Annotated in this window: 59 protein-coding genes; 45 read left to right on the forward strand and 14 right to left on the reverse strand. The window is 45.4% G+C overall.

Annotated features, from left to right (window positions below; translation table 11 throughout):
• Nucleotides 1-2 precede the first annotated feature (2 nt).
• Nucleotides 3-467 (forward strand): CBS domain-containing protein, encoded by a 465-nt coding sequence (locus A8709_RS15785; protein ID WP_065853306.1) that lies wholly within the window; start codon nucleotides 3-5, stop codon nucleotides 465-467.
• An 88-nt stretch (nucleotides 468-555) separates the two neighbouring features.
• On the opposite strand, the gene fabF is transcribed toward A8709_RS15785, so the two are convergent.
• Nucleotides 556-1,791: a beta-ketoacyl-ACP synthase II gene (gene fabF / locus A8709_RS15790; protein ID WP_065853307.1), complete on the reverse strand. Its 1,236-nt coding sequence runs from the start codon at nucleotides 1,789-1,791 to the stop codon at nucleotides 556-558.
• A gap of 136 nt (nucleotides 1,792-1,927) precedes the next feature.
• On the opposite strand from fabF, the gene A8709_RS15795 reads away from it, so the two are divergent.
• From A8709_RS15795 to A8709_RS15815, 6 genes are all read left to right on the forward strand, one after another.
• Nucleotides 1,928-2,770: a helix-turn-helix transcriptional regulator gene (locus A8709_RS15795; RefSeq protein ID WP_065853308.1), complete on the forward strand. Its 843-nt coding sequence runs from the start codon at nucleotides 1,928-1,930 to the stop codon at nucleotides 2,768-2,770.
• 99 nt (nucleotides 2,771-2,869) lie between these two features.
• A complete protein-coding gene (locus A8709_RS15800; protein ID WP_065853309.1) occupies nucleotides 2,870-3,970 on the forward strand; it encodes a GntR family transcriptional regulator in 1,101 nt (366 codons plus the stop codon).
• A gap of 147 nt (nucleotides 3,971-4,117) precedes the next feature.
• Complete coding sequence (locus tag A8709_RS15805) at nucleotides 4,118-5,119, forward strand: aldose 1-epimerase (protein ID WP_065853310.1); 1,002 nt, start codon at nucleotides 4,118-4,120, stop codon at nucleotides 5,117-5,119.
• A 104-nt stretch (nucleotides 5,120-5,223) separates the two neighbouring features.
• Nucleotides 5,224-5,397, forward strand: coding sequence for a hypothetical protein (locus A8709_RS34580; protein WP_167357088.1), 174 nt, complete (start codon nucleotides 5,224-5,226; stop codon nucleotides 5,395-5,397).
• Between the two features lie 90 nt (nucleotides 5,398-5,487).
• Nucleotides 5,488-5,835: an ASCH domain-containing protein gene (locus A8709_RS15810; protein WP_065853311.1), complete on the forward strand. Its 348-nt coding sequence runs from the start codon at nucleotides 5,488-5,490 to the stop codon at nucleotides 5,833-5,835.
• An 85-nt stretch (nucleotides 5,836-5,920) separates the two neighbouring features.
• On the forward strand, nucleotides 5,921-6,340 hold the full coding sequence (locus tag A8709_RS15815) for a DUF2269 family protein (protein WP_244163209.1): 420 nt from the start codon (nucleotides 5,921-5,923) through the stop codon (nucleotides 6,338-6,340).
• Between the two features lie 31 nt (nucleotides 6,341-6,371).
• On the opposite strand, the gene A8709_RS15820 is transcribed toward A8709_RS15815, so the two are convergent.
• From A8709_RS15820 to A8709_RS15830, 3 genes are all read right to left on the reverse strand, one after another.
• Complete coding sequence (locus A8709_RS15820; RefSeq protein ID WP_065853313.1) at nucleotides 6,372-7,067, reverse strand: class I SAM-dependent methyltransferase; 696 nt, start codon at nucleotides 7,065-7,067, stop codon at nucleotides 6,372-6,374.
• 150 nt (nucleotides 7,068-7,217) lie between these two features.
• Nucleotides 7,218-7,643: a threonine/serine exporter family protein gene (locus tag A8709_RS15825; protein ID WP_065853385.1), complete on the reverse strand. Its 426-nt coding sequence runs from the start codon at nucleotides 7,641-7,643 to the stop codon at nucleotides 7,218-7,220.
• Complete coding sequence (locus A8709_RS15830) at nucleotides 7,640-8,425, reverse strand: threonine/serine exporter family protein (RefSeq protein ID WP_065853386.1); 786 nt, start codon at nucleotides 8,423-8,425, stop codon at nucleotides 7,640-7,642. Before A8709_RS15830 ends, A8709_RS15825 begins: the two co-directional genes overlap by 4 nt.
• A 268-nt stretch (nucleotides 8,426-8,693) precedes the next feature.
• Between A8709_RS15830 and A8709_RS15835 the strand changes: the two genes are divergently transcribed.
• The 5 genes from A8709_RS15835 (at nucleotide 8,694) to A8709_RS15855 (ending at nucleotide 13,506) form a co-directional block, all read left to right on the forward strand.
• Complete coding sequence (locus A8709_RS15835; RefSeq protein WP_065853314.1) at nucleotides 8,694-9,245, forward strand: DUF1697 domain-containing protein; 552 nt, start codon at nucleotides 8,694-8,696, stop codon at nucleotides 9,243-9,245.
• Between the two features lie 478 nt (nucleotides 9,246-9,723).
• Nucleotides 9,724-10,356 carry a polysaccharide deacetylase family protein gene (locus A8709_RS15840; protein WP_244163210.1) on the forward strand — a complete coding sequence of 211 codons (633 nt, stop codon included), beginning with the start codon at nucleotides 9,724-9,726 and terminating at the stop codon, nucleotides 10,354-10,356.
• Nucleotides 10,357-10,507: 151 nt separating this feature from the next.
• Nucleotides 10,508-11,440 carry a manganese-dependent inorganic pyrophosphatase gene (locus A8709_RS15845; protein ID WP_065853316.1) on the forward strand — a complete coding sequence of 311 codons (933 nt, stop codon included), beginning with the start codon at nucleotides 10,508-10,510 and terminating at the stop codon, nucleotides 11,438-11,440.
• 123 nt (nucleotides 11,441-11,563) lie between these two features.
• Nucleotides 11,564-12,547, forward strand: coding sequence for a peptide-methionine (R)-S-oxide reductase MsrB (gene msrB, locus A8709_RS15850; RefSeq protein ID WP_065853317.1), 984 nt, complete (start codon nucleotides 11,564-11,566; stop codon nucleotides 12,545-12,547).
• A gap of 71 nt (nucleotides 12,548-12,618) precedes the next feature.
• Nucleotides 12,619-13,506 carry a multicopper oxidase family protein gene (locus A8709_RS15855; RefSeq protein WP_065853318.1) on the forward strand — a complete coding sequence of 296 codons (888 nt, stop codon included), beginning with the start codon at nucleotides 12,619-12,621 and terminating at the stop codon, nucleotides 13,504-13,506.
• A gap of 103 nt (nucleotides 13,507-13,609) precedes the next feature.
• Here the strand turns inward: A8709_RS15855 and A8709_RS15860 are convergent, their stop codons facing one another.
• Nucleotides 13,610-14,344 carry a (S)-benzoin forming benzil reductase gene (locus A8709_RS15860; RefSeq protein ID WP_065853319.1) on the reverse strand — a complete coding sequence of 245 codons (735 nt, stop codon included), beginning with the start codon at nucleotides 14,342-14,344 and terminating at the stop codon, nucleotides 13,610-13,612.
• 530 nt (nucleotides 14,345-14,874) lie between these two features.
• Here A8709_RS15860 and thrS point away from each other — a divergent pair.
• On the forward strand, nucleotides 14,875-16,788 hold the full coding sequence (gene thrS, locus A8709_RS15865) for a threonine--tRNA ligase (protein WP_065853320.1): 1,914 nt from the start codon (nucleotides 14,875-14,877) through the stop codon (nucleotides 16,786-16,788).
• 6 nt (nucleotides 16,789-16,794) lie between these two features.
• Here the strand turns inward: thrS and A8709_RS15870 are convergent, their stop codons facing one another.
• Nucleotides 16,795-17,694 carry a cation diffusion facilitator family transporter gene (locus A8709_RS15870; RefSeq protein ID WP_065853321.1) on the reverse strand — a complete coding sequence of 300 codons (900 nt, stop codon included), beginning with the start codon at nucleotides 17,692-17,694 and terminating at the stop codon, nucleotides 16,795-16,797.
• Nucleotides 17,695-17,905: 211 nt separating this feature from the next.
• Between A8709_RS15870 and A8709_RS15875 the strand changes: the two genes are divergently transcribed.
• Both A8709_RS15875 and A8709_RS15880 read left to right on the forward strand, forming a co-directional pair.
• Nucleotides 17,906-18,169: an HPr family phosphocarrier protein gene (locus tag A8709_RS15875; RefSeq protein WP_065853322.1), complete on the forward strand. Its 264-nt coding sequence runs from the start codon at nucleotides 17,906-17,908 to the stop codon at nucleotides 18,167-18,169.
• A gap of 147 nt (nucleotides 18,170-18,316) precedes the next feature.
• A complete protein-coding gene (locus tag A8709_RS15880; protein WP_065853323.1) occupies nucleotides 18,317-19,351 on the forward strand; it encodes a Gfo/Idh/MocA family protein in 1,035 nt (344 codons plus the stop codon).
• A gap of 523 nt (nucleotides 19,352-19,874) precedes the next feature.
• Here A8709_RS15880 and A8709_RS15885 read toward each other — a convergent pair.
• The gene (locus tag A8709_RS15885) at nucleotides 19,875-20,777 is read right to left on the reverse strand and encodes a YitT family protein (protein WP_084224975.1); all 903 of its coding nucleotides are present in this window, start codon (nucleotides 20,775-20,777) and stop codon (nucleotides 19,875-19,877) included.
• Nucleotides 20,778-20,812: 35 nt separating this feature from the next.
• Nucleotides 20,813-21,142 (reverse strand): hypothetical protein, encoded by a 330-nt coding sequence (locus A8709_RS15890; RefSeq protein ID WP_141692552.1) that lies wholly within the window; start codon nucleotides 21,140-21,142, stop codon nucleotides 20,813-20,815.
• Nucleotides 21,143-21,353: 211 nt separating this feature from the next.
• Between A8709_RS15890 and A8709_RS15895 the strand changes: the two genes are divergently transcribed.
• From A8709_RS15895 to A8709_RS15920, 6 genes are all read left to right on the forward strand, one after another.
• Nucleotides 21,354-22,403, forward strand: a complete 1,050-nt coding sequence (locus A8709_RS15895; RefSeq protein WP_065853325.1) for a YheC/YheD family endospore coat-associated protein — start codon at nucleotides 21,354-21,356, stop codon at nucleotides 22,401-22,403.
• A gap of 1 nt (nucleotide 22,404) precedes the next feature.
• The gene (locus A8709_RS15900; RefSeq protein WP_141692553.1) at nucleotides 22,405-22,662 is read left to right on the forward strand and encodes a hypothetical protein; all 258 of its coding nucleotides are present in this window, start codon (nucleotides 22,405-22,407) and stop codon (nucleotides 22,660-22,662) included.
• A gap of 227 nt (nucleotides 22,663-22,889) precedes the next feature.
• A complete protein-coding gene (locus tag A8709_RS15905; RefSeq protein WP_028555908.1) occupies nucleotides 22,890-23,198 on the forward strand; it encodes a hypothetical protein in 309 nt (102 codons plus the stop codon).
• Between the two features lie 15 nt (nucleotides 23,199-23,213).
• Entirely contained in the window at nucleotides 23,214-23,696 is a 483-nt protein-coding gene (locus tag A8709_RS15910; protein WP_065853327.1) for a hypothetical protein, read from the forward strand.
• Nucleotides 23,697-23,791: 95 nt separating this feature from the next.
• Entirely contained in the window at nucleotides 23,792-24,553 is a 762-nt protein-coding gene (gene hisA / locus A8709_RS15915; RefSeq protein WP_065853328.1) for a phosphoribosylformimino-5-aminoimidazole carboxamide ribotide isomerase, read from the forward strand.
• Between the two features lie 35 nt (nucleotides 24,554-24,588).
• On the forward strand, nucleotides 24,589-25,959 hold the full coding sequence (locus A8709_RS15920; RefSeq protein WP_065853329.1) for a PDZ domain-containing protein: 1,371 nt from the start codon (nucleotides 24,589-24,591) through the stop codon (nucleotides 25,957-25,959).
• Nucleotides 25,960-25,977: 18 nt separating this feature from the next.
• On the opposite strand, the gene A8709_RS15925 is transcribed toward A8709_RS15920, so the two are convergent.
• Nucleotides 25,978-26,877, reverse strand: coding sequence for an alpha/beta fold hydrolase (locus A8709_RS15925; RefSeq protein ID WP_084224978.1), 900 nt, complete (start codon nucleotides 26,875-26,877; stop codon nucleotides 25,978-25,980).
• Between the two features lie 94 nt (nucleotides 26,878-26,971).
• On the opposite strand from A8709_RS15925, the gene A8709_RS15930 reads away from it, so the two are divergent.
• The 15 genes from A8709_RS15930 (at nucleotide 26,972) to A8709_RS15995 (ending at nucleotide 39,845) form a co-directional block, all read left to right on the forward strand.
• Nucleotides 26,972-28,525, forward strand: coding sequence for a tetratricopeptide repeat protein (locus A8709_RS15930; RefSeq protein WP_065853330.1), 1,554 nt, complete (start codon nucleotides 26,972-26,974; stop codon nucleotides 28,523-28,525).
• A 104-nt stretch (nucleotides 28,526-28,629) separates the two neighbouring features.
• Nucleotides 28,630-29,526: an S-layer homology domain-containing protein gene (locus tag A8709_RS15935; RefSeq protein WP_084224979.1), complete on the forward strand. Its 897-nt coding sequence runs from the start codon at nucleotides 28,630-28,632 to the stop codon at nucleotides 29,524-29,526.
• A 133-nt stretch (nucleotides 29,527-29,659) separates the two neighbouring features.
• Nucleotides 29,660-29,833, forward strand: a complete 174-nt coding sequence (locus A8709_RS34585) for a hypothetical protein (RefSeq protein ID WP_167357090.1) — start codon at nucleotides 29,660-29,662, stop codon at nucleotides 29,831-29,833.
• A gap of 233 nt (nucleotides 29,834-30,066) precedes the next feature.
• Nucleotides 30,067-30,981, forward strand: a complete 915-nt coding sequence (locus A8709_RS15940) for a Gfo/Idh/MocA family protein (protein ID WP_065853332.1) — start codon at nucleotides 30,067-30,069, stop codon at nucleotides 30,979-30,981.
• A gap of 305 nt (nucleotides 30,982-31,286) precedes the next feature.
• The gene (locus tag A8709_RS15945; protein WP_065853333.1) at nucleotides 31,287-32,270 is read left to right on the forward strand and encodes a Gfo/Idh/MocA family protein; all 984 of its coding nucleotides are present in this window, start codon (nucleotides 31,287-31,289) and stop codon (nucleotides 32,268-32,270) included.
• A gap of 131 nt (nucleotides 32,271-32,401) precedes the next feature.
• On the forward strand, nucleotides 32,402-33,244 hold the full coding sequence (locus A8709_RS15950; RefSeq protein ID WP_065853389.1) for an RMD1 family protein: 843 nt from the start codon (nucleotides 32,402-32,404) through the stop codon (nucleotides 33,242-33,244).
• Between the two features lie 266 nt (nucleotides 33,245-33,510).
• Nucleotides 33,511-33,912, forward strand: coding sequence for a zinc ribbon domain-containing protein (locus A8709_RS35695; protein WP_084224980.1), 402 nt, complete (start codon nucleotides 33,511-33,513; stop codon nucleotides 33,910-33,912).
• A gap of 6 nt (nucleotides 33,913-33,918) precedes the next feature.
• Nucleotides 33,919-34,506, forward strand: a complete 588-nt coding sequence (locus A8709_RS15960; RefSeq protein WP_065853334.1) for a histidine phosphatase family protein — start codon at nucleotides 33,919-33,921, stop codon at nucleotides 34,504-34,506.
• A 15-nt stretch (nucleotides 34,507-34,521) separates the two neighbouring features.
• Nucleotides 34,522-34,983 (forward strand): VanZ family protein, encoded by a 462-nt coding sequence (locus A8709_RS15965; protein WP_244163211.1) that lies wholly within the window; start codon nucleotides 34,522-34,524, stop codon nucleotides 34,981-34,983.
• Between the two features lie 5 nt (nucleotides 34,984-34,988).
• Nucleotides 34,989-35,570 (forward strand): GNAT family N-acetyltransferase, encoded by a 582-nt coding sequence (locus A8709_RS15970; protein ID WP_065853336.1) that lies wholly within the window; start codon nucleotides 34,989-34,991, stop codon nucleotides 35,568-35,570.
• A gap of 90 nt (nucleotides 35,571-35,660) precedes the next feature.
• On the forward strand, nucleotides 35,661-36,569 hold the full coding sequence (locus A8709_RS15975) for an RNA polymerase sigma-70 factor (protein ID WP_084224981.1): 909 nt from the start codon (nucleotides 35,661-35,663) through the stop codon (nucleotides 36,567-36,569).
• A gap of 39 nt (nucleotides 36,570-36,608) precedes the next feature.
• Entirely contained in the window at nucleotides 36,609-37,052 is a 444-nt protein-coding gene (locus tag A8709_RS15980; RefSeq protein WP_065853337.1) for a carboxymuconolactone decarboxylase family protein, read from the forward strand.
• A gap of 259 nt (nucleotides 37,053-37,311) precedes the next feature.
• Complete coding sequence (locus tag A8709_RS15985) at nucleotides 37,312-38,409, forward strand: fatty acid desaturase family protein (protein ID WP_065853338.1); 1,098 nt, start codon at nucleotides 37,312-37,314, stop codon at nucleotides 38,407-38,409.
• On the forward strand, nucleotides 38,406-38,720 hold the full coding sequence (locus A8709_RS15990; protein WP_065853339.1) for a MocE family 2Fe-2S type ferredoxin: 315 nt from the start codon (nucleotides 38,406-38,408) through the stop codon (nucleotides 38,718-38,720). Before A8709_RS15985 ends, A8709_RS15990 begins: the two co-directional genes overlap by 4 nt.
• Before the next feature lie 102 nt (nucleotides 38,721-38,822).
• A complete protein-coding gene (locus tag A8709_RS15995; protein ID WP_065853340.1) occupies nucleotides 38,823-39,845 on the forward strand; it encodes a LacI family DNA-binding transcriptional regulator in 1,023 nt (340 codons plus the stop codon).
• Between the two features lie 356 nt (nucleotides 39,846-40,201).
• Here the strand turns inward: A8709_RS15995 and tatA are convergent, their stop codons facing one another.
• From tatA to A8709_RS16015, 4 genes are read right to left on the reverse strand one after another with little or no spacing between them, the layout of a single operon-like run.
• A complete protein-coding gene (tatA, locus tag A8709_RS16000) occupies nucleotides 40,202-40,402 on the reverse strand; it encodes a twin-arginine translocase TatA/TatE family subunit (RefSeq protein ID WP_065853341.1) in 201 nt (66 codons plus the stop codon).
• A 54-nt stretch (nucleotides 40,403-40,456) separates the two neighbouring features.
• Nucleotides 40,457-41,185 (reverse strand): twin-arginine translocase subunit TatC, encoded by a 729-nt coding sequence (gene tatC, locus A8709_RS16005; RefSeq protein ID WP_065853342.1) that lies wholly within the window; start codon nucleotides 41,183-41,185, stop codon nucleotides 40,457-40,459.
• Nucleotides 41,186-41,221: 36 nt separating this feature from the next.
• Nucleotides 41,222-42,943 carry a GMC family oxidoreductase gene (locus A8709_RS16010; RefSeq protein WP_065853343.1) on the reverse strand — a complete coding sequence of 574 codons (1,722 nt, stop codon included), beginning with the start codon at nucleotides 42,941-42,943 and terminating at the stop codon, nucleotides 41,222-41,224.
• A 35-nt stretch (nucleotides 42,944-42,978) separates the two neighbouring features.
• Nucleotides 42,979-43,755, reverse strand: a complete 777-nt coding sequence (locus A8709_RS16015) for a gluconate 2-dehydrogenase subunit 3 family protein (RefSeq protein ID WP_065853344.1) — start codon at nucleotides 43,753-43,755, stop codon at nucleotides 42,979-42,981.
• Nucleotides 43,756-43,932: 177 nt separating this feature from the next.
• Between A8709_RS16015 and A8709_RS16020 the strand changes: the two genes are divergently transcribed.
• The 6 genes from A8709_RS16020 (at nucleotide 43,933) to A8709_RS16045 (ending at nucleotide 48,235) form a co-directional block, all read left to right on the forward strand.
• Nucleotides 43,933-44,301: a c-type cytochrome gene (locus A8709_RS16020; protein WP_065853345.1), complete on the forward strand. Its 369-nt coding sequence runs from the start codon at nucleotides 43,933-43,935 to the stop codon at nucleotides 44,299-44,301.
• Between the two features lie 165 nt (nucleotides 44,302-44,466).
• Entirely contained in the window at nucleotides 44,467-45,069 is a 603-nt protein-coding gene (locus A8709_RS16025; protein ID WP_065853346.1) for a DUF2238 domain-containing protein, read from the forward strand.
• A gap of 671 nt (nucleotides 45,070-45,740) precedes the next feature.
• Complete coding sequence (locus A8709_RS16030) at nucleotides 45,741-46,364, forward strand: FMN-dependent NADH-azoreductase (RefSeq protein ID WP_065853347.1); 624 nt, start codon at nucleotides 45,741-45,743, stop codon at nucleotides 46,362-46,364.
• Nucleotides 46,365-46,541: 177 nt separating this feature from the next.
• Nucleotides 46,542-47,231 (forward strand): class I SAM-dependent methyltransferase, encoded by a 690-nt coding sequence (locus A8709_RS16035; RefSeq protein ID WP_065853348.1) that lies wholly within the window; start codon nucleotides 46,542-46,544, stop codon nucleotides 47,229-47,231.
• 201 nt (nucleotides 47,232-47,432) lie between these two features.
• Entirely contained in the window at nucleotides 47,433-47,846 is a 414-nt protein-coding gene (locus tag A8709_RS16040) for a hypothetical protein (RefSeq protein ID WP_065853349.1), read from the forward strand.
• Entirely contained in the window at nucleotides 47,843-48,235 is a 393-nt protein-coding gene (locus tag A8709_RS16045; protein WP_065853350.1) for a hypothetical protein, read from the forward strand. The genes A8709_RS16040 and A8709_RS16045 overlap by 4 nt, the downstream gene beginning before the upstream one ends.
• 94 nt (nucleotides 48,236-48,329) lie before the next feature.
• On the opposite strand, the gene A8709_RS16050 is transcribed toward A8709_RS16045, so the two are convergent.
• The gene (locus A8709_RS16050; RefSeq protein WP_244163218.1) at nucleotides 48,330-48,857 is read right to left on the reverse strand and encodes an inosine/xanthosine triphosphatase; all 528 of its coding nucleotides are present in this window, start codon (nucleotides 48,855-48,857) and stop codon (nucleotides 48,330-48,332) included.
• 188 nt (nucleotides 48,858-49,045) lie between these two features.
• Between A8709_RS16050 and A8709_RS16055 the strand changes: the two genes are divergently transcribed.
• The 3 genes from A8709_RS16055 (at nucleotide 49,046) to A8709_RS16065 (ending at nucleotide 51,535) form a co-directional block, all read left to right on the forward strand.
• A complete protein-coding gene (locus A8709_RS16055) occupies nucleotides 49,046-49,453 on the forward strand; it encodes a helix-turn-helix domain-containing protein (RefSeq protein ID WP_065853392.1) in 408 nt (135 codons plus the stop codon).
• Between the two features lie 15 nt (nucleotides 49,454-49,468).
• Nucleotides 49,469-50,926, forward strand: coding sequence for an MFS transporter (locus A8709_RS16060; RefSeq protein ID WP_065853352.1), 1,458 nt, complete (start codon nucleotides 49,469-49,471; stop codon nucleotides 50,924-50,926).
• Nucleotides 50,927-51,109: 183 nt separating this feature from the next.
• Nucleotides 51,110-51,535 carry a hypothetical protein gene (locus tag A8709_RS16065; protein ID WP_065853353.1) on the forward strand — a complete coding sequence of 142 codons (426 nt, stop codon included), beginning with the start codon at nucleotides 51,110-51,112 and terminating at the stop codon, nucleotides 51,533-51,535.
• The last annotated feature ends 24 nt before the right edge of the window (nucleotides 51,536-51,559 follow it).

Consider the following 51,559-nt stretch of genomic DNA (forward strand, 5'->3'; position numbering starts at 1 on the left):
AAATGGAAACTTTGGCAATTTCAATCATGACCCACCCTGTCTATAAGTTAATAATACATGACTCCGTAGGAGATGCGATTGACAAGCTAATTAAATACCGAATTAATAGTGTGCCGATTGTGAATGATCACAATGAAATTATGGGTTTTATAACGGATGGCGACATTTTAAGAAGGATTGGGAACAACCATTTAAAAGTAATCGATAATGGGTTCTATATGGCGAATTTTTATGAAAATGACGAACCCATCGGATTTCGCTGTGAAAGCATCAGACAAGAGAATATTATGAAGATTGCAAAGCGTAAGGTGATTAAAGTACAGTGGAATGCCGATATTGAGGAAGTGTCAGCTATCCTTGCTCAAAAGCAGATTAAGAAAGTGCCAGTTGAACGCAATGGGATCCTTATAGGTATCATTAGTCGAAGTGATATACTGCGTTATCTTAATCCTGAAAAGCTTGCTTGAATAGTAAAAGGGGTATTCTCCTCCATTTTTGGAGGGGGAATACCCCTTTTTATTGTCGAGTGAAGGGTTCAGAAAGCTCTAACTAAGCTCACCCAAACTTCTTCAAAATCAATACCGCATTATGCCCGCCAAAACCAAACGAGCTCGACAACCCATACTGCAATTCCGCACGTCTTGCCACGTGTGGCACATAATCCAGATCACACCGCGGATCTGGATTGTCTAAATTGATTGTCGGCGGGATGAGGCCGTCCTGCAAGGTTCTGATCAGCGCGACGGCTTCGACGCCGCCAGCGGCGCCGAGCATGTGACCGATCATCGACTTGTTGGCGCTGATTGGCACATCGTACGCGCCGCGGCCAAGCAGACGCTTGATGGCCAGCGTCTCGGAGAGATCCCCCACGATGGTGCTCGTCGCGTGGGCGTTGATGGTGCTGATCTCCGACGCGTCGATCCCCGCATCGACCAGCGCTTCGCGCATGGCGCGGTAGGCCCCCGCGCCCTCGGGATCGGTCGCCACGATATGGTAGGCGTCCGAGGTGGATCCATAGCCGACGATTTCGGCATGGATATGAGCTCCGCGTCGCTCGGCATGCTCGAGCGACTCGAGCACAAGCACGCCGGCGCCTTCGGCTGCGACGAATCCGTCGCGCTGCGCATCGAACGGGCGACTCGCCTGCTCCGGCGCATCATTACGCGTCGACAACGCTGTTGCGTTGCCGAATCCAGCGAGCGCGAGGTCGGTGACCGTGGCCTCGGCGCCACCGGCAATGACCGCATCTGCGCCTCCGCGCTGGATGAGCTTGAATGCCTCGCCAATGGCATTATTGCCTGTTGCACAGGCTGTCACAGGAGCCAAGGAAGGCCCTTTGGCTCCGTACATGATGCTAACCTGTGCTGCCGCCATATTGGCAATCATCATCGGAACAACCGTCGGGCTGACACGGCTTGGCCCTCTCGACAGCAGGGTACGATAGTTGTCGAGGATCGTATGAATCCCGCCGATGCCTGAGCCGATGTAGACACCAACACGCTCTTCGTTGGATGCATCGATCACTAGCCCGGCGTCATCGATAGCCTGTTTGGCGGCAGCAACGGCGAACTGGGTGTACCGATCCATGCGGCGTACCTCACGTCGCCCGACCTCAGCTTCGGCATCAAATTCTTTCACAACGCCTGCAAAGTTCGTTTTATAATCCGTTGTGTCGAAATGCTCTATTTTAGAAATACCAGACTTGCCCTTCGTCAAATTGCTCCAGAACGTATCCACACGATTTCCGATAGGCGTAATGACGCCCATACCTGTAATAACAACTCGTTTCATTGGGTCTTCCTCCTGTTATCGAATCGAATATAATCCCTTATGTAGCTTAGAATGTCATACTACGTATCCTATTACAAGTTAGCGTTTATACTGGTATAATGACTGCTAGGATACTAGGCTATGGAGGGAACTTGATATGAACACAAAGGAACGACTTCAAGAGTTATCCAACTTTCTTACGTCTCATCGTTCACGATTACAACCGCATGAAGTTGGTTTAATTGGTGGAACAAGACGGCGCACACCCGGTTTACGCAGGGAAGAAGTCGCGACGATTGCCGGTGTGAGTACGACTTGGTATACATGGCTAGAGCAAGGCAGAGAGATCAAGATGTCCGTCCAAGTGCTGGACCGCATCGCATTCGCTTTGCAATTGAACGAGGATGAGCGTCAATACTTGTTCATGTTAGCTTTGGAGCAACCAGCGCCGACAACGTTTGTTGATAAAATACCGACAATCAGTCCAGCGTTAAATCGGATCCTCACTGAACTTCATGATTGCCCAACGATTGTTTCCGATCGCAGGTGTCATATTGTAGGCTGGAATCAAGCCGCGGCAGCTGTTTTTCTAGATTTCGCCAAGCTTCCAGAAGGGGAGCGTAATATGATTTGGCTGCTTTTTACCCGTAAAGAATTGAAATCGTTAGCGGTCAACTGGAGCGACTTTGCGAAAGGATTTTTGGCGATGTTTCGTTCTTATTATGGCCAATATGTAGGCGATAACTGGTATAGCGCGTTTATCGAAGATATGAGTGAGCGGAGCAAGGATTTTCGTGCCTTTTGGAATGAAAGTGATGTCAGCACGGCGCCTGAAGTGTTCATTGAATTTCGCCATGCTAAGGTAGGGAAGATGCTGTTCGATCTCACAACTTTGCAGGTGCAAGGACGAACGGACTTGAGATGCAGTGTCTATACACCATCGATTGGTTCCGATACGGATACGAAAATTAGACTTTTGATGAGTAAATTAAGCGAATGAACTTAGGTGTTCCTTGTCTCTTGCAACCTCATCGAAATATGTACATACAAGTTGAGCGAATGGTATAATACGTTCACAATCAAAGCCTCGAGGTGAAGGATGAAAGAAAAGCAATTACCGAAATATATACAACTGAAACAGGAAATTTTATCTTGGCTGCATACAGGTAAGCTCAAACCTAATGATCAGATGCCCTCTGAGAACGAAATTGCCGAGCAATTTCTGATAAGCAGGCAGACGGTTCGTCAAACGTTCGGAGAGCTGGAGAAAGAAGGCTGGCTGTACCGGATGCAAGGCAAAGGGACATTCGTCTCTACGCCCCAAACTCAAAAATCCCGCGATGTCCAAACGATTGGCATCCTAACAACATATATTTCTGACTATATTTTTCCTCATATCGTACGAGGTGCAGAAGCCGCGCTGCGGGCTAGAGGCTATCGGCTGCTGCTGTCTTCCACGGACAATGACAAGGCCAAAGAACGAGAAAGTTTGGATATGATGATGAGTCAACCTTTGAGCGGACTGATTATTGAACCAACGAAAAGCGCAGAGGGCAACCCGAATCTCAGTTCCTATTTATCTTTGGATTATCAACATATCCCGTATCTTATGATCAATGAGCGGTACCCAGAAATGAATTGTCCATCGTTAACGATGGATGATGAAGAGGGTGGATATAAGGCTGCACAGCATCTCATAGAGCTTGGGCATCGCCGGTTGGCTGGCTTTTTCAAGACGGATGATTTACAAGGTGTGAATCGGTTAAAAGGCTTTATCCGTGCGCATCAGCATTATCAAGTCCCGCTGCTCCCCGAATTCGTCATTCACTATACGACAGAGGAAAAACGCGAGAAACCGTACGTAAGTGCGATTGCGATGCTGGAGCAAAGTGACGCGCAGGCTCAGCCGACGGCCTTCGTTTGCTATAATGATGAGCTCGCGATTCATTTGTTAGAGGCTGTACGTACCACTGGATTGCAGGTTCCGAAGGATGTTTCGCTCATTGGGTTTGATGACTCAACACTTGCTACTGCGACCGAAGTGAAATTGACATCCCTTTCCCATCCGAAAACCGAGCTTGGCAGTGATGCAGTGGGTATTTTGCTTGATATGATTGAGAATAAACGCGCTAGCGGCAGCGAAACAGGTAAAGTGTACAAGCCTGAATTAATTATTCGGGCGTCAACGATTCGCATTTAATTTTCAAGCGAAGTCACATTTGTCTATATTTTCGCAATTTACGTCCATTGACTTTGTTCACAAAGTTGGGCTAAAGTGAAATCAAAGTGTCTGTCCATCGATTGGCTGGACTCCGCACAAGCAGTTAACTAGGAGGAGAAGAAGAGGATGTCTACAAAAGCGTATGAAGGAACGTACAACGGAGAACAAGCAATTTGGTTACAGGCTGGACGTTATGAAGCGGTAGTTTTGCCGGAAGTTGGGGCAAATCTCATCGCTTTTCGTGATATAGAGAAAGAATATCGCTTCTTACGCGAGCCAGCGATGGAGGAAATGGAAGCGTTTAAAGAACGCCCAATCGTTCACGGCATTCCCGTATTATTTCCGCCGAACCGTTATGAAGATGGGAAGTTTCCTTGGAAAGGGAAAGTGTTTCAATTCCCGGTGAATGAACCCAAAACAGGCAATCACCTGCACGGATTTGTACACAATATTCCATGGGCTGTTGAGAATTTCAGCGCAGATGAACAAGGGAGCCGTGTTTCATTAGCTTTGCGCGTGCGCGAAGGGCATTCGGTTCATGAATTTCTGCCTTTTGACTTCACGATTCGCTTGAGCTACACCTTGAATGAGCAAGGTTTGCATCAACAAATTTCCGTACATAATGATGGACAAGAAGCTATGCCGTGTTTGCTGGCATTCCATACAACGATTAATGCGCCGTTTGCAGTCAACAGCCAACCGTCCGATTATTCGTTCCAAATGACGATCGGTGAGCGTTGGGCATTGAACGATCGGATGCTTCCGACGGGTGAGTATCAAGCACTTTCCGCCGATGAAGAGAAGATGAAAGTAGGCGGTTTGTCGCCATTCTTCGAAGGCATGGATAATCATTATACAAGTGTGCCACAAAATAGCCGCAACTTCATGGCATTGACAGATGCACGTGAAGGCATCAAACTAGTCTATGATGTAGGAACATCCTATAAACAGTGGATGATCTGGAACAACGGCAAGACAGAAGGGTTCTTCTGCCCAGAGCCGCAGATGAATTTGGTTAATGCACCGAACGTTGATTTACCTGCGGACCAGATAGGTTTAGTTTCGTTGGAGCCAGGCGAAGTTTGGGAAGAAACAGCTCGGTTATATACGATTCAAGTCGCGAAATAAGCGATTCGTTAAGGAATGACAGCACCCCCTTTGATGCATGGCGTGAATCCGATGGGAGGATCGACTTGCATGGAGGGGGTATTTTGATCAATGGAGGTGTACATATGGGAAAGTGGGATCACTTGGATCGGGAGCAGCTGATCGAGAAAGTGGAGGTAATATCGCTTGAAAATGAAAAATTGAAGGCGGAAATTGCGCGACTACGAGGCGTGAAACGCCCACCATCTGGCTCAATGGACAGCATGTCCACCAAATTGAAGGAAGCTTTGCGCGAATAATTGCGATAACCAAAGTGCGAATTACTGTCTCGGTTCGACAAAGTGGATGGGATTCGCTATAATGAAAACTGGCAAAAGGAGGGAACTGACATGAGTGAAACGAATTTGAATGAAACATTACCGCCAAAAACGTGTTCCATCGATCGTCTTGTTACGAAGGAAGCGGAAGTAAGCAAGGTTCTTGCGGGCCAAAAAACAGCATGTCGTCGTAATGGACGTTATGCAGATATCGGTGAAACGATGGAGTTGGAAGGTACGTCATTTACAGTAACGAATGTGTACCAACAAGCTTTGGGCGATCTTACACCTGAACATGCGAAAATGGAAGGTCACGAGACTGTTGATGAGTATCGCGACAGTATTCTTGCTATTCATCCGGGTATGCCTTGGCTGCCACAGATGAAAGTCTGGGTACACGAATTTCAAAAAGCAGAATAAAACAAAGAACCGTGTGGATCCTAGATTCACACGGTTCTCTCACATCAGCATAGAACGGATGGTTAAATTGTCTTGGTACATCATCATGCTTTATATTCATATTTTTAGTGTTGTGTTAAGTATAGGGCCTTATTTTGTGTTATTCCCATTACTTGCTCTTATTCGCAGAGCGCCATTTGAACAGCTCCCCGATTATCTAGAGCCTTTCCGGATTACGGTGAGACTCACTAAACATGCCGGTCATGTGCTGGTAGCTACAGGGATTCTTCTAACGTGGATTACCGCTTGGACGTGGGATACCTCATGGATTGTCGCCACCGTACTCATCATGGTTGCCTCGTTATATTTCATTGCACGTGCCTTTTCACCCTTACTCCGCCAGCTCAAAGCCCCGCATGAAGATCGTGACTCCATCGTCAACAAGCTTCGTAAAGCGCTAATCCTGTATGTGATCATTACGCTCGCGATGATGTGGTTCATGGTGTCCAAGCCGACGATTTGGTGAGTAGGAGCAGAATAAACGATATCCTAACAAATTATGGTTTTTTCGCGAACATCACCACGAAATTATAGGACTTGTAAACACAATCCACTTCCTCGAAACCACAGTCCCGGAGCCAACTAAGCTGCGTATCGAGCGGAGCCATTTTATCCAGCTTCGTCCGTTCATAGGCAGCTTGAAGTGCTTCTTGGGACAGGTCTGTCGCTTCAATCTTGGCAACCCAATCTGACCGGTATAACTTGTCGATGAAGGGGGTTTGACCTAAGACTTGATCGGCGTTTACGAATATGCCGCCAGGCTTTAAAAGCTTGAAAATACGTGTAAATAAGGCCTGTTTAGCCTCATCTTCCAAATGATGAATGGAGAGGGAGGAGATGATGGCATCGAACGGTTCGGGTGCATCGAAAGACGAGTAATCGTCGGCCACATAAGTGATTTTAGCTTCGCTATGAGCGAAACGTTCTTTGGCAATGTCGAGCATCCCGGTCGATAGGTCAATTAATGTTAGTTGGGCTTGCGGATACGATTGCAGGACATAGGATGAAAAGAGACCTGTTCCTGCGCCTAAATCGAGGATCCGTGGGGCTTCTGTATCTAGCTGAACTAAGGCGGCCGCCGTATTGTAGAAATCATCAAAACAAGGAATCAGTTTTCTCCGCTGACTATCGTATTTCTGGGCAATTTCATCGAATTTGGTTAAAATGTGATGCTTGTTGTTGTCGGTGTTCATAGATGAATCACTCCATTTCCATTTATTGGGTCATGTACTCTGTGCTCTTAGTGTAATAGGGAGAACGGAAAATATCCAAGACTTAAAAGGAATGACGTTATAGGTAATACCTATTGTTCTTGAAACACCTATAGTTTAATTTGGTGTGTGTTAGGCGCGAGCTCGTCGCAGTAATACATTTATAACTTCAGAGAAGACAAGTCCAATGGCGATGGCACCTGAGACCAGAAAAGCTTTAGCAGCCAGCTGCACAGCGACATCATAATGATTTTGTACGACATTACGCATGGCGTCATAGGCCAGTCCACCCGGAACTAGCGGGATAATGCCGGAGACGCTGAATACGATGACGGGTGTTTTATAGATTTTAGCAAAAAACTGACTAATAATGGTTACAACAAAGGACGCAATCAGTGTGGCCAAGATAGGGTCTACCAGTGCCTGTTGAAAAGAGAAATAGAGCATCCAGCCAATCATACCGACGAAACCGCACTGCACAAGCGTTCTTCGAGGTACATTAAACAGAATGCCAAAAGCTGATGTCGCAATGAAGCTCGTCAGGAGTTGTTCAATCATTTCCACGCTAGACTTCCTCCCCCTCGATAAAAGGTCAACACAAACGCAATTCCCGCCCCGATGGCAAAAGCCGTCAAAAACGCTTCAGCGCCTTTGGATACGCCAGATACGAAGTGCCCCGCCATTAAATCACGCACGGCATTTGTAATGAGAAGCCCAGGAACAAGCGGCATGACAGAGCCGATAATAATAGTATCGAGATTATGTCCGAGACCGATTTTGACCGTGAGATAAGCCATAAATCCGATGATCAGAGAGGCGAGAAATTCGGCAAAGAATTTGATCGGCACTAATCGATGGAAATAGGTTAAGGAGATCGTACCTGCGCCGCCAGCCAGAAAAGCGGGTATGAAATCCGACCATTTACCTTGAAACATAATGAGAAAACAGCCGCTTGCTATCGCTGCGACGAGCGTTTGGAACCAAGTAGGATATCTGCGTTTATCCGCTTGGATTTGTTCAAGCAATTGAAGTGCTTCACTCGGAGTGAGCTCACCTTGGCTGATGCGTCTGGATATGGCATTAACGACCGTTACTTTACGCAAATCCGTTGAGCGGGAAGAGATACGAATCAGCTTGGTCGTTTGTTCAGGTCCATCTAAGGAGAAAATAATGCCAGTAGGCGTCACGAAACTATGAGACTCCGGAATCCCGAAGGCTTCGGCCACGCGAGACATGGTGTCTTCGACACGGTACGTTTCACCGCCGTTTTCCAGCATGATTTTACCTGCGAGAAGGCACACTTGTGCGATTTCATAATTCGTAGAAGCAGGCTGCGCCAGAGCGTCCAAATCCTTCCATGAGAGAGTTTATTGACCATAGTATAAATGAAAAGGTCATGTTTTGAAAATCAGTGATGATCTAGGTTCGCCATTTCTGACAATGAATGTCTGTCCATCTATGCTATAATTTAGCAACGCTAAGCTCACTGCCTACACTGTAAATGTACTCACAGATGCGTTAGTTAACAGCTCGGTCATTAGCTATGCGACAGCAAGAAGCATGACAATGGGTGATAAATAGAATAAACATCAAGCAGAGGAGAACCATATGCCCCAATATATCGCGTTATTGCGTGGAATTAATGTAAGTGGTCAGAAAATTATTAAAATGGACAAACTGCGAAGCCTATTCGAGTCCTTGGGCTTTACGAAGGTGAGTACATACATTCAGAGTGGGAATGTGATTTTTGAAAGTGATGAGATGGACCCTAAGGTACTGCGTGACCGGATCGTTCAAGAGCTTTTGACCCAACTTACCTTCGATATTCCTGTGATTATTCGTACGCCGATTGAGTTACAAGAAGTAGTTCAACACTCACCATACCCGACAGTAAATGCGGATGCCAATGAGCAAAGGTACGTAACCTTGTTGTCACAAGCTCCAACAGATGCCGCGCTCGTGAAATTGCTGACCGCTCAAAGTGAGGTCGACGAATATCAAGTAAGGGGACTCACTGTTTACTTGCTCATTCGTAAAAACTACGGAGATTCCAAGTTTAGTAATAACTTTATCGAGAAGAAGTTAGGCGTGGCGGCCACTACGAGGAACTGGGAAACGGTGAATAAGTTGATCCAGCTGGCGGGAGACGCTGCAGAGTAATGCGGGTGACTGGATTTGGGGAAATGGTTGTTTGAATTTCGCAACGGATTTTTAGGGGATTAACCTGCATTATCGCTGGAATTCGCTGGTTAGTATTTAGCTACTTTAAAATCGTGGCTTATATGGTGGTCGGTAGGAGCAAAAGCTACTATGAATTTGAGGTTATGTAATGATAAATGGGATTATTTGCATAGTCAGCATGAGGATGGGGGAGCCTTAGGAGATCAACCAATGAACATGGATAGCGTGTTCATACAAAGGAAGGCGAACTTATCTTATGTTCTTGTGGATCAACAAAGGAAGTCTTCTTGGTAGCATGGTGCTGAAAGGACTAGTGCGTGTTAAAACCACGCGAGCACTCCTTCTCGCGTCGCTCCTGCTGGCGTGCTCCGCTGCGCCCGCGCAAACACCGGCCTCCGCGGCGGAGGCCAAACCGCACGGGATCGCCATCCCCGTGCTGAACTACCACAGCATCGGGGTGGCCACGGGGAACACGTACGTGCTCCACCCCGATACGTTCGCGCGCCAAATGGACTATTTGGCCGCGCATCACTTCACCCCCTTGACGCTGGCCGAATTCGCCAGCGTCCTTGAGCACAAGCAGCCGTCACCAGCACACCCCGTGTTGCTCACGTTCGATGACGGCTATGCGAACAATGCGGAGGTGGCGCTGCCTATCCTCCAGAAGCACGACTTTCCGGCGACAATTTACCTGTCGACCGCACTCGTTCATACGCCAGGTTATCTAACCTGGCAGCAAGTCAAGCAGCTGAGCGCAGCAGGGTGGGATGTCGCGTCGCATACGATGACGCATCCTCACCTGCCAAAGCTCAGCAAGAAGGAGCAGCACGAAGAGATTTTGAATTCGCGCGCTATCATTGAACATGAGCTGGGAAACCAACCAGCGAACACGTTCGCTTATCCGTACGGCGAGTACAATCGTGCGACATTGCGGATTTTGAAGAAAGCACAATTCCACTACGCTTTCACAACGCAAGAGGGGTGGGCAACCTCCGAACAACCTCCGCTAGAGCTGCACAGAATCGTGGTAGACAGCCAAAAACCATTCGAAGATTGGGTGCATGCACTAACGGAGCCAACAGCAAAGTAAGCGAAATTTTTCAGAACTCGTGTGGCGGGCGTGTCGAGTCAATTTATACACACTCTAAGTTTAATAGTGGATTTACCTAGGTTTTTGAGTATAATCGTAGATAGAGTTGATAACCACTTTCACTATAAAATGTCGTTTAAGGAGTCGTACAATGTCAAAAACACTTATTTTCGGACATAAAAATCCGGACACTGATTCAATCACATCCGCAATTGCTTATGCTGCATTGAAAACGAAATTAGGTCAAGAAGTTGAAGCGGTTCGTTTAGGATCCATTAACGGCGAAACACAATTCGCACTTGATACGTTTAAAGTAGCCGCTCCACGTGAAGTTCAAACCGTTGCAAACGAAGCAGAAAATGTAATCTTGGTTGACCATGTTGAGCGCCAACAAAGCGCTAGCGACATCGATCAAGTACGCGTTGTGGAAGTCATCGACCACCACCGTATTGCGAACTTCGAAACAAGCCATCCGCTTTACTACCGTGCAGAGCCGGTTGGGTGTACAGCAACGATTCTAAATAAATTGTACAAAGAGAACGGCGTTGCCATCGATAAAGACATCGCTGGTTTGATGCTTTCTGCCATCATTTCTGATTCCTTGTTATTCAAATCCCCGACTTGCACAGAGCAAGATGTCGCTGCTGCTCGTGAGCTAGCTGCAATTGCTGGTGTAGACGCTGAAGTGTACGGTCTGAACATGCTGAAAGCTGGCGCAGATCTAAGCGACAAAACGGTGGCACAATTGATCTCTTTGGATGCGAAAGAATTCCAGATGGGCAGTTACAAAGCTGAAATCGCACAAGTTAACGCAGTTGACGTGAACGATGTTCTTTCCCAACAATCAGAAATCGAAACAGCTCTTCAAGCAATCATTGCGGAGAAAAACTTGGACTTGTTCTTGTTCGTTGTTACGGACATTTTGAACAATGATTCGGTGGGGCTTGCTCTTGGACGCAAAGCGGATGCGGTTGAGAAAGCTTACAACGTAACGCTTGTTGACAACAAAGCCGTTCTTAAAGGCGTAGTATCCCGTAAATCTCAAATCGTTCCTGTCCTTACAGACATTTTCAACAACCTGTAGGTTACATAGCAGCATAGACGAACACCGTTCATTCGATAATGAACGGTGTTTCTTTATATTTTGGAGTTACTCGTAACATTTGGTATGATAAGAAGATAATTGGAGAAAGAGGTGGAGCAAATCATGAATGATCACAATCAAGGCACTAATTTAGATAAAGCTACATTTGCAGGAGGCTGTTTCTGGTGTATGGTAACACCATTTGAGTCGCTGCCTGGTATTATTTCCGTCGTTTCCGGCTATATTGGCGGGCATACGAGCAATCCAACCTACGAGGAAGTGTGTTCAGAGACGACTGGCCATGCGGAAGCGGTACAGATTACGTTCGACCCTGAACTATATCCTTATGAGAAATTATTAGATACGTACTGGCGCCAAATTGATCCAACCGATGCGGGAGGTCAGTTTCATGATCGCGGTTCATCGTACCGGACATCGATTTTTGCCCACAGCGACGAGCAGCTAGTTAAAGCGGAAGCTTCCAAACAAGCGCTGCAGGATAGCGGTCGCTTCGATCGTCCAATCGTCACGGAAATCGTGCGCATAGATGCCGAGTCTTTTTATCCAGGGGAAGAGTATCACCAAGATTATCATCACAAAAATCCGCTCCGATACAAAGCGTACCGCAAAGGCTCTGGTCGCGACGCGTACATTTCACAATATTGGAACACAGCTAAAGATAAAGAAGAACGCAAGAAAAAGCTTACACCGATCCAATTCGCGGTTACACAGAACAATGCAACGGAGCGCCCTTTTGAGAATGAATTCCATGATTCCCACGAGAAAGGTCTGTATGTCGATATCGTTTCCGGCGAACCCTTATTCACTTCTTATGATAAATTCGATTCTGGATGCGGCTGGCCGAGCTTCACGCAGCCTTTATTCGAAGGACATGTGAAAGAGGTCACGGATACAAGTCATTTCATGATACGTACGGAGGTCAGAAGCACGGAGGCGGATTCGCATCTTGGGCACGTTTTTAACGATGGTCCTGGCCCGAATGGTCTGCGATATTGCATCAATTCAGCTGCATTGCGCTTTATCCCTTTTGCTGATATGGAGAAAGAAGGCTACGGAGCTTACTTGCGTTTCTTTGAAGGGAAGTAATATTTTCAGGTAAGTCCCGAGACTAGGCGCATACATTGAGATATGGAGCGTTGAAGCGGGAGGGAGTTGCCATGGTCAAATCTCCGGATCTACGAGATCTTCCCTATGTCATGCAGCAAGGTGTGAAGTACTTTGAGTTGGTAGCAGAGCCGGTGGAGCAAGAAATATTACCTGGTATTTTTATAAAAGGGTGGGGCTACAACGGCAGCATTCCGGGGCCTACGATTCGCGTATATCCAGGGGATTGGGTGATCATTCGTGTGCACAACCATCTCCCCGAAGCGACAAGTGTACATTGGCATGGGCTGGATGTACCGAATCGGATGGATGGTGTGCCAGCTGTGGAGCCTTCCCCTTATATTGAACACGGGCAGTATTTTGACTATCATTTTCAAATTGTAAATCCACCTGGTACCCATATGTATCACACCCATGTTGATGTGGTTATGCAAGAATTGATGGGTTTGTGCGGCGGCTTCATCATCGAGGATCCGTACGAGTGTGAGGTTCAAAAGGACTACTTTATCATGCTGCAAGAGTTTCACCTGAAAGGGTTGGAAAAAGGTATGGTGAAGCCAGGGTATTTTGAGCTTGAAACCATGTCAGACTCGTTTAACTTTTTCACGATGAATGGCCGCTGCTTCCCACACACGACTTCGCTACCTGTTCGATATGGGGAGGATATGCGCATTCGTTTTGGAAATATTGGCATGAATGCTCATCCGATTCATTTTCACGGACATCAATTCTGGATCGCTGCCATGGACGGAAATTTCATTCCTTCGTATAACAGGGAACTTCGAAATACTGTATTAGTACCTAGCGGAGTTACGGTAGATATCGAATTTACCGCTCAAAATCCGGGCGTTTGGCCGCTGCATTGCCATATGCCGCATCATACGTCCAATAACATGACAAAGGCCACTGGCGGGATGTTTACGACCGTTCAGTATGTGTAGAGACAATCGTTATAGCTTGTATTTGAAGAAGAGGAGCCTCGGGCTCCTCTTCTTTTCTTTACATATGCAATCCGAACCTCACTTGTGAAGCTACAAGAATTGTCTATAACTCTTCAATAACGGAGCCTTGAACAAATTGATCACCTAGTAATAACGCGATTAGTTTTTTAGCAACTGTTGCCGGAGAAGCAAGCATACCTCGTTCTTTTGCCCTTTTAAAAATATCCGCTGAGGCAAAGCTGCTGCTATTTGCGTCCCTAGCTTCCTCCTGCAGACTTGTGTCAATCATTCCAGGCCAAACCGAAATGACTTTTACAGAAGATGAATCATCACCTTGTTCTGTGCCAACACATTTTGAAAACACATCAAGACCTGATTTCGCTGCAGAATAAACGCTCATCCCAGGAATTAGATTCTTTGCAGACATGGAGGAAATGTTTAAGACACGTCTTTCGATTTGAAAATATTGAGAAAAACGAATAAAGAATGAGATTAATAGGATTGGTGCAAGTAAATTGATATGCAGATTATGAATTAACTCTTGTGTGCTACTTTCTTCAATCCTACATAAAGGAGAAATAACTGCCGCATTATTCACAAGGTAAATTTTTTCGGCATTTCGTACATCGATTCTACTGAATACTTGCTCCATCATGTTTTCAATGTTGTCGACATTGTTTAAATCAAACTCGAAGTAATCCATATGATTGCTACTAGAAATCAAGGTTTCATTCTTATTTCTTGAAATGCAAATGAGATGGTGATCAGGAGAAATGAGGTTCTCAGCAATGGCTTCACCTAGACCTCTGGATGTACCTGTGATTATAAAATATTTCAAAATGAAATCTCCTTCACGAATTGGTATCTGGTACTAGTACTAGGTACAATGTATGCCGTTATATGGAAATTGTCAATTTGCATTGCACTGTAATTTCTGAACTTGGGTCAGGAGGAGACAATCGTTATACTCATTTTTTCCGCTAAAGTCCATTGACGCTGAGCAACACTTCTGGGTAAGATAAAAGCCATAATCACATATGAGGTCATGATCAAAGACATGATTTCCTACACGAACTGCCCAGAGAGAGAAGTAATAGCTGAAATCTTCTCCTGTCACCGGTTGGAAATTACCCCTTTGTAGCTGTGACGTTGAACCCTCTGAGTTCACCTCAAGGAAGTATGCGGCACCGCCTTATCCCCGATATCGGATACCAATAAGGTCTTGCTTGTCGTTGCTTTGGTTGATATCAAGGTGAACGTAGAAGCAAGTCGAATTAGGGTGGAACCACGAGCTGAACGCACTCGTCCCTGTCTGGGATAGAGGCGTTTTTTTGCGTTCAAAAATAGGAAGAAAGGGAGGCAAAGAACATGGAAATTCAAGTGATTTTATCAGATGGAACAAGTAGGAGGTATGCTGCTGGAACGACGGTAGAACAAGTAGCGGGATCTATTAGTCTAGGGTTGAAAAAAAATGCGATTGCTGGCCGAGTAGATGGTGAGCTGGTCGACCTGCAGCAACGGATTGACGCCGATTGTCACCTCGAAATCGTGACACTTGAAAGTAAACAGGGGATAGACGTGTACCGGCATAGTACAGCACATGTGTTGGCTCAAGCACTGAAACGCATCTATGGTGAACAAGCGATTCAGCTGGGTATCGGTCCCGTTATTGAAGATGGCTTCTATTATGACATTGACATTGATAAGCCATTATCAAGTGAAGACCTGCTTGCGATTGAAGCTGAGATGGAGAATGTTATTCAGGATAACTTCTCCATTGTTCGCCGAGTCGTCAGCCGAGATGAAGCCCTTCAAATTTTTGCGGACAAAGGGGAGTCGTATAAGGTTGAACTGATTAACGATCTGCCGGAGAACGTGGAAATATCGATTTATGATCAAGGTGAATTCTTTGACCTATGTCGAGGCCCGCATATGCCGTCTACAGGACGTATTAAAGCATTTAAGCTGCTCCATGTAGCAGGTGCATATTGGCGAGGGGATGCAAGTAACAAGATGCTGCAGCGCATCTACGGCACTGCTTTTCCGAAGAAAGCGCAGCTAGATGAGCACTTATACATGCTCGAAGAAGCGAAGAAGCGCGACCATCGCAAGCTGGGGAAGGAACTTGAGCTGTTCATGTTCTCGGAAGAAGCGCCAGGTATGCCTTTCTATTTGCCGAAGGGGATGATCTTGCGCAATGAGCTTGAGAATTTTGCTCGCGAGCTTCAGCGGCTAAGGGACTATGAGGAAGTGCGGACGCCGCTCATGATGAACAACCGAATCTGGGAGGAGTCGGGGCACTGGGATCATTACAAAGACAATATGTATTTCACAAATGTGGATGAAACGAAGTTTGCGTTGAAGCCCATGAACTGCCCAGGGCACATGCTCATTTATAAAAACAGTTTGCATTCCTATCGGGAGTTGCCGATTCGTCTATCCGAATTTGGTCAAGTCCACCGGCATGAGTTTTCAGGTGCATTGAATGGGATGATGCGTGTTCGTACATTTTGTCAGGATGATGCACATCTCTTTGTTTTGCCTGAACAGATCGAGGATGAAATTGGCCGCGTCATAGAGCTGATCGCTCACGTGTACCAGGTGTTCGGATTCGAATACAAGATTGAATTGTCCACTCGGCCGGACGACTACATGGGTTCTAGCGAACTATGGGATCAAGCGGAGAAATCGTTACAGCATGTTCTGGATAATAGGGGAATTGAATATCGTGTCAATGAAGGGGATGGCGCTTTTTATGGCCCCAAGATCGATTTTCACATCTTAGATGCGTTGAAACGGAGCTGGCAGTGCGGCACAATCCAATTGGATTTCCAAATGCCGGAGAAGTTCGATCTGAGTTATATCGGTGACGATAATTTGAAACATCGCCCTGTTGTGATACATCGTGCTGTGTATGGTTCGGTTGATCGGTTTATGGGAATTTTGACGGAGCACTTTGCTGGTGCATTCCCTCTGTGGTTGGCACCCGTGCAAGTGAAGATTCTCCCTGTATCCGACCATGAGCTGGACTATGCGTTTGAGGTGAAGAAAGCGTTGGAAGAAGCAGGCATACGGGTGGAACTAGATGTGCGGAGTGAGAAACTTGGTTATAAAATTCGCGAAGCGCAGCTAGAGAAAGTGATGTACATGCTCGTGCTTGGCGAGAAAGAACGCATCTCCGGCAACGTCTCCGTTCGAAAACGGGGCGAAGGTGATCTAGGACTCAGACCGATACCGGAGATGATCGAACAGATTGTTGCTGAAATTCGTTCAAAGCAATAAAAAGGGCTACATGGACTCTTTTTCATACCAAGGGTTCAAATGAATGAGAACTTCATCCACATCATGATGCTCATCCATAATAGACTTTTTGATCACGCGCGAGATATCATGCCCTTGTTTAATCGTTAGATCGCCTGGAATCGAGATGCGGGCATCGACCAAAATGTAATGTCCATGTTCTCGAGCGCGAACACGATCTATTCTTTTAACTTGAGGTACGGCTTCAATCAAGGCAGTAAATTGCGCGAGTCGGTGTTGATCGACGGTTTTTTCCATTAGGACATCGAAGGCTTCCTTGGCCATCTCGGCACCCAGTTTAAGTACAAGTAATGAGACCACAATTCCCGCTGCCGCATCGCCATAACTTAGCCAGTGAATGTCATAAGCTTTACCGATAAATGCTAAACCGATCCCGATGACAGCAGCAAGTGAAGCATAGACATCCGCTAAGTGATCTTGTGCAGTGGCTATCAAGCTCTTACTGTTGGTATTGCGACCAATCTTAATCGTATAGACATAGAGAAGATATTTCCATACAACGGAAACAGCAGACGCGACTAATGCAATTACACTTGGTGCGCTTGGTTCATGGAAGAGCGCAGAAACCGCATGATAACCGATATAAAGGGCAGCAATCACTAGGATGAAAGCGACAAATCCTGAGCCAAGCACTTCCGCTTTGCCATGTCCGTAAGGATGATCTTCATCCGCGGGAAGCTTGGAAATACGCATAGCGCTTAGGGCGGCGACGGTTGCGATGATATCCCCAGCGTTGTGAACACCATCTGCTAATAAGACTTCACTATGGAAGAGCAGACCGATGATAATTTTGATCAGCGTAAGGAAAATGTTACTGAATAGTGAGAGCCATATGGCCAAAACGGATGACTTGTTGTCGATGTGCATGAATGATGACCTCCTACAGAATTGTTTCCCGAAGGAAAAAAAATCCCTCGACCTATGGTCGAGGGATTTGGCTGATTTTTATGGGCGAATCTAGCAAACTATCAATAATTGGCATATTCAACACTTCACTTTACAGAAATATCTTTGTATAATACCACACATAACGAGAAATCACAAACCACCAAACGTCTATGGAAGGAAGTCGATTCACATGCGTGTACATGAATTTAAAATCTCAAAGGATCTCGAACGGAGCGATTTATCAAGTATTTCAGTGAAATCCTCTCATTTTATTTCGGATGTGACGCTCGATTTTCAGTGGGATGATAAGCACCATATAGTGGATGTGAAGAGCCTTCTCGGCATGCTGTTAGTTCCCATCAAAGGAGGTACAACTTTACGGCTTCTGACGAGAGGGAAGGACGAAGAAGAAGCGATGCATTTTATTTTTGATTTATTTCAAATCTTTTGTTGAACATTTATTAGTATGCGCTTCCATAGCACAAAATGTGACCACTTTCTCACAAGATTGGATAGAGCGATACCGCGCTAAAAGGGATAGAATAGCAGATATAACTAGTGTGTTTACACGCTAGAATGGGCTGTTGGAGGTTGTGTTCAGATGAGTAACTATCGCGTTGTCGTTGTTGGCTGTGGTGGTATGGCCAATGTATGGGTTGAAAATATGAAGCAAAGAGAAACCTGTGAGATTGTTGCACTTGTGGATATCAAAACAGAGTTCGCGCAAGCGATGGCTGACCGCCACGGGTTAACTTGCGGCGTATATACGGATGTAGAAGAAGCGATTCGTGAAAACGGTGCAAATCTGGTGCTGGATATTACGATACCGGCGAGTCATTTTCAAGTAGCGAGCACCGCGCTTCGGAATGCCTGTGATGTGCTCGGTGAGAAGCCAATGTCGGCTACGATGGCAGAGGCACGTGAACTTGTTCAGATTGCCGAAAAGGCGGGTAAGACACTGTCGATTATGCAAAATCGCCGCTATGACGCGAATATCCGTGCTCTTCGCGAGCTGATCCAATCCGGCACGATTGGCCGCGTGGGATATGTAGGGGCGGACTTCTTCTTGGGTCCGCATTTTGGGGGCTTTCGCGATGCCATGGAAAGCCCGCTGATTCTAGACATGGCGATCCATACCTTCGATCAGGCTCGGTTTATTACCGGGGCAGACCCCGTATCGGTGTACTGCCAGGAATTTAACCCGCCCGGCTCGTGGTACGCCGGGAATGCCTCTGCGATCTGCATCTATGAGATGTCAGACGGCTCTGTGTTCTGCTACCGCGGCTCTTGGTGCGCGGAAGGGGCGCCGACCTCTTGGGAGGCGGCGTGGCGTGTGACGGGCGAGCAGGGCACCGCTCTGTGGGACGGCGCGGGCGCACCGTACGCGGAGGTTGTTGCTGCCGGCGACCAAGACGGCAAGTTCCTTCGCGAGTTCACGCGTGTAGACGCGGACGTGAATTGGACAGGACGCAGCGGCCATGCCGGCTGCTTGGATGAGATGTTCGCGGCGCTGGCCGAAGGCCGCCGCGCGGAGACCGACTGCCGCGACAATATCAAGAGCATGGCGATGGTATTGGGCGCGCTGGACAGCGCGAAGCTGGGGCAGAAGGTCGACCTGCGCACGTATTGGAGCTAGGCAGGCGCAGCTGCTTAGCATTGAATTACACTGTATTGCACAGTATAGCACTACATTGCACTGTAACGCTTCGAAATTCATTGAACTGCATTGCACTGTATTGCATTGCTAGCAATGCATAACACTGTACTGCATTCGAAATGTAATGAATTGAATTGCATTGAAATCGCATTGAATCGCATGCAAAAAGCCTACAAACCACACGATGTGTGCGTTTGTAGGCTTTTTATACGCGCAAAATCTAAAACTAACTAACAAGCTTCCGTAGAAGGATATGGCGCAAATTTAGGTAGTCGTGAAGTTAACTGGAAAACATCCATCTATTTTTCACATGTCTTGCTGTTTTCTCAACTTAGATGGATTTCCTACAGTTAATCTGGCAGAATACGCTGTTTTCAAGCGAAACGAGTCAAATTAACGTCATGAAATCCAGTTATTCATGGTTTTCTGTCCGTTTGGCTGGAATTACCTGCATGAAATCCAGTTATTCCACACACATGCGGGCTAGCCGGATTGATCCGTTTTAATGAATATCCTTCTTCTTAAACCGTCCACCCTTGACATCGTGAATATTCCCGATTGCCAGGAACGCACGTGGATCCAGATCATCGACGATGGATTTCAATTTCGCTTCTTCCAATCGGGTGATGACGCTGAAAATGACTTTTTTATCATCGCCGGTGAATGCACCTTCGCCATTGAGGTACGTGACGCCACGACCTAGGCGAGATGTGATGGAGTCTCCGATTTTCTGATACTCGTCACTGATAATCCATACCGATTTGGACTGATCAAGTCCCTCAATCGTAATATCAATCATTTTAAAAGCAATAAAGTAGGCAATTAAGGAATACATTGCGCGATCCCAGCCAAATACGAAACCTGCGCTGGCCAGAATAAAGAAGTTGAAAAACATCACGATTTCGCCTACAGAGAAAGGCATTTTCTTACTGAAAAGAATAGCGACAATTTCCGTACCATCTAATGAACCGCCTGAACGAATGACCAGTCCGACGCCGATCCCCAGGATAATCCCGCCAAATACTGCAGCTAGCAAAGGATCGATGGTGATGGCTTGAACAGGATGCAATAAAGATGTACCGATGGACATTAAGATAACTGAGAATGTTGTGGATATTGCAAAGGTTTTACCAATCTGCTTATATCCCAGTACGACAAAAGGCAAATTGAGCAGAACGAGAAAGATACCGATAGGAAAACCAGATAGATGAGAAAGTATGATGGAAATCCCGACAATACCACCGTCGATAATGTGGTTTGGAACCAAGAAAATTTCTAATCCGATGGAAACCAAGATGGTTCCGATAATCATAAAGAAGATTCTGCGTGCAAATTTCATTCGTGTTAATTTCTGATGTTGCGCATGTGCGTGAGCTTGTTCAGCCCCTGTCAGTGAGTTAGCCATGAAAGTTTCCTCTTTTCCTCAATCATTCATTTTCGTTACGATGAGTAAGAAGGAATGAGGCCCGTATAACGTGAGGTGAATTTGAGGAACGCAAGAAGAAGTACTTTCAGCTTTTTCCAGATCAAACTTGTCAAATACACGATAAAAACGACAAAAACTGTCATTTCATAGAGTTTATAAATCTGGTCATACAGATATATCTTATTTTCATCAACATGTATGATTTCTTTAGAAGGCAGCTGCTGTTGCTGGGTCAATACTTGTGTCGTATTCGCCGTAACAAGTACGTCGGCATCGGCGGTATTGTGGTTGGAAATGGGCGGTGTTAAAGGGAAAATGAACAAGGCAAGAATCACCCAGACCATGATCGTCCAACAACATTTTCGTGAAATAGGGTTCAGGGACATCCCCTCCAAACAGTGTAAACCAAATTTGCTTGAATTGTAGCATTTCACTTCCGATGAGTCAAACATCGCTGCTACTCGTTCATCGTTACGATTCCTTTTTCGAAACCGGACCATTAAGGCCTATTCTGCATATATTAGGTAGATGACCCCTATTCAGAGAGGTGACAATGTGCGAAATGTAATTGGTATTCTCCTAGATCATAAAACTTATGTTGGTATTGTTCAAAAGCAAACCGGCTATGAATACATTGAACATTACAATCGCGCGGCTAAAGGGCTTGGATTGATACCATTTTACATGTGTTTACAGCACGTCAGTGACAAGTCAGCACTAGGTTTGTGCTATGACAATGATCGCTACACGCTGAAGCGGTTACCGATTCCTAAAGTGATTCATAACCGGGCAATGACCCTCTCTCCTTATTTGCAAAAGAAATTACAGGCTCTAGCCAAGACGAGTCAAGTGTTCAATGGTCAAAATCGACACGATAAGCTGCGCGTTCATAAGCTGCTTCATGCTAGCAAAGGGAGCGCATCCTATATCCCCCAAGCTATGTCTTATTCACGTGATCATATTATGAAGGCGATGAATCAATTCATCTCCTTTTATGTCAAACCCACGAATAGCAGTGTTGGCAAAGGGGTCTTAAAGGTTACGCTAATGCCGGACGGATTATGGGAAGTATGCTGGAGTAACAAGGAACCAAGAGTTCTTGAAGAGCAGCCTGCACTTGATTTCATTGAAGCGAAAGTGAAGGGACAGCCATATCTAATTCAAAAAGCCGTACCTTTAGCAATGTATCAAGGGCGCCCTTATGATTTACGAGTCTCAGTCCAACGTGGTGGAACAGGGGAATGGGGCGTAACTGGCATAGCAGGAAAAGTCGCAGCGAGCGGCCGTCATGTTACCAACCTCGCCAAGGGCGGTGAAGCTATGCGATGTGAGAAGCTATTTCTAGCGAATGGTTTTAACCCCGAGCTGAAAAGGGAGCAGGTTGAGAAGGCAGCATTGCAAATCGCAGAGAGCTTAAGCAAACAAATTCCTGCGATGTCCGATGTGGGGATGGATATTGGGATCGATCAGAGCGGCGATATTTGGTTAATCGAGGTCAATGGAAGGGATCAGCGATATCAATATAAGCATTTGAATTTGAATAAGACGTTTTATCGTACGTACGAGACACCGATGCGTTATGCGAAATATTTATTAAGTAAGTGAAATGACAATAGACGCGGGCCAAGCGAGTCAATCCACGTCGAGAAGGTGGAGTGGGGATGTGAGTAATCGTGTTCTAGTTATCAAAATGAATCTGTTACCTTGGTATAACGAGCTAGACGATCAGTTAGAAGTGCTTCATTATTCTTTCCCATTAAATGTAAGAGAACGTATCTTAACGCTGGGTGATTATCGAATCCTCTCCATTAACCGTTACCAAACGCGATTAAGACAAATCCAACAAGTTTCTGCAAAAGATTAACGGCATTATGCGTAGAAATTAGGTAAATGAGGTATAATTAGACTATAAGAAAAACCCGTAGAGGCAGGGAAATACCTGCTTCTTTTTGTCTAGCGAAAATGAATTTGGCTTTTATGTTGCTTCATACCCCCAAAAACAAGTAAAATAGAAGTGAAGCATTATTTGTTCGATATAGGCTTTTACCCACAAGCAAATACAGGGTGTACAGGAAAAGGGGACATTTAAAGGTGAACGTTCATTTAAATTTTACTAACAAGGGCAAAGTGGTCATCGAAAATTTCAATAATGAGGAGCTCATTGAAATTTTTAGTCGTTATATTAACACGTTAACGAAGAAATACGCAGTTGATATTACGGTACCTGCTGAAGCGAATCAGAATATCGTTCAAGACGGTTCATTTAAAGTTGTTCTTTCGAATGTACAATGTGATGTTGAGACTTTTTTCAAGGAACTGGGTAGAGATATTAAAGTACCTTTGAAGAAAAGAGCGGACGGCAAGTTGGAGAATGTTTTCAAAATTCAAGTGATCGAGTAAGTTACGGGGGCATGTATGCTTAGTTTAGACGAGAAGTTAGCCATTGCGACATCTTTTCCTGAGCTGCAGCGCAAGGATGTTTCATTGGGACGAATCAATTTTCATTATGTAGAGAGTGATTATGAGAAGACTACTGTTCTCTATCACCTTCATCCGAATGGAAATGGGTTTGTGTATGCCGAATACATCCCAGGCTGCACGGTTGATGCGAAGGGATTAATTAATATCCGGGACTATAGTGAAGACGAGCTTCGAGAAATCATCGCGAAGTCGATCCAGTCTTTAACTCGTAGCGGTAGTCCTAAAGTTGTAAAGACAGAGGAAGTCCAAGCAGTCCCAGATGAAGAAATTTGGGTCGATGAGGATGGCAATCGATTGAGTGTTACTTTCGTGGAAGATTTGTGGTATATCTATGCCGGAGAAAATCTCGATTGTGCCTTTGAGACCTACGAAGAAGTGCAGGAATATTTAGAAGAAGAAGGTTTCGATAAGCAATGAATCCTGATTGAGCAGCCCTCCTTTGAGGGCTTTTCATGTTCAACACAGGGGAAAACGTTTAAGTACTACGAATGTCAAAGGGGAAATGGATCGACATGAAATTCAGACCTTGTATTGATTTACATAATGGTAAAGTGAAGCAAATTGTTGGGGAAACACTAGGTGGCGAGGGCCAGTCAGTCGTTGAAAATTTTGTTTCGGCATATGACTCCACATATTATGCGGACATGTTCCGTAGGGATCGATTAACGGGTGGTCATGTCATCATGTTGGGCGACGGAAATAAAGAAGAAGCGATTAAAGCGTTGAACGCGTATCCAGGCGGCCTTCAAATCGGCGGTGGTATCAACGCAGAGAACGCAAGTTATTATTTGGAGCAAGGGGCTTCGCATGTGATCGTGACTTCGTATATTTTCCGCGATGGCCAGCTGAATAGGGAGAATCTAGCGCTTATCGTAGCTGCTATCGGCAAAGAGAAGCTAGTCATTGATCTTAGCTGCAAAGAGAAGGATGGCAAATGGTATGTGGCTACGAATCAATGGAAACAGTTAAGCGATGTGGAGCTTAATCAAGAGAGTATACGTTTCTTCGAACAATATTGCGATGAGTTTCTCATACATGCTGTAGATGTGGAAGGGAAGCAGAGCGGGATTCAGCAAAGCTTAGTGAGCTCTTTGGCTGAGTGGGTTACGATTCCTACGACCTATGCAGGCGGTGCAAGATCATTTGAAGATTTGGCATTGTTCCGAGAATTATCCCAAGGTAAATTAGATATTACGGTTGGGAGTGCGCTTGATATTTTCGGAGGAAAGCTCTCGTATGATGAGGTTGTTAAGCAGCTTGAGAAGGCGGTATAAGCGAACGTTACTTGGTAGCTAAAAGGATGTGTTGTATGGCACTCTGGCAAAAGCTCTATTATACAGGCATCGGATTGATTCTCCTGTTAATCGTCATTGGTGAGTTGGTTTGGGTGCCTGATCCGTTACGTTGGGGAACCCGGTTCTATTGGATTGATCTCTTGGATCTTCTCATTTATCTGCTTGCGCTCGTCCCATTCTTATGGATGGTCGCTGCGCTCGTTCACCTCGCTGCTACACCAACGCGTGGGATGAAGATATTTCGCGGCATCATTAGCTTCGTGTGTCTAGTTAGCATCATTATTGTACTTACCATTCCTAAGAAACTTGAGTACTCCGCGACTGCCTTGATTCTGAGCTTGCTTCTCATTGCGACTGATCTCGTGATTCATGAACGGAAACAGCGTAAGCTCCCACGTCAGAACCTGATTGTATTCGGAGTGACACTTGTTCTCTTAGCGTTAATGCTTTGGCCAACCAACTATCTAGTGACATATCCAGGTATTACGCTTAATATGAATCGCTATGCTCAAGCCGAAGGCGGAGCGCGTCATGGAGATATATCAGGGGTATTGATTTTCGAACGCCCCGCGTTCCCGATCGATTGGGTATATGCGAAGCTTTTTAAAGACTACTCGTTTGAAATTGAAAATTTGGGCATGTCCCTAGGTGAATACAACCAAGAAGTGCGTACGGAAAAAGAAGATGCGAATGCCGCGGGCAGTGCGATTGCCTTCCAGAAAGTAGGTCTAGGCAAGGGCATTAATTCAAAAGGGGTACGGATTACCGCTGTTCTACAACATACACAAGCGTCCGAAGTGTTACAGCCTAGCGATGTCATTACTGCACTCAACGATCAGCCGATCATGATGATTCAAGATCTCAGTGAACGGATGAAGGCTGTGAAGCCAGGCGAAACGATCCGTTTGTCGATAACCAGAAAGACTGCGAAGGTTGATGTAAAAGTCACAACTCGAGCGAGTGATGATGACCCCACTAGAGCGTCGATTGGTATCATGATCGCCAATGAACTTACCTATGATATCCCTGACCTCGTGACGTATCACTCGTATTTGCTGCATGAAGGCGGTCCATCCCATGGGGCGATGCTGGCATTAACGCTCATTGACCAGTTGACACCTTGCGGTGTGACGTATGGTCATCATGTGGCTGGCACAGGCACGATCGAGCCGGATGGCTCTGTCGGCCCCGTAGGCGGACTCGTTCAGAAGGCTTATACGATAAGCCGCACGAATGCGGATGTGTTCTTTGTACCGGTAGAGAATGAAGCCGACGCACGGAAAGGGGCACCGAACTTGAAGATCGTGCCCGTACGAACGTTGGATGATATTCTCACTTGGCTAAAAGCCAATCCGCAGACTGGCGCACCAGCGTGTTCCTCTTAATTGGCAATGGCGAATAGGCTAGTCTCGAGCAGCTTCATACAGTTTGCGGGCTACAAGCTTCGGTTCGTAAAATGCGGTCGTCATATGATCGCCATGTAGTTGCAAGAATCGGAAAAGTCCCAATCTACTGGACATATGAGGATGCCAGCCATAGTTCGGATCGCCGAATGGAATAACGTTATCCTCCATGATGTGCACAAAGCTTTTGGGAATCGAGAGGCTATAAAATTTCTTCAGGTCTAACTTCTCGAATAAAGGTCCAGCAGGCTCAGGAAATGCTTTTTTATAGATGGCTTGTGCTTGCTGCAAGCTAGCTAAATTAGTGAAAGCCTCCCTGAAGAAGTCAAAAGGCAAAGTAATGGTATTGTTTTTGGAGCTCGCGGTCAGCTGCTTGAATTGTTCCACAACGGATGGAGGAAGCTCATCAGCGAGGGCTTCACCGTCTTTCAGGACGAAGGCATTGTAGAAAACAAGTCGCTTGATTCTGTTAGGGACTAATTCTGCTACCTTTTGGATCACAGACCCTCCGAAGCTATGACCGATAAGGATCACATTATGCAAGTTATTAGAACTTATGAAATCTGCAACGGATTTCGATATCATCGCATGGGTCACATTTTTATTGGGGTCAGCGCCATGTCCTGGAAATTCAGGGACGTAGACGGTATGGCCCTTTTTGCTTAGCTCGGCAGCGACGCCTGCCCAGAAACTGGCATCCGCCCATGAGCCATGTATAAGGACAAACGTAAGCGGTTGTTCTTTTTCACGGAAGTCTTGTTCTTGCTGCTGTTGTTGCAGTTGCTGTGACCAAGGATTGGGTGCAAACGGCCAGGTTGAAGGAATGAAGGGCGGGTAATTCGGTGTCGGTACTGGCCAAGTTGAGGTTGGGGTCGGTTGATAATCATCGGAATAAGTCATCGTGGTCTTCCTCTCGCGTAAGTATTGCTATACTATATGCCCAGATCCAAGATGTGCGATAAAATGTTGAAACGGAAGGGACGAAGGTTCACACATGGGTCAAACAGAACAAAAGAAATACCGTTTCAGTGAAGCTCCGATTTGGGAGCTGCAGCGCGATTATTATGAAGGGCAGGGAATTACAGCATGGCAGAGCGGTGAGGTTCCCCAATACATAACGAGCAATCGCGTAATGGCCATCTCCTACGCGGAAATGCTATTTGGCTTTCTGCAGGATCGAGCGAGAATGGGACATGTGACAGAGAAAGTCATGTTTCTAGAATTGGGAGCGGGCTCGGGACAATTTGCATTCTATGTGCTTCAGGAGTTAACGAAGCTTACGGAGATGGCAAGTATTCCATTGCCGCCATTCCGGTATGTCATGAGTGATTTGGCAGAGAAAAACATCGCCTTTTGGCAGCGGCACGCCAGCTTAGCTCCATATGTGGAGCAAGGTTTATTAGATTTTGCTAAGTTTGATGCTGTTCATGATAAAGACATTCACTTGATGCAAGCAGGCGAGCGTATAGGTCCTGGTGACCTGCATCAGCCACTAGCTATTCTGGCGAATTACTTTTTTGATAGCATTCCGCAAGAATTAATCTATATTGAGGATCAACAGGTGTATGATTGTCAGATATCCTTGGAATTTCCAGAAGGGGCGGCTGGGTTAAGTGCTTCTCAAAACCTTAAAGAGGTAGTGGCGAACTATCATTATAGGAGAGAAACCGCTTATGATGACGCTGCGTATCCGTATCGCGAGCTCTTAGATGTGTATCGACAACACTTATCAGACTCACATATTCTTTTGCCTGAAGCAGGGTTGCGTTGTTTGGATCGGTTGAAGGCGCTCTCGGAAAATGGGTTCCTATTAATAACGGCGGACAAAGGCGATCATCGATTGGAGAGCTGGGAGTATAATGAACCTCCGAAGCTAATTCATCATGGGAGCTTTTCGTTAACGGCCAATTACCATGCTATTAGTTATGTGACGGAAGCGCAAGGGGCTATGCCACTTTTCACGAAACATCCTTATACGTATCTGAATATCGGTTGTATTCTCCATCTTCCCCAACCGAATAGCTATGGTTTGACACGGCTGGCGTATGAGCGATTCGTGGATCGCTATGGTCCGGATGATTTCTTTAGTCTAAAAGAAGTGTTTGATACGCAAGTAGAAACGAAATCGCTGCCGCAGCTCTTGGCCTTGTGGCGACTGAGCGGCTATGATACGCAATTTCTGCTTCCTTGTACGAAACGGCTCTATGCCGTCATTCCCGAAGCGGGTGAACATGAATGGATCGCATTGCAGCAAGGAATTGAGCGAATGTGGGCACACTATTATCCAATGGATGGCAATACGGATGTCGCGTTAGCCTGTGCGATTTTGTTATATCAAATGGATATGTATGCGGAGGCTATATCCTACTTTGAACGTACACAGCCGAAGCATGCAAACGATGTAACCGTACTCTACGAAATGGCAGTGTGCTACTACGAATTAGCGAAGGATGAGCTTGCAAAGCAGTTCGCTGATCGCGTTATTGCGTTATCACCTCAGCATGAGGAAGCGAAGGCATTAAGTGAGCTGCTAGTATCGCTGCTTTGATTATTTTGCCAAAACCTGCAACTATTTCATAACTCCTGACGTTAGGAAAGTAACCAAAGCAAGTGATGCAATCTGCATTCACTTCACGAGAGGAGCTTCCATTCATGAAAAAATTAGCCGCTTTAAGTTTATCCATTTTGTTGTGCAGCAGTTTAACTTTTGGTTCTGCCTATGCCTTCTCCGATTTAGATGAGGGACAGGCTACTGCGATTAACGCTTTGAAAGATCGCGGTATTGTGAGTGGATTCGATTCAGAACATTTTGTGCCAAAAGGTAAAATCAGCTACGCGCAAAGTGTCCAAATGATCGTCAAGGGCTTGAACCTCAACATGGATAACCTGCGATTTATCAAGCAGCCCTTAGCTTCTGACAGTTATTCAAACATTGCGAATGATGCTTGGTATGCGGATGCGTTCGTCATTGCACATTATAGCAATCTGGGTATCCCGAAAGATGTGAATCCGAATGCAACGATTACCCGTGAACAATTCGGCGATCTACTTGTCAAAGCGCTCGAATCAAAGGGTCAATTTCCACTGGTGAAAATGTTCATCCAGATTAAGGACGAAGATCAGCTCAGTGTTGACTATCAAGGTACGATTCAAAGATTGCTGCTCTACAAAATCACGTCTCTGGATGGGGAAGGCAAGTTCAACCCGAAGAGCGAACTTACACGAGGAGAAGCTGCGAATTGGCTGTATAATGCCATTCAAGTGCTAGAGGCTCATATGCAGAAACCACAAGTAGAAGAAGTAACGGTATCCGTTGAAAAAGTAAACGAGGATGTCAACAAAGTCACGCTTTCCAGAGGAGTTAAACCTAATGGCGGTTATGGCATTGCGATTGTTGGTATTCAATTTGAGTCTGATGGCCAAGCCATCGTGAGCTACAAATTACAAGATCCACAGCCTGATATGATGTATACACAAGTCATGACGGAAGTGAAGGCCGTTACGTATGTCTCTTCGGCTTATACCGTGAAAGCTGAATTGACTAAATAACGTTGAAAAATGCTGCGCATCCGCGAGGGATGGCAGCATTTTTTTGTGCTTTTGCCACCCTCAATTAGAACCGTACAGGCTCTGATTCTCTTACATACCATGTAGTATCCTATCAAACAGGTGGTGAGAGATCATGAAAACGAACTATTATACGTTAGTATTAGGCTTACTCGGAGCAGTTAAATTAATTTTAAATGCTTATGGTGTAGATCTAATTACAGACGACACGGTGAATGCAATCGCGAATGGCGTTGCGGCGTTGCTTTCGGTTGCTGGGGTGTATACGAACCATAAACAAGCAGAGTAAATCTTGCAGAATGAGCGTTGTTACTAGGAAGAGCCTCCCAATCAGGGAGGCTCTTCTCTGTCTTTAATGGGACGATAGTAACCCCTAATAGAACATTTGGGGCCTTTTATATATAGTCCATTTAAAGACTTGTCTCTTAGGTGCGTGTTCATTATGATAATAGGTGAGTAAAGTAAGTATACGATTCGTGTTCCAGCTCATTCACTCATTCACGCTTGGAGGCAGCCACATTCATGAACAATTCATTATTACGCATAGGTATTATTGGCACGGATTCTTCGCATGCGCCTACATTCACACAACTGTTACATGATAAAGAACATCCCTATCACGTTGCTGGTGGCAAGGTCACGGTTGCTTACCCAGGAGGTTCACCGGATTTTGACATGAGTTACACTCGGATAGCAGGGTTCACTGAGCAGCTTCGGGATTATTATGGGGTGAAGATTGTAGAGTCAGCTGAAGAAGTTGCAGCTCATTGCGATGCCATATTACTGACCTCTGTCGATGGACGTTTGCACCTAGAACAGTTTCGCCGGATTGCAGCGTATCGCAAGCCGATTTTTATAGATAAGCCGATGACCGTCTCCTCGGAGAGTGCGCGTGATGTGATTTCATTAGCGCGATGGCACAACATTCCACTCATGAGCTGTTCATCACTACGATATGCAGAAGAATTAACACTTGCGCTGCAGGAAACCGAGATGGGCAGCGTCATCGGAATGGATTGCTATGGACCTATGGCACTGCAGCCTACTCAGCCAGGACTTTTCTGGTATGGTGTGCACACGGCTGAAATGTTGTTTAAATCATTAGGCAAAGATTGCCTTAAAGTAACAGCAACGACAACAGATGATCACGATGTCATTACAGGTGTGTGGGCGAATGGTACGATCGGCACAATCCGTGGCAACCGCAAAGGGAATACGCAATTCGGAGCATTGCTCCATCGGGAATCCGACACCCAGTTCATCGATGTTTATAAGCATCCTAAGCCTTATTATGCAAGCCTTCTTGAAAAGATTATGACGATGTTCTCAACCGGAATACCTGATATTGATGAGAATGAAACCTTACAAATTATTCGATTCATGGAAGCGGCCAATGAAAGTCGTGAGACAGGGCAAACGGTTTATTTACCACATTAGAAAGTATAACTTTTCGGTTCCCGAAAACGTCTTGATAATTGGCGATAAAAACTACCTATAAAACGCGGTCGCACATCCTCGAAGGACTTCGATAGAAGTTTTTCTCATAATAACTTGATGGATCAAAAGGGGGAAGCAGCATGAGTAAGTCAAATTTACGAGTTGCCGTTCTAGGCGCGGGTGCCATTGCTGGACAACATTTTGATGCCATTCGCGATACGCAGGGATTCGTTGCATGTGCGGTAGCTGATATTCACTTGGAAAAAGCGGAGGNATAACTTGATGGATCAAAAGGGGGAAGCAGCATGAGTAAGTCAAATTTACGAGTTGCCGTTCTAGGCGCGGGTGCCATTGCTGGACAACATTTTGATGCCATTCGCGATACGCAGGGATTCGTTGCATGTGCGGTAGCTGATATTCACTTGGAAAAAGCGGAGGCGATTGCCGAAGCCTATGGGATTCGGGCTTACACAGATTATCAAGAGCTTATCCGACAAGAAAAGCCAGATGTTGTGGTCATTGCCTTACCGCATTTCTTACATAAAGAAACCGCCATATTCGCTGCTGAGCATGGGTGTCATTTGATGTTAGAGAAGCCAATGGCCCTGTCTGTTGCCGAGTGTGATGACATTATCGAAGCGGCTAATGTAGCTAATATTCGCATCTTAATTGGTCATACACAGCATTATATGGCAGAAAATATACAGGCGAAGATGATCATTGAAAGCGGTGAAATAGGACAGATCGTCATGATTCAGGATGTAAGGCATGTAAATTATTTCCAAGAATCTCGGCCGCAGTGGTTCCTAGAAAAGGAGAAATCGGGAGGCGGTATTCTGGCCAATCTAGGTACGCATTCGATTGATAAAATCCAGTGGCTGATGGATAGTGCAGTCCGTAAAGTAAGTGCCAACGTTAGTCATCATGGAAAAAGAGGGAATGTGGAAGGAAGCGGTATGATTTATCTGGAACTAGATTCCGGAATTCCTGCGACGATTGTTCAATCGGGTTATCCAGGCGCGACTCGCAATGAGACCGAGATCATCGGAACTGCGGGTATGCTGAAACTCGTGACCGGCGATAGTTTGTGGATCAGTCGCGGTGGTGTGTTTGAGAAGCTAGAAGTGAAGCCGATAGCAACACCTTTCGAATTACAATATCAAGATTTGCTCGTCGCGATTGAGAACCAGCGTGAATCAAGTTGTCCGCCAGCCTATGCGCGAAGCGTTATTGAAGCGCTGGAGGTCGTGTACAGATCGGCAGAAATGGGCGTGGAACAATATCTATAGCATGAGAACCTAGCTGCTTGGATGCCAGCTAGGTTTTTTTGCGTGCGCTGCGTGGAGATATAGACGATTGAAGTCCACTTTTTCTGTCAAAACTAGGTAGTAAAACCTGTTGAGAGTGGATCGTGTTGAACATGAAAGATATTTCTTTTAAGGCTTTAGCTATTACGAATGAAATTGACCTGAACAAAATCGCCGTCCATACCGGCATTCCCAAAAAATACACATGGGAACAGCCGTTAATCTTAAGAGGTGAACTGCTTTCTTCCATTCTTCATAAAGAGATCGATGAATTACAACAAGTACTCGTGTTTTCATTTGGCAGTATTGTCTTTGTTAATCTGGCTCATAGCAATGAGATGACGATTTTCTTGCGATTTCTCCAGACGTTTGAGCCTCATATTGAGCTGCAGTATTCAGATCGATACATGGAAAATTACAGTCTTCACATTGAAGATGTGGCGAGCATGGAGTTGACAGACAAGTACGTAGTCGTTGCGGAATTTGCATTTTTTTACCCGGAGCTCATTTCCACCGTATTAGCCAAATCAGTTGCCCTTGAGAAAATAGAGGAGCAGCTTGGGCAAATTCATGATAGCCTCGAAATCATGATTGACCGACTTGAAAAAGGAAAGCTCCGTGTGGGGAACAAAGAGTTGGCTAGAACGACCGCCAAAATCGTACGGCATGAGTATAACACACTTGCGTATATCATGATCTTAGACAAACCGGATATAACGTGGACCAACAGTACGGCTAGTCATTTTTATGATGGGATGATTGAATTTTTCGAGTTAAACGATCGATTTACTATACTTAAAAGCAAAACAGACATTTTGTATCATATTTTAGAAGGATTTTCAAATATAAGTCATTCGATACGCGGACTCTTCGTGGAATGGATTGTTGTAATTCTGATTGTGATTGAGGTCGCGTTAACGATTTTACAAATTGTTGGATGGCTTCCCACACATTAGACATAGTTAAATTGATGCGATAATGGACATGTACACAAACACTGCGGAAACCGTGGTGTTTATTTTTTTGCGAAAAAAATAAATATCAGATTCGTACAGAAAACTACAATCGTGAGTTCAGAAGATAGCATCTCTACTGCTCGTTCCTGTCTCCATGCGCATTTAGCTTCCGTGGCAGGGATATTTTGTCAAGCATGGAATACATAGAAGATGGTTATATGTCATTGACATGAGTGATGAAGTAGGCTTGTGAAAGGAGACTTGCCATGATTGAATGTCCTTGGTGCCATGAGCACGTCCAATTGATCAACGATGTTTGTCCTGCCTGTAAGCAAGAGGTGTTTCAACATCATTTGAATCAACATGAGGATGCGACAGAAGCAGTAGATGAGTTGGAACTTGCTTATGATGATGAAATCGAATTAAGCTTAGAAGAACGGATGGCTAACCAATTCACATGTACGAAGTGCAAGCATAAAGCGTGCAGAGTCAAGGAAGTGGCGATGACGGGAACTGGATTAAGTAAGATCTTGGACATTCAGCATCATCATTTCTTGTTTGTATCGTGCTTACATTGTGGGTATGTTGAAATATTCGATCCAGATGTATTAACTAGCAAAAAAGCAGGACAATTAGGTACAATAATAGATATTTTATTTGGGAGTTGAGACAGGATGACCGTCATTGGACTAATACGACATGGAGTAACAGATTGGAATACGGAGCGACGGATACAAGGGCATACGGATATTCCTTTAAACGCAGATGGTCGTCAGCAGGCCGAATTACTTTCTAAACGGATGCAGAACGAAGAATGGGATTACATCTATGCAAGTGATCTGGGGCGAGCACGCGAAACAGCAGCGTATATTGGGCATGTGAAGGGAATTGAGGTGAAAACGGATCCGCGGTTGAGAGAAATGTTTTGTGGGTTGATCGAAGGAACGACGTTAGAAGAACGAGTTGCCAAATGGGGAGAAGACTGGTCCGAGCAGGACCTAGGCATGGAAACACATCCAGACATCGCGGCGCGTGGGGTTAAGTTTATACAAGACGTAGTAGCGTGGCATCCCAATCAGAACATATTAATCGTGAGCCATGGTGGACTCCTTAGTCACACATTAATGCAATTGATTCCGCACGAAGATATCGAGGATCACTTGCATAACACGTCCGTAACTAAAATCGTTCATCAACAGAATCAGTGGGCGTGCTTACTATATAACTGCACTGCACATCTACGAACGGAGCCTAACACATAGATGTTTAGAAACGCTTTGTTTCATCATAAAAATGTGAACATCATGATTTTTGCCATCGGTATTGTGTATGCGCTGATCATGTTGAACTTGCTTTTTCTACGAGGTCGATATGTGTCGCTAAGCGATCATTATATGTATAATCTCGTACCTTTTCGTACGATTCAAAGTTATATTGTGCTTCGAGAACATTATAATTTTCATACTTGGTTTACTAATTTATTCGGAAATATCGTGTTATTTATTCCTATTGGTCTGTTATTACCGGTGTTGAATCGAACGTTTCTGCGACCCATTCTACTCATAATAACGACATTAGGCATCATTTTCATCATCGAATTTCTTCAAATGGTTACCAAGGTGGGCAGTTTCGATGTGGATGACATAATCCTGAATACCTGCGGTGCTTGTGTTGGATTGTTCCTAACAAAGCTAACACTCCGCACGTTCCAACGTGACCATAAGCAAGGAGGTTCCTAACAACGATGTTTATTTATAAAAATGAATCCATTACCATTCGCCAACTTGAGGCTAGCGATAAAAGTCTCCTCGTTAATTGGTTGAATGACCCTTTGGTATTGACCTATTATGAAGGCCGCGATCGTCCTCATGATGAGGAATTGGTGGAAGAACATTTCTATCAGGTAGATGGCGCCATGCGATGTATCGTTGCATATAAGGATGTTCCCATTGGCTATATCCAATTCTATGAATTGGAAGAGGAAGAACGCTTCGAATATGGCTATGCGGGCAATGGAGAGAAGATTTTTGGTACGGATCAATTCATTGGAGTTCCGAGCTATTGGAATCAGGGGATTGGCAAGCAGATTGTGACAACTATGCTCGCGTATTTCATGCATGTTGCCAGAGCTGATCGTGTAGTTATGGATCCTCAACAGTGGAATGTACGTGCAATCAGGTGCTATGAGCGCTGCGGGTTTGTAAAGGTGAAAGAATTACCTCAGCATGAGATGCATGAGGGGGAGTTGCGGGATTGTTGGTTGATGTCCTACTCGCGAGATATTGAAGCTGCTTTGATAACTGTAAATGAGCAAGGCATTGGATGACTTTTCAAAGATCCGGATGGGAATATGATCATGGTATGTATGTGTTAAACCCCCGCGGTTACACTACAAAGGGGAAAGGAGCTTCAACCCGTGGAACTGGAAACGGTCTATATTACATATAAACAGCTGTTATTTTCGGTCGCTTATCGCATGCTAGGTTCTGTATCTGATGCAGAAGATATGCTGCAAGACATGTTCATCACACTGCAAAATACCGATACATCGCATGTTACGAATCTGAAATCGTATTTGGTTAAAATGGTAACGAATCGCTGTTTGAATTATTTGAATTCCGCTAGTAAGCAAAGAGAGACCTACATAGGACCTTGGCTCCCAGAGCCTAAAGTAACGACACCTCGCGAAGATCCCATGGGAAATCTCGTTCAAGAAGAGACGATTTCCTACGCTTTCCTAGTGCTACTTCAAGAATTATCAGCAGTGGAGCGAGCTGTCTTCGTACTGAGAGAAGTACTTGGCTATGACTATGATGAGGTTGCCGATATGGTTCAGAAGACAGAAGCGAATTGTCGGAAGATTTATAGTCGCGCTAAGGTGAAAATCAATCAGGCACCGGATGACGATGGACGCATCCTAGGTGAAACAGAGCCACTCGTTCAGAAGTTTTTACACGCCGTGGACACAGGGAACTTCCAAGATTTCGTCTCTCTCCTGATGGAAGATGCGGTTATGGTTTCCGATGGTGGCGGGAAAGTGCGTGCCGCGGTGCAACCAATCTATGGGAAACTACGGATTGCAGCATTTTTCGATGGCATTCGAGCCAAAGGTTCGTTGCAAGGTCAATGGCAAACCATTTCCATCAATGGCCAAACGGGACTTGTGCTCACGCATGAACAACAGATTTATATGGCGATCTTATTTGATCTGGGTGCAGGTCAGGATCAGTCGAGCCGCATGTATGTCATTCGGAACCCAGATAAATTACAACATATTTCCTCTGTGCTGTCATGTCACAAAACGACGACCTCATTTGTCTTATAAGCGTAAACAAAAATAAGAGGTATGTGGAGGAGATTAGATATGGAAGTTAGAATCAATCACGGCGCGGTTTACCCAGAAGCGTATCAAACGATGTTGAAGTTGGAAGGATTCATCAAATCAAGCGGCCTAGACCCGATCTTGTATGAGTTTATTAAAATTAGATCATCACAAATTAATGGCTGCGCGTTCTGCCTAGATATGCATACACGTGATCTTCGCAAGATGGGGGAGACAGAGCAACGTGTCTTCTTGATCAGTGCTTGGCGCGAAGCGCCATTTTATACGGCCAAAGAACGTGCTGTTCTAGAACTAACCGAAGCCGTGACGACAATTTCGACACATGGCGTGCCACAAGATCTGTATGATCGTGTAAGAGAACATTTCGATGAGCGTGAATTTGTAACGCTAATCATGGCGATCAACACGATTAATGCATGGAATCGCATCGCGATTTCTACGGGAATGTTCCCTGCAGCGGAGTAAGACAAGATCGGTAATTATGAATATTTTAGGAGAAATGCCATGCGCGGGAAAATTCCTGTTCATGGCATTTTGCTACTTGAAATAGGGGAGAAGATCATTTAAACTTTAATTGTGCCCGAGCACGGAAATTGAACGTCATGTACGCAACATAATAAGCTAAGAATGAAATAGCCATAATGGCTTTATTTTTTAGAAATTTCCGTGCTCGGGCACGGATGGTATTAAACAACACTTTGCAGGATAAAAAGGAGGTAAAATCATGGCCATCGTGGTTCAGAAAAGAGACTACAGCCTTCATGGACTGGAAAGTAAGCGGGCGCAAGAGCGCGGCTTAGCTGGCGCGGAATGGTATGCAAGCCCCATCCCTCGCGCGAAAATGAAAGAATTAATGAAACGGAAAGATGGTCCGGCAATTCGTGATACGCTGATTTGGTTTGTGGCCTTATTCGTGTCCGGCTATCTGGCATTTCTCTCATGGGGAACGTGGTGGGCGGTACCTGCTTTCTTCATTTACGGCGTTATGTATGCGTCTCCAGGCGATTCAAGATGGCATGAGTGTGGGCACGGAACAGCTTTCAAAACCCCATGGATGAACGATGTCGTTTATCAGATTGCATCCTTCTTCGTTCTACGTTCTGCAACGCCATGGCGTTGGAGCCATGCCAGGCATCATACAGACACTATTATTGTCGGGCGGGATCCTGAGATTCTGACGGAACGACCGCCAATTTGGAAAATCATCCTGATGCAAATTTTTCATTTGTACGGCGGACCGATCGAGATTAAGCGTTTTGCTTTGCACACGGTTGGTAAATTGGAAACACATGAGAAGGCCTATATTCCAGCATCCGAGTATCCGAAGGTTTTTCGCGAAGCACGCATCTATATGCTGATTATTTTGGCCGTCCTAGCGGCATGTGTCTACATGGGAAGCTTGCTTCCAGCAATGTTCATTTTCTTGCCGTCTTTTTACGGCAATTTGTTAGTTTTACTTTTTGGCATGACACAGCATTTGGGACTATATGAGGACGTGTTGGATCATAGGCTGAACTCGCGCACGATTCGCATGAATCCCATTTTCCGCTTCTTGTACTGGAATATGAACTACCACATGGAACATCATATGTTCCCGATGGTTCCATATCATGCGCTTCCAAAGCTGCACGAAGCGATGAAGGATGATTGTCCAACACCTCGCACAAGCTTATGGGCTGCGCTCAAAGAAGTTGTCATTGCGTTGCGGTTGCAGAAAGTTGATCCATCTTATGTCGTCGTGAAACCACTCCCTGCTACAGCCAGGCCTTATTACTATGGCAGCGACAGGGAAGAACCTGAGTTAAGGAGCCAACTAGTATGAGAGAATGGATTGAGGTTTGTGCGGTTGATGAATTAGAAAATGAGGATGTCATCCGATTTGACAACAGGGAAGCGACTTTTGCCATTTATCGTAATGCGGAGGGGCAATTCTATGCTACGGATGGCTATTGTACGCACGAGAAGATCCATCTCTCGAAGGGATTAGTTATGGGAAATATCATCGAATGCCCGAAACATAACGGTCGGTTCGATATCACGACAGGTGCGGCCAAACGTGTACCGGTATGCGTAAATCTCATCACATACCCAACGAAAGTGGAAGCAGGTAAAGTGTATATGCAGTTAGGATAGGTTGATATCCATAGAGAAAGTGCTGCCGCGGACTTGATTACGGAGCTATTTTCCATCATACTATTAGCGTGCCCGCGCACAATTTTTCGATAGGAGAATCCTATGAGTGTAACGATTAGAGAAATTGCGATGCAAGCCGGCGTGTCTAGAGGAACGGTTGACCGGGTGTTGAATGGACGAACGGGCGTCAAACCAGAAATTCGTGAACGTGTGCTTGCGATAGCTGACGAATTGCACTATGTGCCCAATGTGGCTGCCAAAGCGCTTGCTTATCATCGAAAACCGATCCGAATTGGCATTGTGATGCCACCTAAAGAGATTACGTTCTTTGATGAGATTCGTAAAGGCATTCATGCCGCCGAAGATGAGTTAAAGGGCTTGGGTATCTGCTTAGAATATGCTTATATCAATAATCAGCAGGCAGATGAAGGAGCGACAGCGATCCGAACGCTGATTGCGAATGGGGCAAGTGGCATCCTATTCTCTGCCATTGACGATGAAGCCAATCGTGTAAGTATCAACGAGGCAATTGAACAGGGAATTCCCGTGGTTACGTTTAATTCAGACATTGAGGGTTCGAAGCGCAGCTGCTTTGTAGGGCAGGATCTTGGTAAAAGTGGCGAGATTGCTGCGGGACTCATGTCCCGTGTTCTAAGAGGCAAGGCAAAGGTACTTGTCGTAGTCGCAAATATGAAATTCCATGCGCATCGCATGCGTGTGCAGCATTTTAAAAACAGCTTAGCCATCATAGGGGATATTGAAGTTGTGGAGGTTATCGAAGGCTTTGATCGGTATGAGGATACTTTCATCAAGCTGAATGAAGCGCTGCAGAAACACCCGGATTTGGATGGTATTTATATGGCGACGGGGCATGCAGGGGCTTGCATGGATGCGGTTCGAAGAGCAGGTAAAGATGGTCAGCTTCGCATCGTATGCAATGATTTGATGCCCGAGGTCGAGCAGGGGCTGCGAGAGGGAAAGATTGATTTTACTATAATGCAAAATCCGATCCAACAAGGTTATCGTTCCTTACGCATCCTTTATGATCTCATTTTTACGGGGAAGAAGCCTGAGAGTGAATATCAATACACAGAGACTAGTATTCTCATTGCGGAGAGTCTTTAGGGATATTGATATGTCGAGTCGAGGCTTGCAATTAGCAAGCTAAAAGTGCTTATTTCTTATGATTTGTGTGCAATCTGGAGGATAAGACCACATGAAGTGGCTATTTGTAATTCAAAGCTGCTCAAGCGGCGTATTCATGGAAAATAAGCAAGTTTGAGTTGCTAAAGTGGTTCAACCAAGGCGTAGTCTGATCATTAAGCACACTCAGTTGTCTTACTCATGCTATGCACCCTATAGATGAGAAAAAGGAGCTCTTTCGCACAGCGAAAGGCTCCTTTTTCGATATATCCACCGTAGCGATGATAGTCTGGAGGGGAATGCCTCGTGTGATAGGAGGCTGCTAATCTTTTACCGTCTTATAAAGGCGGTTTTTTGCCTTCATTTTCGATCAAATGATCACGATCCCCATCATCCATGATATTCCGTGTAGAGTTACGGAACTCTCGCAGCGTGTCGCCGAAAGCGCGCCCAAGCTGTGGCAGCTTGGAAGGGCCGAAAACGATTAAAGCGATCGCCAGAATTAAGATTAATCCTGAAACTCCAATATTGTTGAACATCCAAATCAGCCTCTATTCTTTTAATTTAATTTCATTTCGAACGATGCAGTAGCGTCACGTTAACTTCGCGACGCGCTGCATTGCCCGCCATTGCCAACCAGCAACCAAGACACTAATCTCGAATAAGAGAATTAGCGGTACAGTCACGGAGAGATGGGAAATCATATCCGGTGGTGAGATGCAGGAGCCTGTAATGGTCAATGCGATGTAGGCGTATTTTCGGGAGTTTTTCAGAATCTGCGGGGTTAAAATCCCGATCTTCGTCAAAAATAGCAGAACCACTGGCAGCTCGAATGCAATTGCCATCGGAATGACAATTTGAAATAGAAAACCGAAATACTTATCAATCCCGTACGTTTCAACGGCTCCGATCGTATGGTTCATTCGCATCATAAAGCGCACCATCATCGGAAAGACGACCCAGTAACTGAACGAGACTCCGATAATAAATAGCGCAAATGCAACCGGTATGTACGGAAGCGCATTGCGGGATTCTGTTGCTGTAAGACCTGGCCGAACGAAGGCCCATGCCTGATAGAGAATGACAGGCACTGTGAACAAGCCTGCGAACAGAAAGGCACATTTCATATAAATCATCAGCCCATCCGTAAATGAAAACACATTCCACTTAATTTCGCCGATCAATGGCTGCGATTTCAAGTACAAGAGGATATCTGACGAGAGGTACAAGCCGACACTCAACGTAACGACAAACCAGGCAAAGACGATGAGCAATCGCTTGCGAACCTCTGTCAAATGTAAGATCCAATCTTCCTGCTCCATGCCATGCCTCCTTTGATGAAATGTGCTGACTGCTTGCTAAACGACCATACCGCCGGATTTCAAATATTTCGAAATGCCTTCTGCCGCACGGAAAGCCAATGCACCAACAGTTCCCGTTGGATTGTAACCACTATTATGAGCAAAAGCCGAAGCACCAACGACGAACACATTTTCAGCATCCCACATTTGCAGGTAGGAATTGACCGCGGATGTGGAGGGATCGCCTCCCATAATGACGCCGCCTGTGTTATGCGTGGATTGATAGGGCACGATATTGTAAGGGCCGAGCTGGTCGGATGATCCAATCGAAGTTGGGTTCATTTCCTTCATAATCTCTGCCGCTTTACCTGCAACGAATTTGATCATCTGACGATCTTGTTCTTCGAAATCGAAGGTGATCCGGGGCAACGGCAGCCCATAGACGTCTTTATATGTTGGGTCTAGATCAACGTAGTGATGCTGCCATGGCAATGAGCTGCCTTGTGGAGAAACCGATAAAACGCTGTTCGCGTATTTAATCGATTTATCTTTGAAATCTTTGCCCCACGCTGGTGTTCCTTTGGGAACGGAATTCGTTGCAATTGGCCGCTGGCCGGTCTGAGAGATCCGAATACCTGCCCCATGGATGAAATTTAGGTTCGTATGGTCGAAATTATCCCCATTGAAATCCGGGATTTCCATCCCAAGCGAGCCTGCTCCCGCGTAAAGATTGAATGCTTTTTCATCGAAAAAGCCAGATGCATTGCCGCCATTTGTTTGATAGCAATAATTTTTACCGATAACACCTTTACCCGTGGCCGGATCGTAAGGTTTGCCCAGTTTGGATGTAAGCAGAAGCTTAATGTTGTTAAATACAAAGCTGGCCATGATCACCACATCGGCTGGCTGTTCGAACTGCTCACCTGTGACCGTATTGACATAGACGACACCGCTTGCTTTCTTGCCGTCATTCAGAATCTGAATCACGTTCGAGTAGGAGCGAAGCTCCAGGTTGCCTGTTTTCTGAGCGACAGGAAGCGCCGTCACGATGACATCGGCTTTAGCCCCATACTCACATCCGAAACGCTCACAATAGCCACAGTACTGGCACGCTGCACGTGTAATGCCATCTGGGTTCGTGTATTGTTCCGACAGGTTGGCAGAAGGCATCATGTACGGGTGATATCCGAGTTTTTTGGTGGCATCTTCGAACAATTTCAAGACAGGTGTCTTCGTCATTGGTTTCGTTGGGAACGGTGCAGATCGTTTGCCGACCATGGGATTCTGCTCCGCTTCACCAGAAATGCCTGCTAATTTCTCGAATTTATCAAAATAAGGCTCCAGCGTATCGTAGGTAATGCCCCAATCCTGAATGGTCATGCCCGTTGGGATTTTCTGTTTACCATACCGTTCAACGGTTTTACTATAAATTTCGAAATCGTAGGGAAGAAAGCGCAAGGTTTGTCCATTCCAGTGCACGCTGGCACCGCCAAGTCCTTCACCGAGGAGGAATGATCCATATTCGCGCATAGGCACAGCCGCTACTTTTTCTGTATTGCGAAAAGTAACGGTTTCCTTGGATAAATCCTGCATGAGGTCATAACGCGACGCATAGCGCAGCTCATCATGAACCATATAATAATCCGCCGTACCACGCGGTTTCCCGCGCTCCAAACCTACAACTTTGACGCCTTGTTTCGTCAATTCCGCAGCAATAATTCCCCCGACCCATCCCATTCCTACAATGACAACGGGGACTTTCGGCATTTTAGTAGCCATAAACGTTTTCCTTTCCGTAATAGACTGGGTGTATTTTAATGGACGAAATGATCGTGCAAGCTTCGCGGCTCCATCGTCACGAACTCATCCTTGTCAATCATGTTGGCATAACTCATTTGGTTACCTGGATATTTACGCATCTTCCAACCACCCATGTTCTTATTCCCCCCATATAAAGGATCCGAATATACCCCTTCCATGACCAGAACACGGAATTGGTTGAAGAAGGTTTTCCCTGTGATGCCGTTGACGACACTGATCTCGCCTTTTTCCATTGAAGTCAGAATCGCATCCTGCTCCTCTGGTTTAAGATCAACGAATCCCTTGGTATACTTGGCTTTGGCCGTTTCTTCCAAACTGTTGAGGCCCATCGTAATGAGTTCATGCCGCTCAATACTCAAGTAATCTCCCTGTGTGGCTTCTCCTTTTACGAAGGGGCCCATCCGATAAGTACGGGCATTCACACCCCAAGGACTTGCTAATTGATGGTCAATGAAAAAGGCAACCCCAAGGTCTGTAGCTCCAGGTCCACTATCGTCTTTGGGGAAAATACGCTCCGCGGCAGCTTCAGTAATCTGCAGCTGGGATTGATTGAAAAACATCGGTGCTTGATTGTAATCTGCTGTGACCGTTGCTTGAGGACTTGCGGAAGGTGATGGGGAAGAGGTGCTGGAATTTTTCTTGAAGCCTCCCGACATCGCACTGCCAATCACGCCACCAACAACGACGCCCCCAATGGCAGTCCCGGTATATTTGAGAAAACGGCGTCGTGAGTGATCAGGGGTATCTGTATGTGTGTTTTTGTCAGCCAACTTGTCATACCTCCTTGGAATTTTATGTACATATGGGTAGTTATGGATATGATGAGCTGGAAAGGATTTTCTTATGCATGATTTGCATGGAAATTTGGAAACGGGGGCAATGTAGTTGTAGGTATCAGTTATCTGCACACTGCATGTGAACCTATGAATGTGAGGAGAAGCCTACGCATGAATACAAAGATCGTGGTTCTCACTCTGCTGCTTGCCAGTTCCTTAACTGCTTGCAGCAAGAGTAATACGACACCAAGTGCAAGTCCAACAACTTCAACAGCACCAACATCGTCTGCGAACACGGGTACAACTACACCAGCAAGCGCTGATGCTCAAACCATTTTCAAAGCCAATTGTGTCGCTTGTCATGGGGCGAATTTGGAAGGACTGGTGGGGCCAAGCCTTCAGAAGGTGGGCGGCAAGCTCTCCAAGGATCAGCTAGTAGCCACGATTACCAACGGGAAAGGCGCTATGCCGAGTTTCAAAGGAAAGCTCTCTGACACCGATATCAATGCGTTGGCTACTTGGCTCGCGGACAAGAAATAAACAGGAATGATCCCGCCCCTCGCCGAATAAGAGGATAGGCGGGATTTTTCTTTGTCCATAGTAGGCGTATTCATTTCACTCGCATAGCGGCATAGGATAAGAATGTGGTGAACCTGCTATAGACGAGTATCCATTTCTTGATAGGGGTTGAAGGAGATGAACCAGATGAAGCACAAAGATCGAGGAAATGATCTCTTTGAATTTGCCATGTATGTGCTGGCTGCCGGTTGTTTTATTTATTTTCTAGTGAAGGGTAACGGGGCTAAAATGTTCGAGGCCGCGCTGATTGTTGCCGTGCTCTTACTTATACGTCTTGTGGTGCGATTAACCAAGACAACCCTATTTCCAGCCTTGCGTTTCTGCATTCTGTTGTTTATATCTGTCACCATGTTCATAGCGAATGAATTTGGTTATTATGGTGTCATTCCTTATCTTGATAAAATAGAGCATCTTTTCTCAGGCGTTATTCTATGCTTCATAGGTTTGTTGATTTATAGTAAAGCGGCAGGACATCAAGAAGGTAACCAACATCCATCCTCCCGTGTGGCTGTGTGGTTGTGCTTATTTTTCTCCATTGCGATGGCTGGCGTTTGGGAAATTTATGAGTTCACTACGGACCATTTCTTCGGACTGAATTCGCAAAATGGAAGCTTGATCGACACCATGACAGACATCATATGCGGGACATCCGGTGCTATCGTCACTTCTGTGTATTTAGCACTGAAAGCCAGACAAAAGATGTTGCCTCTTGTGGATATAAAAGGCTAAACAGGTGATGGTGATTCCGTAACTGTTGACTTAAGGGCGATGAAATTAAAATAGGTATTTGTTAAGAAAATTTGATGGGAATAACTTGAAGAGCTGCTGTGGCAGCTCTTTTTTCATTAGGTTCATAGTACCTCGGCAAAGAACATACATAATTTAACTGTGCTTGACTCATCCTACTTAGAAGATACTCATGGTCATTTTGCGATAGAGGGGGGTCCTATTCTTTGATTTATGTCATATTTTTTAGTGTTTTACTTGCTGTTGGCATTATCGCATTTGCCTGGTTAGTGTTTCATCGGAGGAAAAGAAGAGCACGTTAAGATCACGATGAGTTCATTTTTCGTTAAAGTGGGAAGAGGTACGTGAATGCTCTATACGAGCAGTTTTCTGTTCAAAGGGAGCTGAGATTCGCTAATTCTCTTAAATAGGGCAATTTTCAGTGAAATTTCCTGGTATAGCGATCTGACGTTCCTCTTCGTCAGGAATTCGCTGGTTTTCGAGTGATTCGTGCACCTTGGTTCCTCGTCACTATGGGGTGAGTTCTGTAACGATGTATGTTACAAAAAATTCACTTGAGTAATGGAGGGAACTGTCCTATAATGTGCCTATGTTAGTTGCATTTATAAATGTGCTAATAAATATAAGGTTTTCTATATAGGAGAGATAAGCTCATGGCTAATGTACTTTTTGTTAAGGTAAACGATCGTCCAGCAGATCAAGCAGTAAGTGTTCAAATGTACGATGCATTCTTGAAATCGTACCAAGAAGCAAACCCGAACGATGCAATCACTGAGATTGATCTTTATAACGTAGAACTTCCTTACTACGGAAATGATGCACTTACAGGCCTTTACAAGCAAGGTGCTGGATATGAACTAACAGAAAAAGAGCTAGCTGCTGCGACAATTGCTAACACTTACTTGGATCAGTTCCTTGCAGCTGACAAACTTGTAATTGCGTTCCCACTTTGGAACTTTGCAGCTCCAGCACCTTTGACTACTTATATTTCCTACCTAACTCAAGCTGGTAAAACATTTAAATATACAGCAGAAGGTCCTGTTGGACTTGTAGCTGGTAAAAAAGTTGTCTTGTTGAATGCACGTGGCGGCGTGTACTCCGAAGGACCAATGGCTGAGATTGAATCTGCAATCAGACCATTGAAAGCAACATTTGGATTGTTCGGTGTTCAAACACAAGAAGTTATCATTGAAGGCCACAATCAATTCAAAGACCGCACTGCAGAGATCGTTGCTGCTGGCCTAGCTGAAACTGCGAAAGTAGCTGCAGCGTTCTAAGATTGGCCTAGATGGAAGATGGAAGAGGAGGATCCCATGGGATTCTCCTTTTTCATTTGTTTACATATAAAGGGACTGTAGTTATTTTCACGAATACAGAGTAAGTACGGGAGCATCAAGAAAATGAAATAGTTGTATGGATAGTCGTATTAGTACATAGCTCGAGGAGGTTAAGCCATGGGAATTGAATGGTATGACATGATTGCCAGACGAAATGGTGGATATAAGAACAGAGCGGTATGCACGGTTGTAGGGCGATCGGCGGAGGATGTATTTGAGGAGAGGCTAATTCAGATGCTTCCGAAGTTTCACTCTGTCATGGATGCAGGTTGTGGTCATGGAGAATTCACATTACGAATGTCTGCACACACGACGAGCATCAAGGGATTTGATAATTCCCATGAGTTGATCACAATCGCTCAGAATTTATTGCAAGACAGCCAAGTTGAACATGTAGAATTTGTGTATGCTACTACGAAAAGTGAGCTTCCTTTTCTGGATGGGCAGTTTGACTTGATCTATGATCGCAGGGGGCCGACTTCGGTTATTAACCACAGTCGTGTATTGAAATCAGGAGGAACGATCATAGGGATTCATGGCAATGTGGATTTAGTCAAAGAACGGCTTGTAAAGAATGGATTCCTTGATATAGAAATTGAAGAATACAACGAAGCTATCACCTATTTTCCAACGAGGGAACAGTTTGTAATCTTTTTATCTGACGGGCCAGGGAGCCCGGACTATACGAAGGTTGAGCATCAACCAGAGCTTGATATGCTGTTCAGCGAGCTGGCTCTACAAGGCAGATTGGTTGGAGAACTTGGTATACGGGAACAGAAATATATTTGGCAGGCGAGAAAACCTTGAAATTCGATTGGACGAATGACGACTATGGTCGTACCACTATTAAAACCCGTTAGAGCTGCATGCAGGCTCTGCCGGGTTATTTATTTTGGATGGAGTGTCTTTAATTTACATATAAAGGGAAATGAGGTTGGATAAGCGAATATAATATAACGTGGGATTTAATTGTGAATTGAGTTTGGGATTCAACAGGAGGGAATAACCATGATACTTTATGAAAGATCGTTAAAGGGTTCACTCATCGCCATCTGTTTATTTTTGATCATGTCTATTCTACAACTCGCTATTTGCATTAGTGCGCATAGACCTGTCGCATTTATTGTTATGTTTAGTTTTTTAATAGGAGTGTTCAGTATACTGGCTTTCGTGATCTTATACGATATGATTCAGAAGGATCCTGGTATCGTGAGGTGTAAAGTGATGTTCACTGAGGAATATCGCATACATATTCAGAAACCGAATGGCAAGATACTCAAATTGCGTGTGAGTGCCGAGCAATACAAACAATACCAGGTAGATCAAACGCTTGAACTGCTCATTGCTAAGCGATCAGATGCATTACTTGCGATTTACAAGGTAGAAGAAGCAGAAAAGGTCAGTGAGGAAATACATCTATGAAGTTGTATCAAAGTAATTTGAAATTCACAGTAGTGGTTCTCTGTCTGAATATCATCAATATGATGGTACAACTGTTAAATTTTAAATTCACACGTCTTCAACCCGGGTTTGGTATCCTATTTGGTACATTGATAACGCTATCCTTGCTAATGAGTTCTTTTATCGTGATAGATCTTAGTAGGAAGAACTATCGTGTGCAAGTAGGTAAAGTTGTCTTGATTAAGAATTATCGCGTACATATCCAGAAATCTAATGGGAAAATGAAAAAGGTGGATCTTAAATTCGGTGGCATTGATCAATTCTCGCTAGGTCAACCCGTGGAACTGCATTATGCAAGGCTTTCGAGGTATCTAGTTGCCATACATGGTGTGGATGAGAAGATGAAATGAACGTTGAACGTACATACAATATGTTAAAAAAGTAGGGCACCCCCAAGTAGAACGTCTACTTGGTGAGTGTCTTTTTTTGTGCTTGGTGTTGCACTCACTTATAAAAATTCGAGTGAAACGGCGTCAACGCAGCTATGACCGCATCGCGAAATACATCCGTCCGGGTAATCCGGCCGTCGGTGAACAAACCGTACGCACCTTCTTTGTGATTACTACCAATGGTGCTGCCCAGTTCATCAATGATATGGCGAAGCTCGGTTTCGCCTTGTTTCAACTTCTCCCCAATGGCATGTGGGATTGGAAAATAAACGCCTCTTCCGACGGACAATTGCTGTCCATCCCATGCGGCGCAGACCGAGAAGAGATACCATTGGTTCGTATGTTTGGAATCATAGGTAAGTCCACCTTCAAGACCAAGTCCAATATCCGCTTCGGGTACCGCCTCAAGCACATGCTTAGCTCGATTGATCGCACCGATGATCGTCTCGTCCTCGGTCATGGGCTGATCCGAAACGCCCGATGCAACTGAGTGACAGATGGGTTCCACCGCAGTAGCAAGCACCACGGCAGCTCGTTTCGCTTGATTATACGTGCCAAGCGCGTATCGTATTTCTTTGTGCAACAAAATGGGAACACTCCTTACTTGGGACATGTTTTTGGATTAGTATAGCACAGTTTTATTGGACAAGTGGGGAGGAGCATTTCATATTTTAATAAAACTAACGTTCACGTAAGCTTGATAATCTGTTACGATAGGATTAACAAAATCAGGAATAAGAAAGGCAGGTTGTCATCTTGACGGACTACACGATGGAGGACATTACAGCGCGGCTTGGCATAACCGCTAGGACGCTGCATTACTATGAGGAAATTGGTTTGCTTGGTCCCGTTACACGGACTGTGGGTGGGCATCGGTTATTTGATGAGCCCATGGTTGAGCGAATTGGACATATTTTGAGGCTGAAACAGCAGCTAGGTGTGTCCTTACAAGGGGTGGGGGATATCCTACAGGCAGAGGAAAAGCTCGGACGGATAAGGGCTACATTTTATGAAGAAGGGCATTCGGATGAGGAAAAAGATGTTCTCCTTGAGGAGGCTTCTGATTTGCTGCGGACGTTAATTAGCCAAATTGATGATAAAATCGTTAATTTACAGGCCATTCGGCAAGGGTTCGAGGAAAGGCTGGAAAAAGCGAATCGATTGAGAGAACGAACTTAAGGAGGAGAAGAAGCGATGGGGAACTCGAAAAAATGGTGGATTTTATCGGTAACGAGCTTAGGGTCATTGTTATCCGCGCTCAACTTCAGCACATTGATCATTGCGTTGCCTGATTTATTGAAGGGACTAGAAGCTACGCTTTTGCAGGCGATGTGGGTAATGCTTTCTTATATGGTTGCCCAAACGGTCATGGTATTGATGGCAGGTTCACTTGCAGATGTTTTTGGGCGAAAACGACTATATCTCGCAGGTATTCTGCTATTTACCATTATTTCATTGGCGGCGGGCTTTGCGAATAATCCAACTTTATTGATTCTCTTCCGAATCCTGCAGGGAATCGGCGGCGCGATGGTGATGGCGAATAGTACGGCAATTGTTGCGGATGCTTTTCCCAAAGAAGAACTGGGGCGCGCATTAGGTATCAATATTATGGTTGTGGCCGTTGGACAAATTATTGGCCCTGTGCTGGGTGGATGGTTAACGATCGCCTACGGCTGGGAGTGGACGTTCTGGTTCAATGTGCCATTTGGTGCCATAGCGGTCGTGTGGGGGCTGTGGGTAATGGGAACGAAGGAAGAGAAGGTGGCTGAGCGGAAATCGGGCGGTCTTGATCGCGGCGGGATTGTGTCTTATGTGGTTTCGATTACTGCCCTGCTGCTGGCGCTCACGTGGGGGCCCATTCAAAGCTGGACTTCACCGGTCGTTTGGATTTCTGGACTAATCTTCGTAATCACATTTCCCATCTTCATTCTTTGTGAAAAAAGACATCCGAATGCGTTGCTGCATCTACCGCTTTTTGCGAATCGGACGTTCTCCTTCGGGATCATCTCAGCAACGCTTAATGCCATAGCCCGTATGGGGGTTATGTTTATGCTGATCTTTTACTTCCAGGGGGCATTGGAAAAGGATGCACTCGTTGCGGGAATCATGACCATTCCTCTGGCGGCAGGTATGCTGGTGGTTTCTCCACTGGCAGGCTGGCTCGGTGATCGCTATGGCGAAACGACGCCTGCGACGCTTGGGCTGCTACTGAGTGTGGTAGGACTAGCGGGACTTGCTGTTGACACCGCAATTGCGACGCCATTTTGGCATCTCGCAGTCTATATGTCCATTATCTCTATCGGTTCTGGGTTATTCAACTCGCCGAATTCCAGTAGCATTATGAACGCAGCAGGTCCAAAATACCGTGGAGAGGCTTCAGGTATTCGCTCACTGACGACGAATATGGGGATGATGCTTAGCATCGCGTTTTCCATGCCGATAGTGACACATAGCATTCCGCATGAAGCGATGTTGGCCATTTTCTCAGGTACGCAAGTGGGGATGAATGGAGCAGTTGATTCCCTGGGCGGCTTCATTTCGGGTCTACACGCGGTTTTCTGGTTCATGGCAGCGCTGATGGCGGTGGCGACGATCCTATCGTATTTACGTTCCACGAAACAAACGCAGAGCACGGGTGCTTCTGTAAATTAATGTTGTTATGTTAAAAGCGTTAGACGGAGAACACTTTCCTCATATGTGAGGGAGGTGTTTTTCTAATTAACGGGGAGGAGAAGGGGTGGTCTGAAGTAGCTGGGAGTTTGAATCACTTCTGATGAGGCCGCGCTTTTCATAAGATGTCGAGTATTTCGACATGCAGGTCGCGAGAAAGCGATTGTGAACCCTGTAAGTCGACTATTTCGACATGCAGGTAGCGAAAAAGCGATTGTGGATCCAGTAAGTCGATTATTTCGACTTGCAGATCGCGAGAAAGTGATTGTGGACCCTGTAAGTCGATTATTTCGACTTGCAGGTCGCGAGAAAGCGATTGTGAACCCTGTAAGTCGATTATTTCGACATACAGGTAGCGAGAAAGCCATTGTGGAGCCTGTAAGTCGATTATTTCGACATGCAGGTAGCGAGAAAGCCATTGTGAACCCTGTAAGTCGATTATTTCGACTTGCAGGTCGTGAGAAAGCAATAGTGGACCCTGTAAGTCGATTATTTCGACTTGCAGATCGCGAGAAAGTGATTGTGAACCCTGTATGCTCTTCTGTCAAGAAAGTAGACGTCACTAAGTTAAGCCACCCGCTGGTAATATAGCTGCTCAAAGAGCGCTGGGGACAT

The organism is Paenibacillus pectinilyticus, assembly GCF_001700435.1.
GTDB lineage: Bacteria > Bacillota > Bacilli > Paenibacillales > NBRC-103111 > Paenibacillus_E > Paenibacillus_E pectinilyticus.

Bases quoted from the DNA above. Each gene is read 5' to 3' on its own strand.
- A8709_RS15990 (WP_065853339.1), top strand. From the start codon at position 38,406: ATGAGAGAATGGATTGAGGTTTGTGCGGTTGATGAATTAGAAAATGAG.
- A8709_RS15885 (WP_084224975.1), bottom strand. From the start codon at position 20,777: ATGGCTAACTCACTGACAGGGGCTGAACAAGCTCACGCACATGCGCAA.
- A8709_RS16060 (WP_065853352.1), top strand. From the start codon at position 49,469: ATGGGGAACTCGAAAAAATGGTGGATTTTATCGGTAACGAGCTTAGGG.
- hisA (WP_065853328.1), top strand. From the start codon at position 23,792: ATGAAATTCAGACCTTGTATTGATTTACATAATGGTAAAGTGAAGCAA.
- A8709_RS16045 (WP_065853350.1), top strand. From the start codon at position 47,843: ATGAAGTTGTATCAAAGTAATTTGAAATTCACAGTAGTGGTTCTCTGT.
- A8709_RS15890 (WP_141692552.1), bottom strand. From the start codon at position 21,142: ATGGTCTGGGTGATTCTTGCCTTGTTCATTTTCCCTTTAACACCGCCC.
- A8709_RS15785 (WP_065853306.1), top strand. From the start codon at position 3: ATGGAAACTTTGGCAATTTCAATCATGACCCACCCTGTCTATAAGTTA.
- A8709_RS15880 (WP_065853323.1), top strand. From the start codon at position 18,317: ATGAGTAACTATCGCGTTGTCGTTGTTGGCTGTGGTGGTATGGCCAAT.
- A8709_RS15940 (WP_065853332.1), top strand. From the start codon at position 30,067: ATGAACAATTCATTATTACGCATAGGTATTATTGGCACGGATTCTTCG.
- A8709_RS16055 (WP_065853392.1), top strand. From the start codon at position 49,046: ATGGAGGACATTACAGCGCGGCTTGGCATAACCGCTAGGACGCTGCAT.
- A8709_RS15925 (WP_084224978.1), bottom strand. From the start codon at position 26,877: ATGACTTATTCCGATGATTATCAACCGACCCCAACCTCAACTTGGCCA.
- A8709_RS15810 (WP_065853311.1), top strand. From the start codon at position 5,488: ATGAGTGAAACGAATTTGAATGAAACATTACCGCCAAAAACGTGTTCC.
- A8709_RS16020 (WP_065853345.1), top strand. From the start codon at position 43,933: ATGAATACAAAGATCGTGGTTCTCACTCTGCTGCTTGCCAGTTCCTTA.
- A8709_RS15835 (WP_065853314.1), top strand. From the start codon at position 8,694: ATGCCCCAATATATCGCGTTATTGCGTGGAATTAATGTAAGTGGTCAG.
- A8709_RS15980 (WP_065853337.1), top strand. From the start codon at position 36,609: ATGGAAGTTAGAATCAATCACGGCGCGGTTTACCCAGAAGCGTATCAA.
- thrS (WP_065853320.1), top strand. From the start codon at position 14,875: ATGGAAATTCAAGTGATTTTATCAGATGGAACAAGTAGGAGGTATGCT.
- A8709_RS16010 (WP_065853343.1), bottom strand. From the start codon at position 42,943: ATGGCTACTAAAATGCCGAAAGTCCCCGTTGTCATTGTAGGAATGGGA.
- A8709_RS15875 (WP_065853322.1), top strand. From the start codon at position 17,906: ATGCGTGTACATGAATTTAAAATCTCAAAGGATCTCGAACGGAGCGAT.
- A8709_RS15945 (WP_065853333.1), top strand. From the start codon at position 31,287: ATGAGTAAGTCAAATTTACGAGTTGCCGTTCTAGGCGCGGGTGCCATT.
- A8709_RS16025 (WP_065853346.1), top strand. From the start codon at position 44,467: ATGAAGCACAAAGATCGAGGAAATGATCTCTTTGAATTTGCCATGTAT.
- A8709_RS35695 (WP_084224980.1), top strand. From the start codon at position 33,511: ATGATTGAATGTCCTTGGTGCCATGAGCACGTCCAATTGATCAACGAT.
- A8709_RS15815 (WP_244163209.1), top strand. From the start codon at position 5,921: ATGCTTTATATTCATATTTTTAGTGTTGTGTTAAGTATAGGGCCTTAT.
- A8709_RS15900 (WP_141692553.1), top strand. From the start codon at position 22,405: ATGACAATAGACGCGGGCCAAGCGAGTCAATCCACGTCGAGAAGGTGG.
- A8709_RS15855 (WP_065853318.1), top strand. From the start codon at position 12,619: ATGGTCAAATCTCCGGATCTACGAGATCTTCCCTATGTCATGCAGCAA.
- A8709_RS15870 (WP_065853321.1), bottom strand. From the start codon at position 17,694: ATGCACATCGACAACAAGTCATCCGTTTTGGCCATATGGCTCTCACTA.
- A8709_RS34580 (WP_167357088.1), top strand. From the start codon at position 5,224: ATGGGAAAGTGGGATCACTTGGATCGGGAGCAGCTGATCGAGAAAGTG.
- fabF (WP_065853307.1), bottom strand. From the start codon at position 1,791: ATGAAACGAGTTGTTATTACAGGTATGGGCGTCATTACGCCTATCGGA.
- A8709_RS15845 (WP_065853316.1), top strand. From the start codon at position 10,508: ATGTCAAAAACACTTATTTTCGGACATAAAAATCCGGACACTGATTCA.
- A8709_RS15930 (WP_065853330.1), top strand. From the start codon at position 26,972: ATGGGTCAAACAGAACAAAAGAAATACCGTTTCAGTGAAGCTCCGATT.
- A8709_RS15910 (WP_065853327.1), top strand. From the start codon at position 23,214: ATGCTTAGTTTAGACGAGAAGTTAGCCATTGCGACATCTTTTCCTGAG.
- A8709_RS15935 (WP_084224979.1), top strand. From the start codon at position 28,630: ATGAAAAAATTAGCCGCTTTAAGTTTATCCATTTTGTTGTGCAGCAGT.
- msrB (WP_065853317.1), top strand. From the start codon at position 11,564: ATGAATGATCACAATCAAGGCACTAATTTAGATAAAGCTACATTTGCA.
- A8709_RS34585 (WP_167357090.1), top strand. From the start codon at position 29,660: ATGAAAACGAACTATTATACGTTAGTATTAGGCTTACTCGGAGCAGTT.
- A8709_RS16030 (WP_065853347.1), top strand. From the start codon at position 45,741: ATGGCTAATGTACTTTTTGTTAAGGTAAACGATCGTCCAGCAGATCAA.
- A8709_RS15970 (WP_065853336.1), top strand. From the start codon at position 34,989: ATGTTTATTTATAAAAATGAATCCATTACCATTCGCCAACTTGAGGCT.
- A8709_RS15825 (WP_065853385.1), bottom strand. From the start codon at position 7,643: ATGATTGAACAACTCCTGACGAGCTTCATTGCGACATCAGCTTTTGGC.
- A8709_RS15920 (WP_065853329.1), top strand. From the start codon at position 24,589: ATGGCACTCTGGCAAAAGCTCTATTATACAGGCATCGGATTGATTCTC.
- A8709_RS15795 (WP_065853308.1), top strand. From the start codon at position 1,928: ATGAACACAAAGGAACGACTTCAAGAGTTATCCAACTTTCTTACGTCT.
- A8709_RS15985 (WP_065853338.1), top strand. From the start codon at position 37,312: ATGGCCATCGTGGTTCAGAAAAGAGACTACAGCCTTCATGGACTGGAA.
- tatC (WP_065853342.1), bottom strand. From the start codon at position 41,185: ATGGAGCAGGAAGATTGGATCTTACATTTGACAGAGGTTCGCAAGCGA.
- A8709_RS16040 (WP_065853349.1), top strand. From the start codon at position 47,433: ATGATACTTTATGAAAGATCGTTAAAGGGTTCACTCATCGCCATCTGT.
- A8709_RS15800 (WP_065853309.1), top strand. From the start codon at position 2,870: ATGAAAGAAAAGCAATTACCGAAATATATACAACTGAAACAGGAAATT.
- A8709_RS15950 (WP_065853389.1), top strand. From the start codon at position 32,402: ATGAAAGATATTTCTTTTAAGGCTTTAGCTATTACGAATGAAATTGAC.
- A8709_RS16035 (WP_065853348.1), top strand. From the start codon at position 46,542: ATGGGAATTGAATGGTATGACATGATTGCCAGACGAAATGGTGGATAT.
- A8709_RS15960 (WP_065853334.1), top strand. From the start codon at position 33,919: ATGACCGTCATTGGACTAATACGACATGGAGTAACAGATTGGAATACG.
- A8709_RS15805 (WP_065853310.1), top strand. From the start codon at position 4,118: ATGTCTACAAAAGCGTATGAAGGAACGTACAACGGAGAACAAGCAATT.
- tatA (WP_065853341.1), bottom strand. From the start codon at position 40,402: ATGTTCAACAATATTGGAGTTTCAGGATTAATCTTAATTCTGGCGATC.
- A8709_RS15820 (WP_065853313.1), bottom strand. From the start codon at position 7,067: ATGAACACCGACAACAACAAGCATCACATTTTAACCAAATTCGATGAA.
- A8709_RS15995 (WP_065853340.1), top strand. From the start codon at position 38,823: ATGAGTGTAACGATTAGAGAAATTGCGATGCAAGCCGGCGTGTCTAGA.